Consider the following 56,676-nt stretch of genomic DNA (forward strand, 5'->3'; position numbering starts at 1 on the left):
AAGCGCCGGGTCGGATCGCCCAGCACCGTGAACCAGGCCTTCTGACCCGGCTTGAGGTTAATGACGTCGGCCTCCGAGACCTGCGCCTTCACCAGCATGGTGCCGAGATCCGCCAGCGTCAGAATGTTCGGCGCCTGCTGCGCCGCGATCACCGTCTGGCCCTGCAGCGTGGTGATCTGCACCACGTCGCCATCCATCGGCGCTTCGATGCGGGTGTAGGCCAGGTTGATCTTGGCGGTGTCCAGGCTGGCCTGATTCCGCGCGATCTGCGCATTGATGGTGCCCACCTGCGCCTTCTTCACCGCCAGCTGCGTCGCCGCCTGATCCAGATCCTGACGCGACACCGCCTGCAGCCTGGCCAGCGCCTGGTTGCGCTGCAGCGTGACCGCCGCCAGTTGCTGTTCCGCCTGCGCCTGCAGCAGCTGCGCATGCAGTTCGCGCAGCGTCGCCTCGCCTTCGCGGATGCTGTTCTGCGCCTGTTGCGGATCGATAACCCCCAGCAACTGGCCTTTTTTCACCTTGTCGCCGATCTCGACATACAGTTTTTCCAACTGTCCGCTGACCTGCGCGCCGACGTCAACCTTGCGCACCGCGTCCAGCTGGCCGGTCGCCAACACGTTCTGCTGCAGATCGCGCTGGGTGACCTTCACCGTTTTGAAATCGGTTGGCGCCGGATGGCGAAAGTGCCAAACGGCCGCCGCAGCAATCGCCGCAATCACCGCCAGAACGAGTATCCAGCGGCGTTTATGTCCTTTAAACCCTGTCAAAATGGACCTGCCTGTGCTTGTGAATATCCACCGCCCATTGCGGCGGCGGAGCTAAATTAGCATGCAACGTAGGGAATAACTAAACCTTAGCTCAACACAATGTGGAGACACGCCTGGTTACAGTTCAGCATTGAACTCCCGTTTAGTGAAACCTTGATGAAATACCGCCATTCAACACAGCCAAGGATTTCATCATGTCACAGCTCAGCTACCCACTCGCCTCCCCCCGGCCGCTTAACGGCTGGCAACTGATGACGGCGCTGATCAATGGCGAAAAGGCGCCAAGCAACGCCTGGAAAAAAACCTCGTTTCGCCTGAAGTTTCTCGGCCGTTCGCTGCTCAACTGGCGCACCACCAGCGGCCTGCTCAGTACCCTGGCCAGCAACCCGCTGCTGGAAGAGATCCTGAACGCGCAGCCGAACCTGCCGTGCAAGCTGCATCGCCCCTACCTGGCGGCCAACATGAGCAAGATCGAATGCTTGTTCGCCCTGCGCGATCATTACGATCTCATCGTGCAGCGCATGCCGCTGAAGATGCGTCTCGGCCACCTCGGCCCACAGCCTTTCGTGCTGGCCCGCGCGATGGGCAAAAACGAAGCGCCGATCTCGCTGGAACTGGCGGCGATCGACAAACTGAATAAGGAAGGGGAAGCCACGTTGCTGCTGCGCAACGCCAACGGCGTGATGCTGGCGGAAATCACCTTTGCGCTGATGCATTATCAGCAGCAGCCGACGCTGTTCATCGGCGGCCTGCAGGGCGCGAACCATGAGGTGCCGCACGCCGAGATCCAGCACACCACCAAGGAGTGTCACGGTCTGTTCCCTAAACGACTGGTGCTGGAAGGCGTTTGCACGCTGGCTCGGCATCTCGGCATCCGCCGGATCGTAGCCGTCGGCAATGCCACCCATATCTATCAAAACTGGCGTTACCAGAGTAAGAAGAAGGACCAACTGCACGCCGATTACGATCAGTTCTGGCTGTCGATGGGCGCCAAACCGCTCGACAGCGGCTATTTCCTGCTGCCCGAGCGCATCGCCCGCAAGCCGATCGAAGAGATTGCCAGCAAGAAGCGCGCCGAGTATCGCCGCCGCTATCAGTTGCTGGACGAACTGGAACAGGGATTGGTGGCGCATTTCTGCGCCCGATAACGCCCGGCGGGCCGTCAGTCCGCCCGGCCGCGCGCCAGCCAGATTACCCGTGAGAACATTTTCTTCAGCAGCGGCGGCACCGAGTCCGTGCCCCATTCGCCGGCCTGCATCGCGACCTCAATCGCCAGATCCGGCTTCGACGAGTGGTGAACCGCTTTCAGGATCACCTTGCGCACCGGCATCTGCGCGTTGAGCGGCACCGACGCCATTCGGTGATAAACCGGGCCGAACCCTTCACGGAACATGAAGTGCTCCATGTCCGGCGCCGGCAGCGCGGTCAGCCGATCGCGTTCGTTGTCTTCATGATTGTCCAGCAGGCTGCGCACGGTATTGGCGTACTTTTTGCCCGCCTCGTCGCCGTCCACCAACGCATGCCACTCGATACCCATACGGCGGGCGAAGCGCAGCAGCGGCTTCAGGCCGCACTGGGCGAATTCGATGACCCTCACCCCTTCCGCCTCGAAATGGTAGCCGCACTGGCGCGCCAGCTCGTTCAGCAGCCACACTTCGGTCTCGCCTTCCACCAGCAGCCAGCAGCGGGCGAACAGCGACGACGGCCGATTGAAACGGATGTGAAACGCGATGCGCCGCCCGTCTTCGGCGCTCAGCCCGCGCGGCCCGAGACGGTAGGTCGCAACCCGCCCCGACTCGCGCACCAGCCGGCAGACGTGCTCCACCGGCACCAGCGACACCAGTTCGCTGGAGTTGGTGGTGGTGATGCGCTGCAGCGGCAGCTGATTGAGCAGCCCCCAGGCCACCGACAGCATGATCGGATGCAGGCGAGTTTCCGGGTCCTCCACCAGCAGCAGCGGCCGGGCATGGGGATCCAGCTTGACGTCGCCCTTGGCCTGCAGCAGGGTGGAAAACATGCCCAGCAGGATCAGGCGCATGCTGCGGCTGTTCGGCTCGGCCACCATGCGGTTGATGCCGTCCAGCGCGCGCCAGGCGTCCTGCTCCGGTTCACCGCCGCGGCGGCGCGGCCGCGTCACCTGTGAACTCTGCTCGGCGAAATAGTGCTCCAGCAGCTGCTGCATCGCCGCCAGCCCCTGACGCAGCTCACCGTTGGTCAACTTCTGCGGATTGCGCACCAGCTCGCGCGTCAGCTGATCCAACTGCTGCGCCAGCGCCTGGGTATCGGGTTTGCGTTCATCGCCGAGGCTGCTGGGGCGCAGGCGGCGAATAAAGCGCGCGTCGCGCAGGCGCAATACCGGATGGATGCGGATAATGGCGTGGGCCAGCTGTTCGATATGGTGCAGTTGAAAGGCGTTGCCGTCAGCGTCGAGAAAACCGCGCCAGGTGCACACCGTGCCGTCGTCGGCCAGCTCGCCCTCGCAGCGGAAATGAATGCGGCTCAGGCCATCTTCGCCCTTGACCCACAGCGGCGTCAGGTGGCGATAGCGCGGCAGGTGCGCATGGCCGATGTCTTTTTCGCAGAAGGTGAACACCACCTGCAGGTGGCGCTCTTTGGCCGCCTCCTCACCGGGAGGGAAATGGAAGTCGTGCGCTTCAAACCGATACAGTTTCTGCTCCGGCGCCAGCAGCAGCGTCAGCGCATCCAGCAGGCTGGATTTACCCCAGGCATTTTCGCCGAGCAACAGCGTGTTGTCGTCCAGCATCAGCGACAGCCGGTTAATGCCGCGAAAACCTACAATTTCGATACGCTCCAAGAACATCCGCCGCCTCCCGTGCGCGCCGTCGCCTCTTCAATGAGGTGACCTTCACAGAGCATGGTCAAAAAACCCCTTGCAGGTCAAGCGGCCAACGTCAAATCTGCCGCTTTACTCCGGCCGGGCTTTTGGTTAGCGTGTGCTCCTCGTCGGCGTTCGGCGCGCTTCAAAACTCAAGGACACAAGCTGCACCATGTACTCAGGACTGTTGATTATTCTGTTACCGCTGATTGTCGGTTACCTCATTCCCTTACGCCATCGCCCGCTGCTGGTGCTGATCAACCGGCTGCTCAGCTGGATGGTGTACGTGATCCTGTTTTTCATGGGTATCAGCCTGGCATTCATGGAAGATCTCAGCAGCAACCTGGTGCTGATCTTCCAGTACAGCGCGGTGTTCTTCTTCTGCATTCTCTGCGCCAACCTGCTGTTGCTGGCGCTGCTGGAGCGGCGCATGCCGTGGCGCAGCAGCCATAAACAGGAAAAGCTGCCTTCGCGCGTGCACATGGCGCTGGAGTCGCTCAAGCTGTGCGGCGTGGTGCTCGGCGGCTTCCTGCTCGGCCTGACGCAGTGGCAATGGCTGCAGTTCGCCCATAAAGGCAGCGAATATGCGCTGATCTTCCTGCTGTTGCTGGTCGGCATTCAGCTGCGCAACAGCGGCATGACGCTGCGCCAGATCGTGCTCAACCGCCGCGGCACGCTGGTGGCATTGGTGGTGACCGTCGCGTCGCTGGCCGGCGGCGCGCTGGCGGCTCAGCTGCTGGGGTTGCCGGTCAAGGCCGGGCTGGCGATGGCCTCCGGCTTCGGCTGGTACTCGCTGTCCGGCATTCTGATCACCGACGCCTACGGCCCGGTGATGGGCAGCGCCGCGTTCTTCAACGATCTGGCACGCGAGCTGGTGGCGATCATGCTGATCCCGACGCTGGTGCGCCGCAGCCGCTCCACCGCCCTCGGCCTGTGCGGCGCCACCTCGATGGACTTCACCCTGCCGGTGCTGCAGCGCAGCGGCGGGCTGGACATGGTGCCGCCCGCCATCGTGCACGGCTTCCTGCTGAGCCTGCTGGCGCCGGTGCTGATCGCCCTGTTCTCCTGATCCTTTCCCCCTGGGGGCCGCCTGGCCCCCAAAGCGTAATAATTCCCATCCGCACCGCAAAATTGCGCTAAATCAAACTTGCCCGCAGTAGTCGCACAAAAGCCTTTTGCAACCCCGATCGCCGATCTATGCTTTTAAACAAGCATTACAAATGCAACTTTAAAATAAAAGGAAGCGACTATGTTCTGTGTGCAATGTGAACAAACCATCCGTACCCCGGCAGGCAACGGCTGCGCGTATTCTCAGGGCATGTGCGGCAAAACGGCGGAAACCTCCGACCTGCAGGATCTGCTGGTGGCGGCGCTGCAGGGCCTCTCCGCCTGGGCGCTGCAGGCGCGTTCGCTGGGCATCGTCGACCACGAGATCGACAGCTTCGCCCCGCGCGCCTTCTTCTCCACCCTGACCAACGTCAACTTCGATTCCCAGCGCATCATCGGCTACGCGCGGGAAACTCTGCTGCTGCGCGACTCGCTGGCCGCCCGTTGCCGGTTGCTGGATGCCGGCGTGCGCGTCGATCACCCGATGGCGGCCCTGCAGCTGGCCGGTGACGCTATGCCTGCGCTGCTGCAACAGGCGGCGCAGTTTGCCCTCAACAGCGACAAGGCCGAGGTCGGCGACGACGTACACGGTTTGCGCCTGCTGTGCCTGTATGGCCTGAAAGGCGCGGCGGCCTATATGGAACACGCGCACGTGCTCGGCCAGTTCGACGAGCAACTCTATGCCGACTACCACGCCTTTATGGCCTGGCTCGGCACCCGGCCGCGCGACGTCGACACCCTGCTGAACAACGCCATGGGCATCGGCAAGATGAACTTCAACGTGATGGCGATCCTCGATCGCGGCGAAACCCAGGCCTACGGCGATCCGCAGCCCAGCGCGGTCAACGTGCGCCCGGTGGCCGGGAAAGCCATTCTGATTTCCGGCCACGATCTCAAAGATCTGCGCATGCTGCTCGAGCAAACCGAAGGGCAAAACGTCAACGTTTACACCCACGGTGAAATGCTGCCGGCGCACGGCTATCCGGAACTGAAAAAATTCAAGCACCTGGTGGGCAACTACGGCAGCGGCTGGCAAAACCAGCAGACGGAATTCGCCAAATTCCCCGGCCCGATCGTGATGACCTCCAACTGCATCATCGATCCTAACGTCGGCAACTACGGCGATCGTATCTGGACCCGCAGCATCGTCGGCTGGCCGGGCGTCAACCATCTGGAAGGCGACGACTTCGGCGCCGTGATCCGCCAGGCACAGGGCATGAACGGCTTCCCTTACACCGAGATCGAACACCTGATCACCGTCGGCTTCGGCCGCCAGACGTTGCTGAACGCCGCCGACACGGTCATCGACCTGGTATCGCAGAAAAAACTGCGCCACGTCTTCCTGGTCGGCGGCTGCGATGGCAGCCGCGACGAGCGCAGCTACTTCACCGACTTCGCCCGCAGCGTGCCGCATGACTGCCTGATCATGACGCTGGCCTGCGGCAAGTACCGTTTCAACAAGCTGGACTTCGGCACGCTGGAGGGGTTGCCGCGCCTGCTGGACGTCGGCCAGTGCAACGACGCCTACTCCGCCATCATGCTGGCGGTCAAGCTGGCGGACACGCTCGGCTGCAGCGTCAACGAGCTGCCGCTCAGTCTGGTGCTGTCGTGGTTTGAACAGAAGGCGATCGTCATTCTGCTGACGCTGCTGTCGCTGGGGGTGAAAAACATCGTCACCGGCCCGACCGCGCCGGGCTTCCTGACCGACAACCTGATGGCGATCCTCAACGAGAAATTCGGCCTGCGCCCGATCACTACCGTCGAGCAGGATATCACCGCGCTGCTCGCCTGATGCCGTTACGTTATGGGGCCGCCTGCGCCGGCCCCTTTGCTTTTTGAGGTGCCCCGATGACTCAACCCACTCCGCTTTGCCCGAATCGCATGCAGGTGCATTCCATCCAGCGTGAAACCGCCGACGTCTGGACGCTGAACCTGATCTGCGACGTTTTTTATCCTTACCAGGCCGGCCAGTTTGCGCTGGTCAGCATCCGCAACAGCGAGGAGACGCTGCGCGCCTATACGCTCTCCTCCTCGCCCGGCCAGAGCCGCTTTCTCAGCATCAGCGTGCGCTGCCTGCCGGACGGCGTGGGATCGCGTTGGCTGACGCAAGAGGTCAAGCCCGGCAACACGCTGTGGCTGTCCGACGCGCAGGGCGAATTCAGCTGCGAGCGCCACCCGGCCGATCGTTATCTGATGCTGGCCGCCGGCTGCGGCGTGACGCCGATCGTCTCGATGTGCCGCTGGCTGACCGCCAACCGTCCGGCCTGCGATATCGTCGCGATCGTTAACGTGCGCACCCCCGCCGACACGATCTTCGCCGATCAATGGCGCGCGCTGTGCGCCGCCCATCCGCAGCTGCGCCTGACGCTGATGGCCGAGCAGGATCTGCAGCCCGGCTACCTCAGCGGCCGCATCGATGAACAGACGCTGCGGCAGGCGGCGCCGGATATCGCCGAACGCACGGTGATGACCTGCGGCCCTGCGCCCTACATGGATCAGGTGGAGCAGCTGTGCCGCCGGCTCGGCGTGCCGGCCGAGCGTTTCCATAAAGAGCAGTTCCACACGCCGACGGCGCAGGCCGACGCCACCGAAGGGCTGACGCTGCGCGCCGCGCGCCCGCTGCGCGAATTCCGCGTACCGGTTGGCAGCACGCTGCTGGCGGCGATGGAGGCCCACGCCCTGCCGGTCAACGCCGCCTGCCGCGCCGGGGTGTGCGGCTCGTGCAAAACTCGCATCCTCGAGGGCGACTACACCACCACCAGCACCATGACGCTGAGCGAGGAAGAGATAGCGCAAGGCTACGTGCTCGCCTGCAGTTGCCAGCTGCAGGGCGACGTCACGCTGGCGTGATCCCCTATAGCCCCATCGCCGCGATGGGGCATTTATCGGCAAGCTCCCCGCGGCCAGCCCGGTTACACTTTTCCCCGTCCTACGCTCTTTACCCTTCCTGACCGCATCTCGTCCACAGCCGGTAAGCTATGCTTGCAGTTGTTCTGCTGCCACTCACCGGATCGAGTCCACATCGTTTTTCAAACCTTGTTTGGGGGAACCATGAAGCAAACCGTAGCCACACTGATCGCCAAAACGCTGGATCAAGCCGGCGTAAAACGCATTTGGGGCGTGACCGGCGATTCGCTCAACGGCCTTAGCGACAGCCTGCACCGCATGGGCACCATCGAATGGCTGGGCACCCGCCATGAAGAGGTGGCCGCCTTCGCCGCCGGCGCCGAAGCTCAGCTTACCGGCCAGTTGGCGGTGTGCGCCGGTTCCTGCGGCCCCGGCAACCTGCACCTGATCAACGGCCTGTTCGACTGCCACCGCAACCATGTGCCGGTGCTGGCGATCGCCGCACACATCCCTTCCAGCGAAATCGGCAGCGGCTACTTCCAGGAAACCCATCCGCAGGAGCTGTTCCGCGAATGCAGCCACTATTGCGAGCTGGTTTCCAACCCGGAACAGCTGCCGCGCGTGCTGGAGATCGCCATGCGCAAGGCGATCCTCAATCGCGGCGTCTCGGTGGTCGTCTTGCCGGGCGACGTGGCGCTGCGCATGGCGCCGGAAGACGCGCCCCTGACCTGGCATACCCCGGCGCTGCCGCTGGTGCAGCCGCCGATGAGCGAGCTGAACAAGCTGGCGGAAACGCTGAACAAAGCGAAGAACATCACCCTGATGTGCGGCAGCGGCTGCGCCGGCGCGCACGATGAAGTGGTCAAGCTGGCCGAACTGCTGCAGGCGCCGGTGGTCCACGCGCTACGCGGCAAAGAACATATCGAATGGGATAACCCGTACAGCGTCGGCATGACCGGGCTGATCGGTTTCTCCTCCGGTTATCACGCGATGATGAACGCCGACACGCTGGTGCTGCTCGGCACCCAGTTCCCCTATCGCGCGTTCTACCCCACCAACGCCAACATCATTCAGATCGACATCAACCCCGGCAGCATCGGCGCGCACTGCCCGGTCAACATGGCGCTGGTGGGCGATATCCACACCACCCTCACCGCCCTGCTGCCGCAGCTGGAGCCGAAGCGCGACCGGGCGTTCCTCGACAAGGCGCTGGAGCATTACCGCAACGCGCGCAAGGATCTCGACGGGCTGGCGACCGCCAACGACGACCAACCGATCCACCCGCAGTATCTGGCGCAGCAGCTCAGCCAGTACGCCAGCGACGACGCCATCTTCACCTGCGACGTCGGCACGCCGACGGTGTGGGCCGCCCGCTACGTGAAAATGAACGGCAAGCGCCGCCTGCTCGGTTCGTTCAACCACGGTTCGATGGCCAACGCCATGCCGCAGGCGATCGGCGCTCAGGCCACCGCGCCGGATAAACAGGTGATCGCCATGTGCGGCGACGGCGGCTTCACCATGCTGATGGGCGATTTCCTGTCGCTGGCGCAGCTCAAGCTGCCGGTGAAAATCGTGGTGTTCAACAACAGCGTGCTGGGGTTCGTGGCGATGGAGATGAAGGCCGGCGGCTACCTGACCGACGGCACCGACCTGCATAATCCGGACTTCGCGGCGATCGCCAACGCCGCCGGCATCAAGGGCATCCGCGTGGAAAAAGCCTCCGATCTGGACGGCGCGCTGCAGGAGATGTTGGCGCATCCCGGCCCGGCGCTGCTGGACGTGGTCACCGCCAAGCAAGAGCTGGCGATGCCGCCGCAGATCAAGTTCGAACAGGCGAAAGGCTTCAGCCTGTACATGCTGCGCGCCATCATCAACGGCCGCGGCGACGAAGTGGTTGAACTGGCGAAAACCAACTGGCTGCGCTAAGCAAGCTGCCCCGATAAAATAAAGGGTATATGATGCCATGTACCCTTTTCCTCTCCCTTACATTCCAGGAACCCTATGCTTATCGATCTACGCAGCGACACCGTTACCCGCCCCAGCGCCGCCATGCGCCAGGCGATGGCTCAGGCAGAGGTCGGCGACGACGTCTACGGCGATGACCCGACGGTCAACGCGCTGGAGGCCGAGGCGGTGCGCCTGTCAGGCAAAGAAGCGGCATTGTTTCTGCCCAGCGGCACCCAGGCCAACCTGGTGGCGCTGCTGAGCCACTGCCAGCGCGGCGATGAATACCTGGTCGGCCAGCAGGCGCACAACTACAAATACGAAGCCGGCGGCGCAGCGGTGCTGGGCAGCATTCAGCCGCAGCCGATCGAGGCCGACGCCGACGGCACGTTGCCGCTGGACAAGCTCGCCGCCGCCATCAAACCCGACGACATCCACTTCGCCCGCACCCGGCTGCTGAGCCTGGAAAACACCATCAGCGGCAGAGTCTTGCCGCAGGCCTACCTGCAGCAGGCGTGGCAGTTTACCCGCGAGCGGCAGCTGGCGCTGCATATCGACGGCGCGCGCATCTTCAACGCCGCCGTGGCGCTGAACCTGCCGCTGAAAGAGATCGTGCAATACTGCGACACCTTCACCATTTGCCTGTCGAAAGGGTTGGGCGCGCCGGTCGGATCGCTGCTGTGCGGCAGCGAGGCCTTCATTCAGCGTGCGCTGCGCTGGCGTAAGATGACCGGCGGCGGGCTGCGTCAGGCCGGCATCCTGGCGGCGGCCGGTCTCTACGCGCTGGAGCATAACGTTGCGCGGCTGCGCGAAGACCATGACAACGCGGCCTGGCTGGAGCAACAGCTGCGGCAGATCGGCGTGGAGATCGCCGCTCCCGGCGCGCAGACCAACGTGCTGTACCTGCGCCAACCGCCGGCGCTGGCGGCCAAATTCGGTCCGTGGATGCGCGAACGCGGCGTGCTGATCAGCAGTGGCCCGCTGACGCGCATTCTGACCCACCTCGACGTCAGCCGTCAGGATCTGCAGCGGGTGGTCGAACTGTGGCGGGAGTTTCTTCAGCAGCACGCCTGATCGCTTGGGGCGCAGGCCGCGCCCCGCAATCAGAAAATCCAGCGGCCGTAAACCCAGTACCACAGCCCCAGCACCGCCGCCAGGTTGAGCGCGACGCTGAGGATGAACCAGGTTTTAAACGGCTGTTTCTGGGTTTTGTGGCGAAACAGCTGCTGCGCCAGCAATGCACCCAACCACCCGCCCAGCGCGCCGAACAGCAACAGCGTCGTCTCCGGCACCCGTCGCCACCCTTTGCGCGCCGCCAGCTTATCGCCGCCGTAGATCAGAAACGTCAGCAGGTTCGCCAGCAGCAACCCCATCCACACCGGATGCGGCGAGAACAAACTGGCGATCAGCGCCAGGCCCAGCAGGGCGTAACAAATCACATTGAGCTTCATGACATCCGGTCTTCGTTCGATAAGGGGCGCGTAGTGTGAACCTGCGCCGCGGCGGATGCAACCGGCTTATACCCATACAAAAAGTGCATTTAAACCCTGAATTTGGCATCCTGTCGTTCTGCGACTCTTTCACCGCACAAGGCGGCCCGATGATACCCCAACGCGTACTGGTTCTTGGAGCCAGCGGCTATATAGGCCAGAACCTGATCCCGCACCTGATCGAACAGGGGCACCAGATTACCGCCGCCGCGCGGCGCATCGAGTGGCTGCAGGAGCAGAACTGGCCGCAGGTCAACTGCCTGTATGTCGATCTGTACCGCCCGGACACCCTGAGCGCGGCGCTGTGGGAAATCGATACGCTGTACTATCTGGTGCACGCGATGGGCGACGGCGACGACTTTATCGAAAAGGAGCGCCAGGCGGCGGAAAATCTGCGCGACGCGCTGCGCAATGCCGGCGTCAGGCAGGTGATCTTCCTTGGCGCGCTGCAGCCGAACGACGACAGTTCGCCGCACCTGGTGGCCCGCCGCCTGACCGGCGAGATCCTGCGCCAAAGCGGCGTACCGGTCACCGAGCTGCGCGCCGGCATCATCGTTGGCCCCGGCTCGGCGGCGTTCGAAGTGATGCGCGACATGGTCTATAACCTGCCGGTGCTGACACCGCCGCGCTGGGTGCGTTCGAAATCGTCGCCGGTGGCGCTGGAGAACCTGCTGGTTTATCTGGCCGATCTGCTGGCGCATCCGGCGCAGGAACACCGCATCTTCGATGTCGCCGGGCCGGAATACCTCAGCTATCAGGACATGTTCCAACGCTTTATCGCCATCAGCGGCAAACGACGCTGGCTGATCCCGATCCCCTTGCCGACGCGGCTGATTTCGGTGTGGTTCATCAGCCTGATCACCTCGGTGCCGACGCCGATCGCCCGCGCGTTGATCCAGGGGTTGAAGCACGATCTGCCCGCCGACGGCCGGCCGCTGCAAGCCTTGATCCCGCAGCGTCTGCACACTTTTGATCAGGCGGTCACCGCCACGCTGCAGCGCGAACTGGAAGTGGTCGACTCCGCCGACTGGGGCTACGATCCGGCGGCGCGGGCTCGCTGGCGCCCTGGCTACGGCTACTACCCCAAACAGGCCGGTTGCGCGCTGGACACCGCCGCCTCCAGCCAGGCCCTGTGGCAAACGGTGCAGCAGTTGGGAGGCGAAGAAGGCTATTTCTACGCCAATATCCTGTGGCGGATCCGCGCCCGCATGGACGACATGATCGGCAACGGCGTGGTCTATGGCCGCCCGGCGCGCGCGGCCCTGGCACTGGGTGACGAGATCGACGGCTGGAAAGTGATTACCCTGAAGCCGCTGCGGCAGCTGGCGCTGCTGTTCGGCATGAAGGCGCCCGGCCTGGGGCGGCTGAGCTTCACCATCACCGATCGCGGCGATCGCCGCACGCTGGACGTGCGCGCCTGGTGGCACCCGGCCGGCTTCAGCGGGCTGCTGTATTGGTTCGCCATGATGCCCGCGCATCTGTTTATTTTTCGCGGCATGGCGAAGCGCATCGCCGAGCTTGCCGAGAACCTGGACCGCCAACAGCGCTGAACGGCGCTCATTTGTCGATCAACCGCACAGTTTGCCGCTGTGCTTCGGGGCTTTCCGATTGCATAGCGCACGAAATCACGGAAGAATGGCATCTTATTTGCTGGGAGCGCCGCAAGCGCCCGCCGGTATTCCGATTTTGGGTGAGAATAGAGTCCGTTATGAAGGTATTGGTCACCGGTGCCACCAGTGGGTTAGGCCGTAACGCCGTTGAATATCTGCGCCGTCAGGGCATCAAAGTGCGCGCCACCGGCCGCAACCAGGCGATGGGCGGCCTGCTGGAAAAAATGGGCGCGGAGTTCATTCATGCCGATCTCACCAATCTGATCTCTTCGCAGGCCAAGGCGATGCTGGCGGATGTCGACGTGCTGTGGCACTGCTCCAGCTTTACCTCGCCCTGGGGCACCGAAGAAGCCTTCGAGCTGGCCAACGTGCGCGCCACTCGCCGCCTTGGTGAATGGGCGGCGGCCTATGGCGTGGCGCAGTTCATTCACATCTCTTCCCCGGCGATCTATTTCGATTACCACCATCACCGCAACGTAACCGAAGACTTCCGTCCGCAGCGCTACGCCAATGAGTTCGCGCGCAGCAAGGCCGCCGGCGAGCAGGTGATCCAGCAGTTGGCGCTGTCCAATCCGCAGACCCATTTCACCATTCTGCGCCCGCAGGGATTGTTCGGGCCGCACGACAAGGTGATGCTGCCGCGGCTGCTGCAGATGATCAAACGCTACGGCAACCTGCTGCTGCCGCGCGGCGGCGCGGCGATGGTGGACATGACTTACCTGGAGAATGCGGTGCACGCCATGTGGCTGGCGACGCTAAAAGAAGACACGCCGTCCGGCCGCGCCTACAACATCACCAACCAGCAGCCGCGCCCGCTGCGCACCGTGGTGCAGCAGCTGATCGACGATCTGGGCATGAAGTGCCGCATCCGCTCCGTCCCCTACCCGATGCTCGACATGATGGCGCGCGGCATGGAGCGCCTGGGCAGCAAAAGCGAAAAGGAGCCGGTGCTGACCCACTACGGCGTCGCCAAACTCAACTTCGACCTCACGCTCGATACCACCCGCGCGCAGCAAGAGCTGGGCTATCAGCCGATCGTCTCGCTGGAAGAAGGCATCGCGCGCACCGCCCGCTGGCTGAAAGATCACGGCAAACTGCACGGCCTGTAATCAACGCCACGCGCCGTACTTCACCAGCAGCGCATCGATAATCGCCTCACTCTCTGCATCCGGCTCACCGCGAACATCGTCGGGCCGGAAATGCATCTGAAACGCCGCCAGCACATTGCGCTGCTGCCGCGCATCCCATGACGAATCAACCGCGTAGCCATAACGCGCCAGCTTTTCGAGCAGCGGCGCCAGCGGCACCGGCGCCTGTCTGTCGCGCCCCGCCAGCAGTCGCTGCACGTCTGCCTCGTCCGGCCAGGCGCCGATGCCGGCCTGCGCCAGTTGCCGCCAGGGGAACAGCGGGCCGGGATCCTGTTTGCGCTGCGGCGCGATGTCGCTGTGCCCCACCACGTCCTGCGGCTGGATGCCATAGCGTTGGATGATGTCGCGGCTCAGCGGGATCAGCACGGCGATCTGCTCCGCCGTGTAGGGCTGCCAGTGGGTGAACAGCATGCTGCGGGTGAACCCCTTGTTGACGATTTCGATGCCGATCGAGGTGTCGTTGAGGTTGCTGCGGCCGCGCCAGACGCTGGCGCCGGCATGCCAGGCGCGCATCGCTTCCGGCACCAGCCGGTACACCGTCGGTTTGCCGTGTTCACGCTGCGGATGCGCCGGCAACAGATAGTGCGCGCTGACGTGTTCATCGGTCAGCGTTTTCAGCGATGAATGGAAATCTTCCGCCGTGTAGTGCATCACCAGAAAGCGAATGCGCCGATCGGCGCCCTGCGCCTGATGCAGCGTCTCGAGCTGGTAAGCGCCGCGATCGACGAGCGTGTCCTGCTGCGGATTTTGGCACCCAGCCAACAGCGCGGCGGCGATGATCCCTGGCCAAATTTTCACTTATCCTCCCTGTGGTTTGGTGATTTGATCTAACGTTAACGTTAAGCAATAGTCGCCACGGAAGCCACCCGCCGACAAAGTAAAAACGCCCCGGCGTGAGCCAGGGCGTTAAGGCATGGGATTAGCGGCTGACTTTCACCGCGGTGCCGCTGACGGTTACCATCAGCATGCTGCCGTCTTTGCCAACGGTTTCATAATCGATATCAATGCCGACCACCGCGTTGGCGCCCAGCTCTTTCGCCTGATCTTCCAGTTCTTCGAACGCGATCAGGCGCGCCTTGCGCAGCTCTTTCTCGTAAGCGCCCGAACGGCCGCCGACGATATCGCGCACGCCAGCGAAGAAATCACGAAAAATGTTGGCGCCGAGAATCGCTTCGCCGGTGACGACGCCGCAGTATTCGGTGATGGTAAACCCTTCCAGGGTCGGGGTAGTTGAAAGCTGCATCAGAACTCCTTGTTTGATTAATTCAACGTATCTATGACCAGAAGATTGACATTATGTTCGCTTAATCAATGGCACGCAGTACGAATGCAAGGCCAAAAAACGCATTTATACTGTAAGCTATCGGTCTTCATGGTAGAGACTTTCACATAAGGTAATAAGATGAAAACAAAAACGATTGCGGCTGTTTTACCCTTAGCGCTGTTGCTGAGTGCCTGTACCACGGTGGAACCGGCATACAAGGATATCGGCACCCGCAGCGGCAGCTGTGTGGAAGGCGGCCCGGATACGGTCGCGCAAAAGTTCTATGACCTGCGCATCCAGCAGGGCGCCGGCCTGCCGGACAGCAACCGCCTGGCGCAGCTGCAGCCTTATCTGAGCAAAGTGCTGTATCAGGATCTGGTCAGCACTGCTCAAAACCCGGGCAAGCATCAGATTACCGGCGATCTGTTCTCCGGCAATGCGCAGGGGCCAAGCAGCGCATCCGTCGCCAGCGCCTCGACCATTCCCAACACCGATGCGAAGAACATCCCGCTGCGTGTTGACCTGAGCTACCAGAAAGACGCCAACAGCACCGTGAACTGGCAGGACGAAGTGCTGATGGTGCGCGAAGGCACCTGCTGGGTGGTTGATGATATTCGCTACCTGAATGTTCCAGCGCACGCCACCAACGGCAGCGTACGCCAGGTGCTGGAAAACCAGTAACCCGCTTCCCCCGGCCGACGCGGGCTGGCCGCGTCGGTCATCCCGCCGCCCGTCTACCGCTCGAATTTCGTCCAATAGAAAAAATTTCGCTACCGATCTCACAGCCTGCGCCACAAATCCCCTCCCTCGGCTTGAGTCGCGGTATCTTGTGCTAATCTTTTACTGTCCCGCCGCACACTCATAAATTTTAACGCACAAAGATTGCATAAGTATTCTGCGGAAGTTAACATTTGCGGCATCAATGTCTATTCAATTCTGGCGCATGAGTATTCAACTTAACGGTATCAATTGCTATTACGGCGCTCACCAGGCGCTGTTTGACATCACGCTGGAATGTCCAGCCGGGGAAACCCTGGTGCTGCTTGGCCCAAGCGGCGCCGGGAAAAGTTCATTGCTGCGGGTGCTGAACCTGCTGGAAATGCCGCGTTCGGGCCAACTGCAGATCGCCGGCAACCAATTCGACTTCAGGCAAGCGCCGGGCGAGAAAGCCATTCGCGAACTGCGGCAAAATGTCGGCATGGTGTTCCAGCAATACAACCTGTGGCCTCACCTCACCGTGGTTCAGAACCTGATCGAGGCACCTTGCCGCGTGCTGGGTCTGACCAAGGCTCAGGCGATGGAGCGCGCCGACAAGCTGCTCAAGCGTCTGCGCCTGACCGACTTCGCCGATCGCTTCCCGCTGCACCTTTCCGGTGGCCAGCAGCAGCGCGTGGCGATCGCCCGCGCCCTGATGATGGAGCCGCAGGTGTTGCTGTTCGATGAACCGACCGCAGCGCTGGATCCGGAAATCACCGCCCAGATCGTCAGCATCATTCGCGAACTGGCCGGCACCGGCATCACGCAGGTGATCGTCACCCACGAAGTGGAAGTGGCGCGCAAAACCGCCAGCCGCGTGGTGTACATGGAAAACGGCCACGTAGTGGAGCAAGGCGACAGCAGCCACTTCACGCAGCCGCGGACCACCGAGTTTGCCAACTACTTATCACACTAACAATTAACTTGCTGTAATTTGGGGAGTTTGCGATGAAAAAACTAATAATCGCCGCCGTTCTGGCCGGCATCAGCGTTTCCGCCTCCGCAGCCGAAACCATCCGTTTCGCTACCGAAGCCTCCTATCCTCCGTTTGAATTTATTGACGCCGGCAACAAGATTCAGGGTTTTGATGTCGATCTGGCCAACGCGCTGTGCAAAGAAATGCAGGCCGAATGTACCTTCACCAACCAGGCGTTCGACAGCCTGATCCCGAGCCTGAAGTTCAAGCGTTTCGATGCGGTGATGGCGGGTATGGACATTACGCCGGAGCGTGAGAAGCAGGTGCTGTTCACCAAGCCTTACTACGATAACTCGGCGCTGTTCATCGCGCAGAAAGGCAAAATCGCCGACGTGGCGGCGCTGAAAGGCAAGAAAGTCGGCGTGCAAAACGGCACCACCCACCAGAAATACCTGACCGACAAGCACCCGGAAATCACCACCGTGCCTTACGACAGCTACCAGAACGCCATTTTGGATCTGAAGAACGGCCGCGTTGATGCGGTGTTCGGCGATACCGCGGTGGTCAACGAGTGGCTGAAGCAGAATGACGCGCTGGCGGCAGTGGGCGCCAAAGTGACCGACAAAGACTACTTCGGTACCGGCCTTGGCATCGCGGTGCGCCAGAAGAACACCGATCTGCAGGGCAAGTTCAACGCCGCTCTGGACAAGATCAAGCAGGATGGGACCTATGAAACCATCTACAAAAAATGGTTCCAGCAGTAATACGCCCAAATGAATGAATTACAACCTTTAGCAAGCGCCGCCGGCATGACCGTCGGCCTTGCCGTTTGCGCCCTGATCCTCGGGCTGATTCTGGCGATGCTGTTCGCCGTATGGGAATCGTCCCGCTGGAAAGCGGTCAGCTGGCTCGGCACCGCCTGGGTGACCGTGTTGCGCGGCCTGCCGGAAATCCTGGTGGTGCTGTTTATCTATTTCGGCTCGTCGCAGCTGCTGCTGATGCTCTCCGACGGCTTTACCCTCAACCTCGGTCTGTTCCAGCTGCCGATTCAGTTGGCGATCGACAATTTCGAAGTCAGCCCGTTCCTGTGCGGGGTGATCGCTCTGGCCCTGCTCTATTCCGCCTACGCCTCGCAGACGCTGCGCGGCGCGCTCAAAGCGGTGCCGCAGGGGCAGTGGGAATCCGGTCAAGCGCTTGGACTGAGTAAGGCGGCGATCTTCTTTCGCCTGATCATGCCGCAGATGTGGCGCCACGCCCTGCCCGGCCTCGGCAATCAGTGGCTGGTGCTGTTGAAAGACACCGCGCTGGTGTCGCTGATCAGCGTGAACGATCTGATGCTGCAAACCAAGAGCATCGCCACCCGCACCCAGGAGCCTTTTACCTGGTATGTGATCGCCGCGGCCATCTACCTGCTGGTGACGCTGTTCAGCCAATACGTCATCAAACGCATTGAGCTGCGCGCCACGCGCTTTGAGCGGGGGCCGGCCTGATGATTGAATATTTGCCGGAGATCCTCAAAGGGTTGCACACCAGCCTGACGCTGACCGTCGCCGCGCTGATCGTCGCGCTGGTGCTGTCGCTGCTGCTGACGGTGATCCTGACGTTGAAAACGCCGATCCTGACGCCGTTGGTCAAGGTTTATGTGACGCTGTTCACCGGCACGCCGCTGCTGGTGCAGATCTTCCTGATCTACTACGGCCCCGGCCAGTTCCCGGCGATCCGCGACTACCCTTGGCTGTGGAACCTGCTGTCGCAGCCCTGGCTGTGTGCGATGATAGCGCTGGCGCTGAACAGCGCGGCCTACACCACGCAGTTGTTCTACGGCGCGGTGCGCGCCATTCCCGCCGGGCAGTGGCAATCGTGCGAAGCGCTTGGCATGTCGCGCCGGCAGACGCTGCGCATTCTGCTGCCGTTCGCCTTCAAGCGCGCGCTGTCGTCTTACTCCAACGAAGTGGTGCTGGTGTTCAAAAGCACCTCGCTGGCCTATACCATCACGCTGATGGAAGTGATGGGCTACAGCCAGCTGATGTACGGCCGCACCTACGACGTGATGGTGTTCGGCGCCGCCGGCCTGGTGTACCTGTGCGTCAACGGCCTGCTGACGCTGCTGATGCGTCTGGTGGAGCGCCGCGCGCTGGCGTTTGAACGCCGCAACTGAGGCCGCCGCCCCCATGAGCCCCGCCATTGTGCGGGGCTTTTTTTACCCCTCAAGGCAATACTTAATCATTTATATTGCATTTTAATTCACTCAATGGCAGGGTTAACAACAGGCATTCGCGCAAAAACCTCTGGCGATTACCAGTAAAAACAAACGATAGCGAATAATCACTTTCAGGATCCAGACAGGAGCTCTACGCATGAAAAAACTGCTGCTTGCCGCGACGATGTTGGCCGGGATGACCTTTAACGCCACCGCGGCCGATACCATCCGCTTCGCCGCCTCCGCCACCTACCCACCGTTCGAATCGCTCGACGCCAACAACCAGATCGTCGGCTTCGATATCGATCTGGCCAACGCGCTGTGCAAGCAGATGCAGGCGCAGTGCACCTTCACCAACCAGGCGTTCGACAGCCTGATCGCCGCGCTGAAATTCAAGAAATACGATGCGGTGATTTCCGGCATGGATATCACGCCGGAGCGCAGCAAACAGGTCGCTTTCACCCAGCCTTACTACGCCAACTCGGCGATCGTGATCGCGCAAAAAGGCAAGTTCAACTCGCTGGCGGATCTGAAAGGCAAAAAGCTCGGCATGGAAAACGGCACCACCCACCAGAAATACATGCAGGACAAGCACCCGGAGATTAACACCGTTTCTTACGACAGCTACCAGAACGCCATTCTGGAGCTGAAAAACGGCCGTATCGACGGCGTGTTCGGCGACACCGCCGTGGTGAACGAATGGCTGAAAACCAACCCGCAGCTGGCACCGGTTGGCGAGCACATCACCGATGCGCAATACTTCGGCACCGGCCTCGGCATCGCGGTGCGCCCCGACAACCAGGCGCTGCTGGCCAAGCTGAACGCCGCGCTGGACGCCATCAAGGCCGACGGCACCTACAAGGCCATCAACGACAAGTGGTTCCCGCAGTAAGTCCGCGTGTGGAGTCGCCCTCCTTCGGCGGCTCCATCTAATTGCCACCCCATCCGGTTAGTGCTAAATTTGATACTGAATTTAGCATCAAGGATAACATCATGACGGTTCAACCCATTCTTGCCGACTCGGCAGTCAGCATCAGCGATTTTAAGAAATCGCCCAACGCCGCCCTTAAAGAGGCACAAGGGCAACCGGTCGCCGTCCTGACCAACGGTAAGATTTCGGGATATTACGTCTCTCCGGAAACCTGGGAGGCGATCGCGGAGTACCTGGAAGATATCGAACTCGCTGAAATCGTTCGTTCACGGATGAACGGCAAACGCATTAAGGTCAATTTGGATGACTTATAAGCTTGAATTCGAAGAACATGCGCTGAAGGAATTTAAAAAACTGTCCCCGGTGATCCGGGAACAGTTCAAAAAAAAGCTGGCATCGGTGCTGGTTAATCCCCACGTCCCCGCCAACAAACTCGCCGGTTTGCCTGATTGCTACAAAATCAAACTCAGAGCCTCAGGCTTTCGTTTGGTATATCGCGTCATGGAAACGGAGATCGTGGTTCTGGTCCTGTCTGTGGGCAAACGCGAACGTTCAGCGGCTTACACGGCTGCCAAAAAGCGCCTTTAACGCCGCACCAGCAGCGTCAGCACTTCGTAGTGCGAGGTATGCGGGAACATGTCGAACAGCTGCACCCGTTCGATGCGATACCCCGGCAACATCTCGATATCTTTCGCCATGCTCTCGGCGTTGCAGCTCGAATACAGAATATAGTCCGGCGCCATCCGGCTCAAATAGTCGCACAGCGCCTGGCCGATGCCGCGCCGCGGCGGATTGACCAGCACCAGCTGCGGCACCAGGCCTTCGGCGGTGGCGAAGCGGGTGGAATCGAGCGCCTGAAAATCTACCTGCAACAACCCTAACCGCTGCGCCGACTGGCGCGCGCAGGCGATCGCCTCCGCGCTGATTTCGATGCCGGTCAACCGCGTCTGCGGCTGCGCGCAGTGCAGGCCGAAACCGCCGACGCCGCAGAACAGATCCCACATGCTGTCGATACCCAGCGCGCGCACCCAGTCGCGGGCGGTGGCATACAGATCGGCGGCCACCTGCGGGTTGGTCTGAAAGAAGCTTTGCGGGCGGATGAACAGCGGCACCTGATTGAACTGTTCCTCCAGCGCCTGCTGTTCGGTCAGCGCGATCTCGCGCTCCCCTTCCATGATCGCCATATGCACCGGTTGAATATTGGCGGAGATCACCCTGAGCTGCGGCAGCTGCTGCTGCAGCCACGGCAGCGCGGCGCGCAGCTGCGCCAGTTTGGTTTCCGAGCGCAGCACGAAACGCAGCATCACGCCGCCGTCGAGCGTGCTTTCGGTCAGCAGCAGGTATTTCAGCTCGCCGCGCTTGCGCACTACGTTATACGGCGTCAGGCCGGCGCGGGCGATAAAGCTTTTCAGCACCGCAAACATCGGCGCAAAACCGGCGGGGTACAGCGGGCAGTCGCTCAGATCGACCGGCGTGCCGTCGCGGTGCAGCATGCCGAGCAGCGGTCGCTCCACGCTGCCGCTGACCACCATCTTGGCTTTATTGCGAAATGCGCTCAGTTCCCCCGCCACCGGCTGCAGCCACTGCGCGACGTCGCGCCCGGCCAGCAGCGATTGCAGGTGATGCTGTTTGTCGGCCAGTTGCTGCGGATAGGGCTTTTCCAGCCACTGACAGGAACGGCAGGTGCCCGCCGTATACAAAGCGCAATGCATGAAGATTACCGTGAAGTTCAGGATGACGAATTAAGGGTGCAGAGTTTACCACTCCGCGCGCCTAAAATCTCACTTGCGCGGTGAAGAAGCGGCGGCTGGCGGCAGGAACGAACAGCAACGCCAGGATCACCACGTCGGGGATCTTTTGCAGGATCAGAACGTGCAAGATTTGGCCGCTGGTTTCCCCCTCCACGGTGAACACCTCTGGGAAGACGCTGCCGATGGTGGCCAACAGCAGGTAAAGCACCACGATGCACTGGCAGGCCACATAGCCCCAGCGCCCCCAATTGCGGCCGCGCATCACCGCAAAGCCGCAGCTGATTTGCAGGCACAGCAGCATCAGGCCGGCCAGAAAGATAAAGGTGGAATCCCACGCCTGCGCGCTGGTGTTGACGAACTCCTGCGCGCCGTCGACGCCCAGCTCACCCAGCAGCAGCACCACGCTGATACACTTGATCGCCACCATGGCGGTGCCCGCCACCATCACCGGCACCGGCGCATCCGAAGTCGATCCCATTCCCTGCCCGCTTTTCAGCATGTCTGACATATCCGTGTTCCGCTACGACGCGCCACCTATACAGGTGGCACATGTAAAGTCAGGTAGTTAGTTGCAATACTTATTGATTGCAAAAATAGCAGGTTTGTTACGATTCAGCTACGGGCCGCCCGCTGCAATTCACGCGATCGTTGTTTTTCCGAGCGCGCCATAAACCACCAGGCGATCAGGCCGAGGATGCCCACCACCAGCAGGATCAGGCTGGCCAACGCGTTAATTTCCGGGTTCACCCCCATGCGCACGCTGGAGAACACCAGCATCGGCAGCGTGGTGGCGCCCGGGCCGGAGACGAAGCTGGCGATCACCAGGTCATCCAGCGACAGGGTGAACGCCAGCATCCAGCCGGAGATCAACGCCGGCGCAATCATCGGCAAGGTGATGACGAAGAACACCTTCAGCGGCGGCGCCCCCAGATCCATTGCCGCCTCTTCAATCGAGCGATCCACCTCGCGCAGACGCGAACTGATGACCACCGCCACATAAGCGGTACAGAAGGTGACATGCGCCAGCCAGATAGTGAACATGCCACGTTCCGACGGCCAGCCGAAGGCATGCCCCATCGCCACGAACAGCAGCAGCAGCGACAGGCCGGTGATCACGTCCGGCATCACCAGCGGCGCGGTCAGCATAAACGCGAAGCCGGTCGAACCGCGAAAGCGGCCGAATCGCACCATCACCACGGCGGCGATGGCCCCCAGTACCACCGCGGCGGTGGCGGAGGCGGCGGCGATGGTCAGGCTGAGCCCCACCGCGCTGATCATCGCCGAATCGTGGAACAGTTCGCTATACCAGCGCGTGGACCAGCCGGCCCACACCGTCACCAGCTTGGAGCTGTTGAAGGAGTAGATCACCAGCATCAGCATCGGCGCATACAGGAAGGTAAAGCCGACAGTCAGGATGGCGATGCGCCACGGTGAACGCACTACCGGCAAGTTGTTCATTCCTGCCCCCCTATTTCCTTGTTCTGGTGTTTGTGGAACCACAAAATTGGCACGATCAGCAACAGCAGCATGATGGTGGCGACCGCCGAGGCCACCGGCCAGTCGCGGTTATTGAAGAACTCCTGCCATAGCACGCGGCCGATCATGATGCTGTCCGGCCCGCCGAGCAGTTCCGGGATCACGAACTCCCCCACTGCCGGAATGAACACCAGCATCGAACCGGCGATGATGCCGCCGCGCGTCAGCGGCACGATCACGCTGAAGAAGGTTTTCAGCGGCCGGGCGCCCAGATCCAGCGACGCCTCCACCAGCGAGTAATCCAGCCGGATCAGCGCCGTGTAAATCGGCAGCACCATAAACGGCAGATAGGAATAAACGATGCCGATATACACCGCCAGGTTGGTGTGCAGGATCACCAGAGGTTGATCGATCACCCCTAGCCACATCAGAAAGTTATTCAGCGTGCCGTTGTTTTTCAGGATCCCCATCCAGGCGTAGACGCGGATCAGGAACGAAGTCCAGGAAGGCAGGATCACCAGCAACAGCAGAATGTTGCGGGTCGACGCCTTGCTGTGCGCCACCGCCCAAGCCAACGGATAGCCGATGATCAGGCAACACAGCGTCGAAACCGCCGCCACGCGCAGCGACTGCAGGTAGGCATCGATATACAACGGATCGTCGGTCAGCTGCAGATAGTTGGCGAAGTTGAGCGCAATGTTCAGCTTGCCGTCCACCCAGCTCATCAGCTCGGTGTAGGGCGGCACCGCCAACGCCAGCTCCGCCAGGCTGATCTTGAACACGATCAGGAACGGCAGCATAAACAGCAGCGTCAGCCATAAATACGGCAATGCGATCACCAGCTTGCGGCCGTGAGCCATCAGCAGGCGGTGGAACAGGGCCTTGAGGGTGGCGGGCGTTTTGGCCGGCGGTTCCGGCGTGCGTTCAGAAAGCAGGGTCATACGGGTTACTCCTCACCAGCGCCACTACACCGTCAACACGACACAGCTGTCGGTTTCCCAGCACAGACGCACTTCATCGCCCCAGGTGGGCATCCCCTTGCGGAAACGATGGCCGTTTTGCAGCTGGGCGCTGATAATCTGCCCGCTGTGCAGCTTCACGTGGTAGATAGACAGATCGCCCAGGTAGGAAATGTGCGCCACTTCCCCCACCGCAAAGTTGCAGCCGTCTTCCGGCACTTGTTCGCACAGCAGGATCTTTTCCGGCCGCAGCGCGACCTGGATCGGCACGCCGTCCACCACCGAGGCGTCCGGATCCACTTTGATCGCATGGCGCAACCCCGGGCTTTGCAGGATCAGCGCATCGTCGTGGCGCTCTTGCAGCACGCAGTCGAAGACGTTGACCGAACCGATAAACTCGGCGCTGAAGCGGCTGTTCGGATGCTCGTAGATCTCTTCCGGCTCGCCGATCTGCACGAACTTGCCGCGGTTCATGATGGCGATACGCCCCGCCATGGTCATCGCCTCCTCCTGATCGTGCGTCACCATCACGCAGGTCACGCCGACGCGCTCGAGAATGTCGGTCACTTCCAGCTGCATGCGATCGCGCAGCTTCTTGTCCAGCGCGCCCATCGGTTCATCCAGCAGCAGCAACTTCGGCCGCTTGGCCAGGCTGCGTGCCAATGCCACCCGCTGCCGCTGGCCGCCGGAAAGCTGGTGCGGTTTGCGTTTGGCGTACTCCTGCATGTGCACCAGCGCCAGCATTTCCGCCACCCGTTCGGCGATCTCCGCCCGCGGCATTTTGTCCTGCTTCAGGCCGAACGCGATGTTTTGCTCCACGGTCATGTGCGGGAACAGCGCGTACGACTGAAACATCATGTTGATCGGCCGCTGGTACGGCGGCACATGCGACATATCCTGCCCGTCGAGCACGATCTGCCCTTCCGTCGGCTGTTCAAAGCCGGCCAGCATGCGCAGCAAGGTGGACTTGCCGCAGCCGGACGGGCCAAGCAGCGCAAAGATCTCGCCCTTGTAGATGGTGAGGCTGACGTCTTCGACCGCATTCTGCCCGTCGAAGGTTTTGGTGAGGTTACGGATTTCCAGCAGAGGGGTGAAGACCTTCTGCGACTTGGCTTGAGGACGAGGGATGGCGTCGTTCAATCGGGGTGCTCTCCGGCGTAAAGCGGCACAAAACCACGGCGAGCGCCGTGGCCCAAAACGGCAATGCAGGCGGGGAGCGCCCGCCTGCCGGTTTACCGACGATGGGGGGATCCCCCCCATCATCACTTCCCGCTTTTAACTTTAGTCCATGCGCGGGTAATGACACGGTCCAGCTTCGGCGACTGCACGTTGAGCGTGAACAGCTTGGCGCGCAGATCGGCCGGCGGATAGACGTTCGGGTTCTCGCGCACTTCGGCGTTCACCAGCGGCGTGGAGTCTTTCACCGCATTGGCGTAATAGACATAGTTGCTGATGCCCGCCATCACGTCAGGTTTCATCAGGAAGTTCAGGAACTGGTACGCGGCGTCTTTGTTCTTGGCGTCCGCCGGCATGGCGAACATGTCAAAGTAGGTCAGCGCTCCCTCTTTCGGGATCGCGTAGGCTACGTTCACGCCGTTCTTCGCCTCTTTGGCGCGGTTGGCCGCCTGCATCACGTCGCCGGACCAGCCGATCGCCACGCAGATATCACCGTTAGCCAGGTCGTTGATGTACTGAGAAGAGTGGAAGTAACGAATGTTCGGCCGCAGTTTCAGCAGCAGATCGTTGGCCGCGCCGGTGTAGTCCGCCGCATTGGTGCTGTTGGGATCCTTGCCCAGGTAGTGCAGCACGGTGGCGTAAACCTCGCTCGGCGCATCGAGGAAGGAGACGCCGCAGCTTTTCAGCTTCTCGAGGTTTTCCGGCTTGAGGATCAGATCCCAACTGTCGACAGGCGCGTCTTTGCCCAATGCCGCCTTCACCTTGTCGACGTTATAGCCGATGCCGGTGGTCACCATCAGGTATGGGATGCCGTATTTGTTGTCTTTATCGTTGTGTGCAACCAGCTTCAGCATCTCGGGATCGAGATTCTTGTAGTTGGGCATTTTGCTCTTGTCGAGCGGTTCGAAGATGCCGGCCTGCGACTGGCGTTCGAGGAAGTTGGATGAAGGAACCACCAGATCATAACCGGTGCTGCCCGCCATCAGTTTGCCTTCCAACACTTCGTTGGAGTCGAAGACGTCGTACACTACTTTGATGCCGGTTTCTTTCTGGAAATTAGCCAAAGTGTCCGGCGCGATATAATCGGACCAGTTATACACGTGCAGCGTTTTCTCTTCGGCTGACGCATTGACGGACGCGGCCATCAACAGGCCGGCAACCACACCCGATAACCACTTTTTACGTTGGGTGACCATCCGTAACTTCCTCCAAAACAGGGTGAATCATAGAATTGAACTTGTATCTGCAGCGATACAAAACCTTTCCTGATTGAGCGCAATCGTTGCAACCGCGAATTGAATGGCTATGCATATGATTGCATGCGCCTTTTTCACTGCCCTGCTCGCGTGGTCACAAGGGAAATCGCAAGCCCTTTGCAGAATCAGCAGCATAGCCGCTGCCATCGCAACCCGCCAGCCCCCAGGGTAAAAAACGCCTTTTATCGATTTTTTATGCAGTTTTCTCTATGTGATACGCCATTAACGGCACAAAAGGCGAGAAAGATCGGGCGGCAAAGGCCAAAGTGCAGAATATTTTATTGCGGAGGGGAGTCACGGCAGCATGCCGCCGGAGCGACGGCATGCTTAAGGTATGGCGAGGGTCAGTGCAGCATCGGCTGACGCACGGCGCCAGCGGGGATCTCTTCTTCGTCCCCCATAAACAGCAGATCGTTCGCCCGCGCCTCGAGGATCACCATCGAGACCTGCTCTTCGCCCTGCTGCATGAAGTGGGTGAACTGCTCGTAGGTGATGCCGACCGCCACGCTCAGCGACTGGCAGACGATCAGCTTCGGCAGGTTGTCGTCCTGAATGTCGACAAACGCCTTGATGGTCAGCGAGCTGGCGTTGATCTGGCTCAGGTCCGCCACCAGCGGGATCAGCGCGGTCGGCTTCACCTCGGCCAACGCGGAGAACAGAATGACGTTGTCCACCAGATCTATCTTGGCGTCGAACACGCCGTCGAAGTTCTGCATGTGCGGCAGGTGCAGCGCCTGGCAGGAATCGCACTCAAAGAAAGAAATGCCCGACTGATCCAGCCAGCGCCGCAACAGCGCCAAATCGGGGACAATGAGTGAATCCATAATAACCAGCCTCACAATATTCAATACGCGAAAAGGCGCATAGCTTACGGAATATTCACCCGATACGCTACGATCAATGCGGCTTAATTCACTAATTCAGATATTGCACGGCGGGAAAAGCGCACCGCCCGCCCCGTCAACCGCCGGATTTCAGGCGGAAGCCCGGCCGGCCGCGCTGCTCGATGTATTCGATCATCATGCCGGCGATGTCCAGCCCGGTGGTGGTTTCCACCCCTTCCAGCCCCGGCGACGCGTTGACCTCCATCACCAGCGGGCCGCGTTGGGCGCGCAGGATATCCACCCCGGCGACGTCCAGCCCCAGCGTGTTCGCCGCTTTCACCGCGATCGCCCGCTCCCTGGCGGTGATGGTCACCTTGCGGGCGGTGCCGCCGCGGTGCAGGTTGGAGCGAAACTCGCCGGGCTTCGCCTGCCGTTCGATGGCGGCCACCACCCGGCCACCCACCACCAGACAGCGCACGTCGCACCCCTGCGCCTCGCGCACGTACTCCTGCACGAGGATGTGGGCATTCAGGCCGCGAAAGGCGTCGATCACGCTTTCCGCCGCCTGACGGGTTTCCGCCAGCACCACGCCGATGCCCTGCGTGCCTTCCACCAGTTTGACCACCAGCGGCGCGCCGCCGACCAGCTCGATCAGATCGCCGGTGTCGTCCGGCGAATGGGCAAAACCGGTGATCGGCAGATCGATGCCCTGCCGCGCCAGCAGCTGCAGCGAACGCAGCTTGTCGCGGGCGCGGGTAATGGCCACGGACTCGTTTAGCGGGTAGCTGCCGAGCAACTCGAACTGGCGCAGCACCGCCGTGCCGTAAAAGGTGATGGCAGAACCGATGCGCGGGATCACCGCATCGTAACGTTCCAACTGACGACCGCGATAGTGAATGGTCGGCGCCGCCGGATTGATGTTCATATAGCAGGAGAGCGGATCGATGATATCGATACTGTGCCCGCGATCTTCCGCCGCTTCACGCAGCCGCTTACATGAATAGAGCGATCCGTCGCGAGAAAGAATGGCAATTTTCACTCGTCACCCCAAAAGCCAACGCCTGCCCGGCAGGCGAGTTAGCGGCCGCGGCGCTCAGGCGCGCGGATCGCGATCCTGATTATCTTTCGATGCGTCTGCATCTTGCGGTTTGCGGCGATCGTTTTCCGGCGGCAAGCCGCCGCGCATCAGCGGCCCGAAGCCCTGCACCACGCGCCATACCAGAAACGCCGCCGCCGGCACCATCAGCGCCACGCCGAGGAAAATCATGCCGACCGCCGCCTGCTGCGACGCCAGCCAACCCGGCAGTTGCAGGTGGCCGTGAATGCTGAGGTAGGCCAGCACCAGCATCACGATGCCCAGCCCTTCCAACACCAGCACCGGGCGCGGTAAGTCACCGAATGAACGCATATTTTTCCTCTCCAGAAGGTCTGCCCCCAGTGTAGTGAATTCCCGCCGACGGTGACAGCCCCGGCAGACTAATTGGTTACATGAATCAGATTAACAGGTAATTCCTGCTTTTTTTTCACCGCCTCAACGGGCATAGTAGGCGCCATCTGACGCAGGTAATGACTTTTTCGGTGACGGGATGTCGTTGCAATCGCGAATAATTTATCGAAAATCCAATTAAGGAGCGTTGCATGTTTGCAGTAATCTTCGGGCGTCCTGGCTGTCCTTATTGTGTCCGCGCTAAAGAACTGGCGGAAAAACTGACTGAAGAACGCGACGATTTCAACTTCCGTTACGTTGACATCCACGCGGAAGGCATCACCAAGGCCGATCTGGAAAAAACCGTCGGCAAACCGGTTGAAACCGTGCCGCAGATCTTCCTGGATGAGAAGCACATCGGTGGCTGCACCGATTTCGAAGCTTACGCTAAAGAACACCTGAACCTGTTCCAGTAAGTTTTTGAACGGCAAAAAGGCGCTTAATGCGCCTTTTTTTATTGCCGCTGCCGCCGGTGCAACTGCTGGAGCGTGTGCAACAAACCGAGGGCGAACAGCATCAGCATCGCGCCGAACACGCACCAGAACACCGCGCTGGTGGCGTAAGCCAGTTCCTGCCAAAACGACGAGGACGGCGTCAGCCAGAAGTGGCGGATCAGCAGGCACAGCGGCAATGCATACAGCGCGCCAAGCAACGGGCAAAGCAGCCGCTTGCGGCTCGACAGATAGCTGGCGATCGCGCCGGGGATCACAAACAGCAGCAGGCCGGTTTCACCGTGGTGCTCATGATCCGTGCTGCCGAACAGGCCGGTTTGCTGGCCGAGAAACACCAGGCTGAACAACAGAAAACAGCTGAGAATGCCCAGCCAATATCTATAACTCGTCATGCGAATTCTCCCCCGCCCAATTACCGCATCAATAGAAATCGGCCCGGTCACCCGTGCGGTAACGCTGAACCGAATTTTTTCCTTGGTCAAAAGAGAGTTAAATGCGCACGGCGGCGCAGGAAATCAGCTTTCTGTGCTGGCTGTCATCGGTCATAGCGTCTAGAATGAACGCCGCCGAACGATGGTTCGCTTCGCCTTACGCTGGTGGTGATTTATGATGTCGTTTTAAGGCTGAATTTATCTCTTATAGTTATCTATATCAAGCACTTACTGGTAAACAATAAGTTATCCTCCGTGAACATAAACGTCGCTAGTTTGTTAAACGGTAACTACATTCTGTTACTGTTCGTGGTACTCGCACTGGGGCTGTGCCTCGGTAAACTCCGTCTGGGCTCCGTCCAACTCGGTAATTCCATTGGCGTTTTAGTGGTTTCTCTGCTGCTCGGCCAGCAACACTTCGCCATTAACACCGAGGCGCTGAATCTCGGCTTCATGCTGTTTATTTTCTGCGTCGGCGTGGAAGCCGGGCCTAACTTTTTCTCGATTTTCTTCCGCGACGGCAAAAATTACCTGATGCTGGCGCTGGTGATGGTCGGTTCGGCGATGGTGATCGCCATCGGCCTCGGCAAGCTGTTCCACTGGGACATCGGCCTGACCGCCGGCATGCTGGCCGGCTCGATGACCTCCACGCCGGTGCTGGTGGGGGCCGGCGATACGCTGCGCAACACCATCGTCAACGGCCCGGCGCTGCTGGCGGCGCAGGATCATCTGAGCCTTGGCTATGCCCTTACCTACCTGATCGGTCTGGTCAGCCTGATTTTCGGCGCGCGCTACCTGCCAAAACTGCAGCACCAGGATCTGTCCACCTCCGCCCAGCAAATCGCTCGCGAACGCGGCCTGGACACCGACAGCCAGCGCAAGGTCTACCTGCCGGTGATCCGCGCCTACCGCGTCGGCCCCGAGCTGGTGGCCTGGGCCGACGGCAAGAACCTGCGCGAGCTGGGCATCTACCGCCAGACCGGCTGCTACATCGAACGCATCCGCCGCAACGGCATTCTGGCCAACCCGGACGGTGACGCGGTACTGCAGGTGGGCGACGAGATCTCGCTGGTCGGTTATCCGGACGCCCACGCGCGGCTGGATCCGAGCTTCCGCAACGGTAAGGAAGTGTTCGACCGCGATCTGCTCGACATGCGCATCGTGACCGAAGAGATCGTAGTGAAGAACAGCAACGCGGTGAACAAACGCCTGAGCCAGCTGAAGCTGACCGACCACGGCTGCTTCCTCAACCGCGTGATCCGCAGCCAGATCGAAATGCCGATCGACGACAGCATCGTGCTCAACAAAGGCGACGTGCTGCAGGTGAGCGGCGACGCGCGCCGGGTGAAGAGCGTGGCGGAGAAGATTGGCTTTATCTCGATTCACAGCCAGGTGACCGATCTGCTGGCGTTCTGCGCCTTCTTCATCATCGGCCTGCTGATCGGCCAGATCACCATTCAGTTCAGCAACTTCTCGTTCGGCATCGGCAACGCCGCCGGCCTGCTGATGTCCGGCATCATGCTCGGCTTCCTGCGCGCCAACCACCCGACCTTCGGCTACATTCCGCAGGGCGCGCTGAACATGGTGAAAGAGTTCGGTCTGATGGTGTTTATGGCGGGCGTGGGCCTGAGCGCCGGCGCCGGCATCGGCCACAGCCTGGGCGCGGTCGGCGGCCAGATGCTGATCGCCGGGCTGATCGTCAGCCTGGTGCCGGTGATTATCTGCTTCCTGTTCGGCGCCTACGTGCTGCGCATGAACCGCGCCCTGCTGTTCGGCGCCATCATGGGCGCCCGCACCTGCGCGCCGGCGATGGAGATCATCAGCGATACCGCGCGCAGCAACATCCCGGCGTTGGGCTACGCCGGTACCTACGCCATCGCTAACGTGCTGTTAACGCTGGCGGGTTCGCTCATCGTAGTGCTATGGCCGGGCATACTCGGCTGATCGATTAGCGGGAGAGATGGATCGGCGATAAAAATATTTTGATTTTTTTGTCGCCGGCCAGAACTTTCGTTGGGGGCCGCAGTCTGAATTAGTGCCACTGCTTTTCTTTGATGTCCCCATTTTGTGGAGCCCGATAATCCCGCCTTTTAGGTTCAAGATTATCGGGTTTTTTGTTGCCTGCACTCCACCGCCCACGGGACCACCATCAGATGGCAGCAACACCTCAACTGACGGCGTACAGCGCCGCGTCCGCTCCTTCCTGAAACATCGTTTCTCTTAACGTTTAGTGTCGGGCGGTCGGCTATCAGACAATGATTTCCCAAGGTTTGATTTCAGAAGGAATGAGAGCGGAGTAACTGTATTAATTAGCAAGTGGGGCTGAACTCAACAACGGCCTTATCAATATCTTAATATCAAAAAAAGCAAGACACCTACGGTGCCTTGCTTTTCTTTTTACATTAGCAAGCGCCAAAAAGAACGACAGAGAACAGAACGGAACCGTTCAGATAAATAGTGGCCTTCAATCCCGTAGGAATAAAGGAACCACAGGTCTCTGCGCACACTTTAAGCTGCCCACCAATGGGAATTGGAATCGGCGAAGAAACGCAAAAGTCACCGTAGATAGGAATGGTAAAACAAATTTGGTTGTTTGCAGGGTTATAACTGGCCCCAACGCAAACCGAAAGTTTAAGCGCCAACACGCCCTGCTGCTTAAGGTCTACAGGTACCGGCGCCGGTGTTTTTTGCGAAAATCCAACCGCAGTAAAATCAGCAACATGTTCATTTTGACCGTGCGGATCTTGTTCATTGCATTTACAATCAGCCATTGGAATATCCTCGTAAGTTTTTTTAGATATTAATTAGCGAACAATGTAATTGCCGTGGAGCTAATTACATTGATGAATCTAGCAGCACAGTAATTAATTTCCATTCCTTCGCCATTAAATAAAATCAATAAAACAACAATAAAATGATTAATAAGAATATTTTTATTTATGTAACCAACACGGTTTGTTATTGCCGAAATAATTGCAATTCACAATAATATAATCAAAGATGAAGGGAGATAAAAATGAGGATATTACGAGTGAGAATTAAAAAAATGCCCTTAAACCAAGGATGTTAACCTTGTTAGCTTGAGTCAATTTCCATTTTCCCTCTGTCGGTTGAAAAAATTTGGCTAAGCGCCCGGCTTTCCTGCCTGAAAATAAAAAACCGCCTGCAGAGCCGCATATCATCGCAAAATGCTCTTCAAACGGTTTTGTACAAGATCATGTATTCACAGCGCTAATCGCGGATTACTTTGATTCAGCCTGGCTTACGGTGTCTTCGGCTTTCCAGATGCGGTATTTCACTTCCGCGTCTTTCGGCGCATACACCACGATCGGCAGGCGGCTGTTGTAACGCTGCATCGCGGCGTCGCCCAGGTTGGCGGCGATGAATTGCTTGCTCTTGGTGTTATCCGGGCAGGCCATCATGGTCGAGGCCGGCTCGGACAGCTTCTCCAGCACCAGGTAGTCGTAGCCCCAGCCGGACAGGGTTTTGGTCTCCAGCGTGCCGCCAATCATATGGCGGTTGCAGTCCACTTCCAGCGTCTTGCCGATCAGCAGCTCTACCTTATAGTTCTCTTCGTGCTCTTGCTTCGGCAGGTAGATCACCTGGCGGTTCATGCCCTTCTCGGCTTTCGGATAAGGCGCGACCTTTTCCAGCGGCTGTTTGCTGATATCCGCATCGTCGCCAGAGGTGGCCGCCATGGCGCTGGCGGAAACGGCCATCAGCAGGCCGGAAAATACAACGGATGCCTTGTTCATGTTTTATCCCTACACTTTTTGTCAAATAATCCGCCTATAAACTAATACACTACCGCCAAGCTCGCCACAGGTTTAATCTTCTTTACAATAGGTTATAAATAGTGACAATCGACTGGTATTCCCCGTTAACCGGAGCAATACACCAGAAAAAACCGCCGATTAAGACGAGATAAACAAGTGATGACCTGCGCACAACCGGGTGTATCAGATAGGGTTTTCTTGCCGGCGGACTAAGGTTTTCTTAAGACAGAATTATTACAGTGGCGCTATTCAATACTGTCACCGAGCCTGCGCGTGAATCCAGAATCGTCATTAAATCAATCCTCAACGGCACAGCAAATTAAGACAACCGCCCTTTACTCCCTGCCGACATCCTTTTACCGTTGGCAAGTTTTTGGCCTGCTGATCAGCGGTTTGGTGTTCCTGTGGCTCTCCCGCAACGAACAGCTGGACTGGGCGATCAGCAACTATTGGTACGATGCCGCCAGCGGGCATTTCCCGTGGCAAAACAATTACTGGCTGGATCTGATCAATCACCGTCTGTTGAAGCAGATAGTGATCGTGGGAGCGGTGCTTACGCTGTTTTGGGGCATCTATCGCCGCAGCGCGCGCCTGATTGTCAGCATGCTGCTTCTCGGCATCGGCCCGCTGGTGGTGGGCATTCTCAAGGCCACCAGCGCGCACTCCTGTCCGTGGGATCTGATCGAGTACGGCGGCAAGGCGATGTCCTTCCCGTTGTTCGGCGCGGTACCGGCGCTGCCGGGCCCCGGTCGCTGTTTCCCCGGCGGGCACGCCTCGAGCGGTTTCGCGGTCATGGCGTTGTTTTTCCTGTTTTATCCGCAGCGCCCGCGCCTGGCCTGGTGCTGCTGGTGTGGCGGTATTGCGCTCGGCATGTTGATGGGCTTTGGTCAGATCATGCGCGGCGCACATTTTCTTACCCATAACCTGTGGGCAGGTTGGTGGGTTTGGTTAAGCCAGTTGGCAATTTATTGGATAGTTAGCGGCTATTGGCGCCGCAAGATGAGGTAACGGTTATGGAGCAGTTAAACCATGTTCTTTTCGCCTGGATCAATGCGACCCCGGCATCTCCCGAATGGATGATCGATTTCGCCATCTTTCTGGCGCGCGATCTTATCATTATCGTGCCGCTGCTGATCGTCGGCCTGTGGCTGTGGGGGCCGCGCAGCCAGCTGGTTTCGCAGCGCGAAGTGGTGGCGAAAACCACGATCGCGCTGCTGTTCGCCATGCTTGCCGCCTCCGCTATCGGCGCGCTGCTGCCGCATGAGCGCCCGTTCGTCGCCGGCGTGGGTTATACCTTCCTGGCGCACGTGCCGGACAGTTCGTTCCCCAGCGATCACGGCACCGCCATCTTTACCTTTGCGCTGGCGTTCCTGTTCTGGCACCGGGTCTGGTCCGGCGCGCTGCTGATGATTGTCGCCGTCGGCATCGCCTGGTCACGCGTTTACCTCGGCGTGCACTGGCCGTTGGATATGGTCGGCGGTTTCCTGCTCGGCCTGGTCGGCTGCCTGTTCGCTCAGCTGGTATGGAATCTGTTCGGCGATGTCCTCGCCGACAGGCTGTCGCGCCTGTATCGCTTTCTGTTTGCCTTTGCCATTCGCCGCGGCTGGGTAAAAGAATAACCGCATAACATGACAGGGGCGTTACCGCCCCTGCTTTCACACCACGCCGGTGGTCACGCAAAATGCCCGCGTTTTTCCCGCTCCCAGCATCACTCCCGCCTCCCCTTCCGGTGCGTTCGGCCGACAGTTTGCCGGCTGGATAAAAGCAAGCAGCCGCCTGTTGCCCTGGACAGCGATGCGCCGCAGGCCATAGTTGAATTGCCCGGTGGCAAAACGCGTCACATAGCGGCGGCCTTGCGGCGCCAGCATAAAGAACTCGGCCTGATCCACGTAGCGCGTCAGATCGTCGGAGCACAGCAGTTCCTGCCCGAGCATCTCTCCCAACAGCGCCGGCGTCGGCAGGTTCTGGCGGAACACCGCGTCGGGAATGCAATCGTAGTTGAGGCGGCACACATAGCGCAGCGGCTGCGGCCGATCGGCCAGGTTGGTAACCTTCATCTCTATGGCGAACTGCGCGCTCTGGGCCGCCAGACGCAGCGCCGGGCCGATGCGCCAACGCCCGCCCAACCGCTCGCCTTCACCGTGCAACGTCAGCTCATCGCCCGCCAGCTGCAGCCACACGCGTTGCATCTGGAGCGGCGCGCCGTCGTGACTCGGCCAGGCGGGACAGAACGCGGCGTCGTCAGCGCGCTTTCTTCCGGCGCCCCGCACGCTGCGGCGGCCCGATTTCAGCGAATGTCCGTCAAACTCGGCGTCCCAGATCGCGAGGCCCTGATACGGCAAAACCGTCAGCGCGCCACGGCAGTTCGCCAGCGTCAGCATCGGCCCGCGTTCTGCGCAGCGATGCGCGCTCACCGCGAAATCCGCGTTGCGGAACAGTTCCTGCCGATACGTCCCGAAAGCTTCAGGAGCCAGGTCGATGTTGATCTTCATCTTTTTTCCCTCGACGTTTCGCCCGCGCAGGCCGCGAGCGGCCACTGAAAATGTTATTTAAATAACAAACAACCCTCCTCTAAGTTATACATATAACAGTGAAGTAACTATGATCTCGTCGACATTTTTCAAATCCCGCTAGGTTTATCGACATTGCAATGTTATTATTTTCACATTATCTATCCATGCTCTTTTCTCAACTTCACTAAGGAACCGCGATGACCACCGAAAACATCGATTACGCCAGCTATGTTGACCACACCCTGCTGGCCATGGACGCCACCGAAATGCAGATCGCCAAACTGTGCGAAGAAGCGCAGCAGCACAACTTCTATGCGGTATGCGTCAACTCCGGCTACGTGCCGCTGGCGGCCCAGCTGCTGCAGGAAAGCACGGTGAAAGTCTGCTCGGTGATCGGTTTCCCGCTGGGCGCCGGCCTGACCGTCGCCAAAGCCTTTGAAGCCAAAGCGGCGATCGCCGCCGGCGCGCAAGAGATCGACATGGTGATCAACGTCGGCTGGCTGAAGAGCGGCCTGCTGGACGAAGTGAAAGCCGACATCGCCGCCGTGCGCGAGGTTTGCGCGGCGATCCCGTTGAAGGTAATATTGGAAACCTGCCTGCTCAGCGATGCGCAGATCGTCCAGGTTTGTGAAATGTGTCGCGAACTCGATGTCGCCTTCGTGAAAACCTCCACCGGCTTCAGCACCGGCGGCGCTCGGGAAGAGCACGTCAAACTGATGCGCGAGACCGTGGGCAGCGAAATGGGCGTGAAAGCTTCCGGCGCCGTGCGCGATCGCGCCACCGCCGAGAAGATGATCAACGCCGGCGCCACGCGTATCGGCACCAGCTCCGGCGTCGCCATCGTCTCCGGCGCTCAGGCGGCAGCGGGCAGCTACTGATCGTCGGCATGCCCTGAGGGGCATAGCCAATACACTCCGATGCGGGACAATACGGGCGGTTGATGCGGCCCGATATTGCCCCGCATCGTTCTGTTTAGCGCCGGAAATGCCGGCTCGCCTTTTATCTCTACTACCTGTGGGAAGACGGATCTATGGAAACGCGGCGCGAAGAACGTATCAACCGGCTAGTTCAGGCGTTAAAACGCGCTGACAAGATCCACCTGAAAGAAGCCGCCGTGCTGCTGGGGGTCTCGGAGATGACCATTCGCCGCGATCTGAGCGCCGAACCGGCGGCCGTGGTGTTGCTCGGCGGCTACGTGGTGACCGATCCGCGCAGCAACGGCGTGACCAACTACTTCGTTTCCGATCAAAAAGCCAAACAGGTAACGGAGAAACGGCGCATCGGCCTGCTGGCGGCGCCGCTGATCAATGAAAACGACACGGTGTTTTTCGACTGCGGCACCACCACGCCGGCGATCATCGACGCCATCGCCGACGAGTTGGCTTTCACCGCCGTGTGTCATTCGCTGAACACCTTCCTGGCGCTGCAGGACAAACCGAACTGCAAGGTGGTGCTGTGCGGCGGCGAGTTCAAGCCGAACAACTACATCTTTTCCAGCGTCGGCGGCCGCAACGAGCTCGATCACATCTGCCCGAACATCGCCTTTATCTCCGCCGCCGGCCTCAGCCTGCAGCACGGCGCCACCTGCTTCAACTTCGACGAGCTGGAGATGAAGCATCGCGCCATGGCGATGGCGCAGCAAAAGATCCTGGTGGCAGATCACAGCAAGTTCGGCAAAACCAAGCCGGCCTGCATCGGCCCGCTGACGCAGTTCGATCGGGTGATCACCGATCGCCAGCCGGACGCCGACTTCATGGCGTTCTTCAACGATAACGCCATCGCTACCCGCTATTAATCCGCCTTCAGCGCCGTCGAAACCGGCGGCGCGCCGCTTCGATATCCCTCTTTCCCCGCCGAAAAATGAACAAATAATGCGCAATCAATTCGCGTTTTTCGCTTATCCGCACGCAACATCAGGTTAATAAAATGCAACAGCTCACCCGCGTGATTATTTTTTCGCAGGCTAACCACGCGGTCGGTTGGGTGAATTAACGGCTATTTATGGCTTTTATATGATAAATCGAGCCAAAGGCCAGGAAGTTTAAATAAACGGCGGTTTACGCGATTGCAGCAAATCTCGCCAATACCTGTTAGGTATCTGTTATTTATATGATGAATGGTTACGCATTTTTATCCGCTAACCACGTAAGTAATTTCCCTTCGTTACTAGCGGTGCTTTTCAAGAAAAACAAAATAAAAACAAAAAGATAAACGTTATTTACCTTAAAAACATAATGTGATCTACATCACTAAAACTGCTTAATCCGGGTTTTTCGCTAGATCCAAAACCACGCATAAAATATATTGCTCGGCTTGCTGCTGAGCACAGCGCTTTATCCGGCTAATTATTGTACAAGCCGCATAATCACAGAAACTTTCATGAGAGCGTTCTTAGCACAAAATCTTACACAAATGTGCAACAAATGCGCGAAAAATCGATAAAAAAGCTGATAACTGCACATATTGCGCATTTGAGAGCAGGATCACGGTTGTTTCTACTGTAAATCGTTATCTTGCCGCCAACAAAAATCGACAGGCAAAGACCTGTCGGCAGCGGTAACGACTTTTATCGCCCGCGACGGTGAAAAGTCTTTAGTGAATTACCCGGCGCTGTGCCTTGGTAATGAACGCAATAAACAACCAGGGGGACGCCAAAACATCCCCGCAAGCAACACCTGATTCTTACCGCAAGCGTTGCCTGAATAGGACGTTTGACGGTTTAACCTTAAGTTTTGCCTTTTAATTTTAAATTCGTGTTCACTTCGGAGATATTTATGGACACTACACAGACCGGCACAATTGCCTCTGCGGCTTCGGGCTCCAGCAGTACCTGGCGTAAAACGGATACCATGTGGATGTTGGGCCTGTACGGCACCGCCATCGGCGCAGGCGTCCTGTTCTTGCCCATCAACGCCGGCATCGGCGGTTTGATTCCTTTGATCATCATGGCCATCATCGCTTTCCCGATGACCTTCTTTGCCCACCGCGGCCTGTGCCGTTTCGTTCTGTCCGGCAAAAATCCCGGTGAAGACATCACCGCCGTGGTAGAAGAGCACTTCGGCATCACCGCCGGTAAGCTGATTACCCTGCTGTACTTCTTCGCCATCTACCCGATTCTGTTGGTTTACAGCGTGGCGATCACCAACACCGTCGACAGCTTCATCACCCACCAGTTGGGCATGACGTCGCCGCCGCGCGCCATCCTGTCGCTGATCCTGATCGTCGGCCTGATGACCATCGTGCGCTTCGGTGAGCAGGCCATCGTGAAAACCATGAGCATCCTGGTGTTCCCGTTTGTGGCGGTGCTGATGCTGCTGGCGGTGTATCTGATCCCTAACTGGACCGGCGCCATCTTCGAAAACGTGTCGCTGTCCGGCAGCGGTACCGGCATGGGTCACGGCCTGATCATGACCCTGTGGCTGGCGATCCCGGTGATGGTGTTCTCCTTCAACCACTCGCCGATCATCTCCGCCTTCGCCGTCGCCAAACGCGAAGAGTACGGCGCAGACGCCGAGAAGAAATGCTCCCGCATTCTGGCTTACGCACACATCATGATGGTGCTGACCGTGATGTTCTTCGTGTTCAGCTGCGTGCTGAGCCTGACGCCGGAAAACCTGGCGGAAGCCAAGGCGCAGAATATCTCGATTCTGTCTTACCTGGCTAACCACTTTAACAACCCGATGATCGAGTACATCGCGCCGGTTATCGCCTTCGTCGCCATCACCAAATCGTTCCTGGGCCACTACCTGGGCGCCCGTGAAGGCTTCAACGGCCTGGTCGCCAAGTCGATGAAGAGCCGCGGCAAAACCGTCAGCACCGCCAAGCTGAACCGCATGACCGCTATCTTCATGCTGGTGACCACCTGGATCGTCGCCACCCTGAACCCGAGCATCCTGGGCATGATCGAAACCCTGGGTGGCCCAATCATCGCCATGCTGCTGTTCCTGATGCCGATGTACGCCATCCGTAAAGTGCCTGCCATGCGCAAGTACAGCGGCCACATCAGCAACGTGTTTGTGGTTGTGATGGGTCTGATCGCCATCTCTGCTATCGTGTTCAGCCTGCTCGGCTAATCACGTCCGGCCGGCGCCGCTGCGCGCCGGCCCTCCCGCACTCCCCCATTTCCCGTATTCACCGCCTGAAACCTGAAGAAGGAGGCGAGACCATGGTCAGCGTTTTCGATATTTTCAAAATTGGCATCGGCCCATCCAGCTCCCACACCGTTGGCCCGATGAAAGCCGGCAAACAGTTCGTCGACGATCTGATCGCCCACCAGCAGCTGCAGGACACCACCCGCGTGGTGGTCGACGTGTACGGTTCGCTGTCGTTGACCGGTAAAGGCCACCACACCGATATCGCCATTATCATGGGCCTGGCCGGCAACCTGCCGCACGACGTGGACATCGACAGCATTCCGGGCTTTATCCGCGACGTCGAACAACGCGGCCGCCTGCCGCTGGCCAACGGCCATCACGAGGTGGATTTCCCGCTGCACGGCGGCATGAATTTCCACAGCGATAACCTGCCGCTGCACGAAAACGGCATGCGCATCCGCGCCTTCGCCGATGAACGCTTGCTGCACAGCAAAACCTATTACTCGATCGGCGGCGGTTTCATCGTCGACGAAGAGCACTTCGGCCAGTCCGCCGAGGGCGCAACGCCGGTGCCTTACCCATTCAAATCGGCGCACGATCTGCAGCAGCATTGCAAAGAGACCGGGCTGTCGTTGTCCGGCCTGGTGATGCAGAACGAACTGGCGCTGCGCAGCAAAGCGGATATCGACGCGCACTTCGCCGACGTCTGGCAGGTGATGAGCGCCGGTATCGAACGCGGCATCAACACCGAAGGCTTGCTGCCCGGCCCGATGAAAGTGCCGCGCCGCGCCGCCGCGCTGCGCCGCATTCTGGTGACCGGAGACAAGAACAATATCGACCCGATGAACGTGGTCGATTGGATCAACATGTTCGCGCTGGCGGTCAACGAAGAAAACGCCGCCGGTGGCCGCGTGGTTACCGCCCCGACCAACGGCGCCTGCGGCATCATCCCTGCGGTGCTGGCCTACTACGACAAGTTCATCCGCCCGGTGAACGCCAACTCCTACACCCGCTACTTCCTGGCGTCCGGCGTGATTGGTGCGCTGTACAAGATGAATGCCTCGATCTCCGGCGCCGAAGTGGGCTGTCAGGGGAAGTGGGCGTCGCCTGTTCGATGGCGGCGGCCGGGTTGACCGAGCTGCTGGGCGGCAGCCCGGCGCAGGTATGCATCGCGGCGGAGATCGCCATGGAGCACCATTTGGGGCTGACCTGCGATCCGCTCGCCGGCCAGGTACAGGTGCCCTGCATCGAACGCAACGCCATTTCCGCCGTCAAGGCAGTCAATGCCGCGCGCATGGCGATGCGCCGCACCAGCGAGCCGCGGGTTTGTCTGGATAAGGTGATCGAAACCATGTACGAAACCGGCAAAGACATGAACGCCAAATACCGCGAAACCTCACAGGGCGGGCTGGCGATCAAGGTCGTGGCCTGCAATTAACCGCCACGGCGAATCACTAAAGGCGCCGGCCGTTCCGATCTGGCCGGTGCCGTTTCAATGCCGCTCTTTCCCTGCCGCACCGCCCGGCTGAATGCCGGCTCGAACCCCGACGGCGCCGGGACGGGCGCTGTGCCGCAGCCAACCGTAAAGTTCGGCATTACGCCGGAATCCCATTTTGCGCATCACGCTCATCTTGTGGTTGCTGACGGTTTTCACGCTGATGTCCAGCATTCGGGCGATTTGCGTCACCCCCATCTCGCGCGTCATACAGCGCATGATCTCCTGCTCGCGCAGCGTCAGGCCGCGGTGCTGGCATATGCAGTTCCTGCCACAACCCGGCCGGTTCGGCCATTTGCTGCGCCGCTCCAGCTCGGCGCTCACCTGATACAGCGCCGAGACCAACGGCATATCGTGGTAGATGACGCCGGCCTCCAGCGCGCAGCGGTTTCCGACGGTGCGTTTATGCCGCCCCTCCGGCATTCGCAACGAGAAATACAGCGTTTTGCGTCCCGCAGTCTGCGTCTCAAAGAAGTGACAAAAGCAGCTTTGCACGCCGGGAGGAAAATAGCAGAACACCAGATCGGCTTCGTGAACCTGCTGCGCATCCAGTAACAGCGTGCGCTTGCCATAAGTGCTGAAATGCAGCGCCAGAGCCTCCTGCCAACCGGCGCTGAAGTAACGGTTTTCATCAAATAGCGCGATTTTTATCATCGTGTTCATCCCTGCCTCCCCGCCGTTCCGGCTTCTCGTTTAACCGCCTGGGCGCCCTTTGCCGGCGCCTGACTGTTGTCGATGCGTAATTCATAAATCATGGTGGCGTTAGGTGGCACTTTCGGCGGATAGCCGGTTTCGCCGTAGGCCAGCGCTGGCGGCACGACCATCGTCAGCGATCCGTGGTTGTGCAGATGGCTTATCGCCTCCCGAAACAGCGGCGGATACTCGGACAACGGTTGCGACAGCACCTTGCCGCTCAGTTCCATATCCTGGATCACCGTGCCGTCGGTCAACGTCTCCTTCACGACCACATCAACCACCGTCGTTGGCGCCAGCGCGCCATCCCCGGCGTAATCAACCCGATACCAGAAGCCCATCGCCGATTGCTTTACGTCCTTTTGTTGACTGAACTGCGTCAGGTAATCTTCATCACGCCGCCGCTGTTCATTAACGCGTTTCTCACGCGCGGCCACGGCGTTGGCATCCGCTTGCGCCGTCAGCGCATTCAGTTCATCCGGCGGCAGCCGCAAACGCCCAGAGACGCTATCGATGACGCCCGCCAACAGGCTGTCGCGATCCACCGGCACGCCCCAACTTTGACGCTCCGCCACTACCCCCTGAATGTCCCTCCCCAGCGCACTGCCCGCCGCATAGGACAGACGCTTGCGATCATCCTTCAACTGCTCCGGCGTCATCTCCCATTGCAGCCGCTTACGCAACGCCAGCAGGTCTTCGCGCGCCTGCTGAGTCGCCTTCTGCTCACCGGCCCGCTTCTGCTCGCTTTCTTCCAACGCGGCGCGCAGAGCGTGCAACGCCTCCTGGTGCTCGCGTTGGCGTTGTGCAAGCGTCTGTGCCGATGCCTGCGCGGCAGACTCAAGTTCGGTGACGCGCCGTTCGGCCTGCGCCGCCATCGCTCTGCTTTGGGCGGTTTCCTGCGTCGCCTGACGCAGCAACGCCTCGGCGCGCTGCGCGTCGGGCGAGCCGCGCCAGGCGGTGCCCAACCCGGCGATCCACTTTTGCAGCGTTGACGAATCGGGCAACGTCGCGACGGATGGCGTCGCTTTCTCCGCCCGCAACGCGGCGAGTTCCTGGCGCAACATCGTCAGTTCCATTCGCTGGCGCGCCAGCTGTTGGTCACGCGCCAATAATTCCTGGGTCAGCGTAAAAGCTTTGGCCGGTGAGGCTGGCTTATTGTTGTCCGACGGGCGCTTCGCGGGTTCACGCTTTTTTTGCCCCGACTCGCGTTCGACTGGCGCCGCTTTTTCGTTCGTCGGCACGATGTTTTGCCGTTGATACTGCTCGGCAAACTGCAGCAGCGCCGGCACGCCGTCGTCCGCCAGCGCGACGCCGGAGAACAGCAGAGCGACGCAGCCCAGCAGGCGCAGCCTCATTTAATCTGCTCCCCACGATCCGCCAAGCCGGTCAACACCGCCTGATTCACCCCGGCGCACAGATAGTTGACCTTGTAGCGATACAGCGCATCCACCGTCTCCTGCGTGTCACCGTTTACCCTGGCGCGCAGGCTGGCGTACTGCGAGGCGCCGCTCATAAGGCTGTCGAAGGCCTGCTGATAGCGCTGATACTGTTTCTCGTCGATCGCACGCAATGCGCCCAGTTGCTGCTGGCACTGCTGCAGCTGTTCGGCCTCACGCTGCTTGCGCAAAGCCTCTTCTGACGGAGGTTGCACAACCTGATTTTTAGTGTTCACGGCGGGCTTGCCCGACTTTTGGCTTTGGCAAGCGGCGGCGCTCAACGCCAACAGGCACAGCAGCCCCATGCGCAGGGCGTGATTGACGTGCTTTCTCATCATTGCGTTTCTTGTCCTTGTAGACGCTTATTCGTATTCCAACGTAAAAGTGGCCACCGCGCTGAAGGTGCCGCGGCCGATGGACTTCGTCTGGATAGCCTCCGGTTCCCCTTGCACATAGGCCTGCAGCGTAAGCGTGGTGTTGCCGGCACTCAGGCGGAATTTATCGCTGGCGCGATTGAGCGGCAGCGCCTTGCCGCTGCTGTCTTCCAGCCCGATGCCGATCCCCGACGCCAGGCTGCCGGCATCCAATGCCAACAGGCCGGGCAGTTTGGCGTTTTCGGTGCCGGTAAACGTGATAGCCACCGTATTGCCCAGGCTGAGATCGCACTCGGTCAGGTGCAATGCGAAGGTTTGACTGTGGGAGCGGGTGTTCAGATACAGGTATTTGTCGACGATGGTGCCGAAATCCAGCGGAATGTACTCATCCCCTGGCTGAATGACGCACGGCTCGGCCACCAGCGTGCCGTGAAAGCGCATGTTTTCCGCCGCAGTCGCCGACTGCGCCATTATGCCGGCCGCCATGACCATGCCAGCCCCCAACAGCGCGCTCCGGCGCCGGTTCGTCTCTGTCGCGCGCATGACGCCACTCCCTTTGGTTGTGCTTGCGCCGACCGGGCGCAAGCGGCGTATTAGTCGTAGTAAAGCCGGAAATCGATCGCCGCACGGTAAGCGCCGGCGCTCAGCGTCGCCGGGGTGCGCACCGGCGTCACCGTATACGTCAGGGTGTTTTGTCCCGGCGTCAGCAATACCGGTTTGTTACGCGCGCCGAGGCGCACAGGCAGGCCGCTGGCATCCGCCAGCTGCAACCCCAACCCGGTGACGCCGGCAACCCTGACCAACCCCGGCGCGTCGTCATCCGTCGGCGCGGCAAACGCCACGGACACCGCAGGCTGGCTGCCGCTCCAGGCCAGCACACCGGTCCAGGCGTCGCGGTTGCTCGCCGGCGCCCGCAGGCAGTCTTTCAGCGTCAGCTCGAAGGCGACCGGCGTGCCGCGATCGCCCGGGCGCTGGAAGTGCGCCGTTCCCGTCTCGCCCAGCCATACCTCCTGGCGGGCGGTGGTCATTTCCAGGCTGCAGGCGCTTTCCGTTAACGCGCCGTAGACGTGGAGCGTGCCGTTCGCCCCCTCCACGTCCCAGTTGTCCACCGCGCGGGCCGGCGGCATCAGCATCAGCATCGTGCCCGCCGTCAGCGGCACCATCAGCGCGGCCAACACCGTCAGGCCGATAGTGTGTCGCTGATGACGTTCATAGGCCTTTCCCAACAGCATGGGGATCTTTCGTTGCATGATTCGTTCACTCCGCTGTGTTCATGACTCGGTCTTCCCTGCTTGCGCGCGGCTCGTCATTTGGCGACCGGCACGACCTGGCAGGCACTGCCGGCGCAGCGGAAGTTCAACTGCGGCCGCCCGCCGTAATCGTTGATGTACGCCAGCGACGGTGCGTTGCCGAGGCTCGCGGCGGAAACGTTCAGCGGGGCGCTGGCCTTCGGCGCCACCATCAACGGTTCAAAGCCGGCCGCCCCTTTGCCGCCCTTGCTGGCACTCGCCTCAACGATCGTCACGTAATAAGGGGTCGGGTTGTTCACCACATATTTGTCACCCTGCCGGGTCAGCGTCAGCTGCTCCTGCCACGGCGCCGCGTTCTTCTTCGGGGCGAGCGCCGCCGGGCGATAAAACATTTTGATGCGGGTCTGCAACGCTATCTGCAGCGTGTTCGGCTTATTGCTGCGCGGCGGTATTTCCCGCAGGTTGAAGTAATACAGCGTCTCCCGGTCCTGCGGCAGCTGACGCGCCGCCGGCAGCGACTGGATCTTCACCTGGCTCGGTTTGCCCGGCTCCACCCGCTGCACCGGCGGCAGCACGGTGAAGGGGCTTTGGATCTTGTTGCCGCGATCGTCTTCGATCCATCCCTGCGCCAAATACGGCAACTGTTTGTTCTGGTTACTGATGTTGAGACTGACCGTTTTCAGGTCGCCGTCGAAAATCACGCGCGTGCGATCCAGCGCGATAGCCGCATGAGCGGGCAGGCCGACCGCGCCGAGCGTCAATGCGGCGGCGAGCGGGCCCACAAGGGAAACGGTCTTTCTGGTCATAGTCAGATTCATCATGTCTTCACGGTTCCAGTCGGCCGAAGGCGGGCAATCCCGCCCCGGCGGTTTAGCGGCGGAGCGCACTCCGCCGGGTGTAAGTCAGTTGGCGTCAGCCGCCGGCTTGTTGCCGGCCAGAGGACGGCAAGGCAGCAGCAGCGTGTTCATCAGCATTTCGGCCGGCAGCGGCGCCGGCAACTGGATTTCACACTGCGCCGCGCCGTTCCAATGCACGCGCATGCGCTCGCCGGGGTTGAGGCCGGACAGGTAAACGCTGCCGCCGTCATTGATGATGCCGGTCTCCTGTTTGCGGGCATTCAGCACCGTGGCGCCGAACGGCGGCTCGCTGCCGTCCGCCAGTTTGACGATCGCCATCGCCTTCTCGCCGGCTATCACCTCAAACTTGCGGTAGCCGATGGCCCCCTCGGTCAACGTGGCCTGCACCACGGAACGCGTCGCCTCGACGTTGTCGCTCAGGCTATTGAGATCGATGCTGGCCTTATTGCGGTAGTAGCTGTTTACATCCGCCACCACCGCTTTGCCGTAACGGTTGGTCAGCACCGTACTGCCGTAGCCGCGCACCGGCACGCCGGCGACGCCTTCGGTATCCAGCAGCAAGCGCGTGCCGCCCGGCGTATTGACCCGGTGCAGCACCGCCCCTTCCGCCGCCATCGTCAGGCCGCCCTGCGCGCCGATGCCGACGGCGCTGTAACGGCCGGCCTGGTAGCTGGCATTGGCGTTGATCTGCGCCATATCGCCCTGATGGCTGTAATAGCCGCTGGCCGTCGCCCCGCTGCGTGCGGCGCCGGCGCTGATCTGATAGTTGTTGTGTTCATCGACCCGGTTGTAGTAACCGACCCGATGGGCGTTCTCTTCGCGATCGAGCGTCATGTTGTAACTGAGCGTCCCGGCGCTGCCCCAGGGCAGCGACAGCGACAGGTACATCCCGTCGTCATTGCGCTCGTTGTAACGGTTGCGATAGGCCGACAGCGATACGCTGACGTTCTTGAAATCGCCGATATCGAAGTAGCGCGATACCATCAGGTTGTAACGATCGTTCGGCGCCCGATCCCAGTAGGTTTGGTGGCTGTAGTTGAGATAGGTGCTGAGCCCCAGATCGCGGAACTGTTTGTTGAAGGTGATGGTGTACATCTCCTTGCTCTTGCCGCTGCGTCCCCCTTCGTAACGCGCATCGAGGTAGTCCCCCATGCTCATGAAGTCCTCCTGGGAGAAGCGGTAGCCGGCGAAAGTGATCTGGCTGTCGTACTGGTCGAAGTTCTTCGAATAGCTCAACCGGTACGAACCGCCGGTCAGAGCGCCCTCCTGCGGCAAGCGCGCACGCGACTGCGTGGCATCGAACGACAGCGCCCCCAGCGCCATCAGATCGCGCCCGATCCCCAGCGACAGCGCGTTGTAATCGCCGCCGGCGATCCCCCCGCCGTACAGCGACCAGCCGTTGCTGATGCCCCAGGAGAACTCGCCGGTGCCGAACATCGGCCCGCGCAGGTGGTGCCCCCACTCCGACGGCTTGCCCGTCGCCAGCTTGTAACGCACCGTGCCCGGGCGCGTCAGGTAAGGAATGTTGGCGGTGTTCATCTTGAACGCCTGCACGCTGCCGTCCTGCTCTTCGACGCGCACGTCCAGCTCGCCGGAAACGGCGTCGTTGATGTCCTGAATGCGGAATGGCCCCGCCGCCACCTGCGTCTCATACAGCACGCGCCCCTGTTGGCTGACCACCACCTTGGCGTTGGTTTTCGCCACGCCCGTCACTTCCGGCGCATAGCCGCGCAGGTTGGGCGGCAACATGCTGTCGTCGGATCGCAGACTGACGCCGGTAAAGCGCAGGCTGTCGAAAATGTCGGAGTTCAGATAATCCTCCCCCATCGTCAGCCGCGAGCGCAGCGCCGGAATAGCCCGGTAGGCGTAATAGCGGCTCCAGTCGAACTGTTTGTCGGTCGACTGAGAAGAACCGGTCTGATGGCTGAGATTAGCCTGCCAGTCGGCGCGCAGGCGCCAGGCGCCCAGATTGGCGCCGCCGGTGCCGTTGCCGCTCAGGCTGTAACTGCTGCCGCCTTTCTGATGTTTTTGTGTTTGAGCATTGACGTTATAGTCAAACAGCAGCCCGGGAATACCGTCATCCCAGCGCGAAGGCGGGTCCCAGTTTTCCGAGCTGTATTCCAGATAGGCCTGAGGAATGTTGAGGTACAGCGAGGAGCTGGCAAGATCGCCGCGGGCTTCCATCCCTGCCAGGCTGGAGGCGTCAAGGCAACGGCCGCCGTGCGTCCAGTTCAGCGTACTTAACAGTTTTTCTTTCAGCCCCAGTTGGTTGACCAACTCCGGCGAAAGACAGGCTTCGCTGCCTTTAGGATCGTTCTCGGGCGCCATAAACGTCACCGGCTGTTCCGCCAGATCGTTCTTATTGACGTGCACCACCATGGTATAAACGCCCGGCATGATGTAGCCGCTGCGCGTAAATTGGCTCAGATCGATATTTTTACGATCGTTGATGTCCAAGACGTCAGTATTGAATTGAATAACGTCGGCGGCATAGACCAACGCAATCGGATTTCCCAGAGAAAGGGCAACACAGAGCCCCAAAGCTTGAAGACGAAATAACTTCCCTGCCGGTGAAAGCATAATAAAAGTCCTTTCAATAACGAATTAACCGTCAGTACGAGAAAAAATCAAAAATAATCCAGCTTAAAACGCACTGTGGAATAATACGCTCCCGCCTTCAACGGCTGATGATTCGGCATCAACGTCATGGAATAATTCAGCACTCTATTTCCCGGTATTATTCCTTCCATCGGTAAGGGTTTCCCTGGAATAACCGGCGTGCCGTTGCTGTCTTTTATCTTCAATGCGACGCCGCGCGCCTCGCCCTGTACGCCAAACAGAGCGCCTTCCGCATAACCATCAAACGTAACCTGAAAGAATTTCCAATCAGGTTTGTTTTCCGGCCGTTCCAAAATGCAGTTGACCAATTCAATACTGAAAGGTTTGGTCATCCCCTGGCCGTCACGAATGATCTGCCCGAGAGGAAGCGTGTCCATATCGATCGTCTGATCGCGGCTGCCGGCGGCAATGGCGCAGGCGGTGTCGATAATGGCGCCGTGCATGCTGACTTTGCCCCCCCCCTGCGCGGCGGAAGTTGCATAGCCGGGCGCAAACGCCAACGACGCCAAAAGAACGGCACCCGCCCGATTCCTTGAAAAAAACATCGCGACATTCCTTTGACACAGAGAGTCACCAGGCATGCGGCGTGCCCCATGCCTGGTTGATTAAGCCTTCGGACTCACTTACTGATAAGCCAGGGTGAAATCGGCTACGGCGGTGAAGTCACCCGGAACGATGGCGGCAGAAGCGCCTTCGCCCTGCAGGTAGGCGGCGAAATGCAGGGTATTGTTGCCGGTGTTCAGAGTCTGCGCGGTAGTCGCTTCACCCAGTTTGATCGGCTGGCCGTTGTAAGAGATAGCGACGCCGGCGCCGCTGGCGGTGCCCGCGATGCCCAATAGATCCTTATCGGTAGACGATGCTACGCCGCTGAAGGTGGTTTTAACGGTTTTCAGCGTGGTGATGTCGCACTGCTCCAGCTTGATTTCAAACGGACGCGGGTTGGATTTGCCGCCGTTTTTCAACGCCACGTTGGACACCTGGCCCAGATCTACGGTCTGATCGATCGACTCAGGCGCAATAGAGCATGGCGCATCAATAATAGAGCCCGTGAAGGTGACCTTACCGTGTCCCTGATCGGCTGCCTGTGCAAAAGAACTTGCGCCAAATGCAATCACTGCAGCCATCATGATTTTGTTAAGTTTCATAGAACCTATATTCCTTATAAGAAAAAATGCATATTCCAATCAAGAAAAAGAGCAACAGGAAGCCTGCTCGCGCTTATATATGCGCAGCCCTGATTCTTTAGCATCTTGCTAGTTGGTTAACTGCCAAAACCCAAAGGCACCGACAATAAAAAGTCGATAACGGCAAGTCTGCAGCGGCCCATCCATTAATGAATTCGCCCTATAAAAATAAACGAAATCACAACGATCAGGGGCCAATACTTTCTAATCCGCCCTTCTTGTCCGGCGATGAATATTCTGGCAAATGCCTCTCAGCAAAAAAAGGCTTTTTTTGATCAAGGCGAACATTCGCAATTTATTTCCTAATTAAAGTTAATTTACTGTTATTTTTAGGCTCATAGATCGTAAAAAATACTTTTATAGAGCAATATCCTGTTTTTGCGAGATTCACAAGTAATCAGATCGCAAAGTGGCGCTTTGTGAATATAATAAACCAAAATTTTAGGTTTCTGCGTGACGCCACCCCTGCCTGAACATAGGTAAAAACGGGGCGGGCAACGCCTTTTTTTTCAATCCTGATAAATAGATAGGAATTTTCTTTGTTCGCGTTTTACCTCGTTGTTGGTAGACGGCGAATGTTTGTTTTTTCTTAGGAATACGGCAATCGGAATACAGAGGAAGTGCTATGGAAGCGTTATCTCCGAAACAAAAGGAAATACGGCAATTGCAGCACGATCTGCTGCAAACATTATTCGCGCAATCGCCCCGTCAATGTCCCGTCGCCGGGCCGCCGCCACAGCAGCAGTGGCTCTCGACACGGCAACTGGCCAATGCCGTCAACGTCGGCGTTTACCGGGCTCGACGGCTGTTATTGGATCTTGTCGCCCGACAAGAAGTGATTGTGACGGACGGCTCCATCAACAACTCGTTGAGGTGGTATCCCACCGCGTTGCTGGACGGTGGCGATAACAACGGCATACCCAACAAAGATGCATCTCACTCTCCTTTAACGGAATAAATATGGCCAGCCGGCCTGATTGGCAATATTTCATTGCGGAGTAACGCCGCACACCATTTATATATATCGGGATATTATCGTGAGAAAAACAGCCCTGCTATTTTTACGTTGCTGCCTGGCACTCTCTTTCTTCCTGCTGTTTGGCAACGCCAACGCATTTACTTGCCGCACGTCCGATGGCGGACTTATTCCCCCGGGAGGATCGGCCACGCCGGTTGACGTCCGGGTTCGCATCGGACCACAGCTTTCTTATGGCAAAAACGAAATCGTCAACGTCAGCCAGGTCACCTGTAAAAACGACGTCGCGAGCTGGTACGACTATCTCAAAACCGATAGCCCGGCGCTGTCGATGAACGGCGCGATTTTTGGCTCGATCGGCAGCGGCACGACCATCAACGGCAGCGACTACAACTCCCCTGTGCCTGCCGGCATCAGCGTACTCAGCCTCACCGGCTTGCAGACCCAGTCTGTCGCCATCCGGGTCTATATCGTGTTGAACCGTTTCCCAACGCCGGACATCAAGGTGAATAAGGGTGACGTCATCGGTCAAATCAACTTTATTCAGACCAACGATCAACCGGGCTGCCCACAGTGCGGCGTTTATCGCTGGCGCCTGATCGCCGACAACGACGCCTACTTCGTCACCACCAGTTGCACCATCAACAACGGCCAGCAAATTAATGTCGATTTTGGTCAGATCCGTCAGGACTTCCTGACCCAGAGCGCCAACGACGCCCAGATCAAACAGGACAAAGCGCTCAGCTACCAGTGCGACGATCAGAGTGCGACGCAGGATATTCTGATCCGGATGGTCAGCGACGCCAGCGGCTTCTCCAGCGATTTTATCAAGACCACCAACCCCAACGTCGGCGTGGCCATGGTACACAACGGCGCGGTGGTAAAGCCCAACAATGCCTTCAGAACGCGCATCGTCAACGGTCTGGGCAACGACACCGTCACCTTTGTGCCGGTGAAGAACAATGTCCCTTACACCAGCATCGCCACCGGTCCGCTGTCGGGCTCGGCCACGCTGATCTTCAGCGCACCTTGAGACGGGAGCCAGAATGAACATGACGATAAAAACGGGCTGCGCCCTGCTGTTGGCGCTGGAATTGATTAGCTCGGCCGCTCAGGCCGCCGATCAGGGCACCAAGGTCAATATCACCGCCACCGTGGTGGCGCCTCCGCCTTGCGTGATCAACGACGGGCGCACCATCGACATCGACTTCGGCAAGGTCGGCATCAAACGCATCGACGGCAGCCGCTATATGCAACGCATCGATTACAGCATCAAATGCGAGTTTCTGGATAACAGCCGCCAGTTGAAAATGAAGATCATGGGCAGCGCGGCGGCCTTTGACAACAGCGTGTTGACCAGCAGCGTCACTGGATTAGGCATCAAGCTGTTGGCCAACGGTAAGGCCTTCGCCATCAATACGCCGCTGAACATCGACTACGCCAATCCGCCGACGCTTGATGCAGTGCCGGTGAAAAACAGCGCCGTCACCCTGGCGGAAGGCGACTTCTCCAGCGGCGCCACCATGCTGGTGGACTATTTTTAAAGCGCCGCTTCGGCCGGATACTGAAAATAAAAAAAGCCGCAACGTCTCCGTTGCGGCTTGGTCGAGGAGGGTGCGCCGGGGCGCTCCTCACATCAGGCTATTCAGCCGAAGATCCCGCCGAACCACTGGCTCAGCTTCATCATCACCATATCCCAGATGCGGCTGAAGAAGTTGCCCTCTTTCACCTCTTGCATCACCACCAGCGGGTGCTGTTCGATGGTTTTGCCGTCCAGCTGGAAATCGATGGTGCCGACCACCTGGTTTTTCGCCAGCGGCGCTTCCAGCGTCGGTTGGGTCAGCTTGTAGCTGGCCTTCAGGTTTTTCATCTGCCCTTTCGGAATGGTGACCGAGGCGTCTTTCGCCACGCCGAGCGGCACTTCGCTGACGTCGCCGAACCACACTTTCTGGGTGACAAACGGCTTATCGGCCTTGATCGGCGTCGCGGTTTCATAGAAACGGAAGCCCCAGGTCAGCAGCTTTTCGCTTTCGCTAAAGCGCACGCGATCGCTCGGCGCGCCTAAAACCACCGAGATCAGACGCATCGGGCCGTCGGTGGCGGACGCCACCAGGTTGTGGCCGGCGCCGCTGGTGTAACCGGTCTTGATGCCGTCGACGTTCAGGTTGCTGCTCCACAGCAGACGGTTGCGGTTAATCTGGCGGATCTTGTTAAAGGTGAACTCTTTCTCTTTATGTAGCGCGTATTCGTCCGGCACGTCGCGGATCAGCGCCTGGCTCAGCAGCGCCATGTCGCGCGCGGTGCTGTACTGCCCTTCCGCATCCAGACCGTGCACCGTCAGGAAGTGGGTATTCTGCAGGCCGAGGGATTTGGCGTAGTTGTTCATCAGGCCGACGAACGAATCCTGGCTGCCCGCCACGTAGTCCGCCAGCGCGATGCTGGCGTCGTTGCCGGACTGGATCACAATACCCTTATTCAGTTCCAGCACCGGCACCTGATCGCCCGGCTTGATGAACATCAGCGAAGAGCCGCGCAGCGCCGGGTTACCGGGCGCCCAGGCGTCTTTGCCGACGGTGACCATGTCTTCCGGCTTGATCTTGCCGGCCTTGATCGCCTGGCCGATCACGTAGCTGGACATGATCTTGGTCAGGCTGGCGGGATCGAGACGGGTGTCGGCATTGCCTTCGGTCAGCACTTTGCCGCTGTTGTAATCCATCAGAATGAAGGCCTTGGCGTCTACCTGCGGCGGCGCCGGCGGCTCGGCCGCGTGTACGGCCGGGGCGGCCAGCAACAGGATGCCTACGCTGAAGGTCAGTTTTTTCAGGGAAGTGGATAAGTTTTTTTTCATCATGACGTCGCCAGAGTGTCCATTCAAAACCATTGAAATAGCGTTAACTTTCAAACATGTTCACGTTTTAAGCCAACCAGCGAGAGTGGCCCGGTGCGCGCGTGTCGGCCGCAACCCCTTGCGGCGCCCGTAGCGGGTAACGCAACGCACCGAAAATGCCCTTGCTGTGAGTTTATGTGATTTATCTTATTTTTGCAGGGTTTAGCGTGAATTTTCAGCATTTTTACATAACTGTACGCAGGCACGCACTTATCGTTCAAAAAAGCATCGCGACGCGCATTTTCGCACCTATCCACGGCTACACGGCCAAGCATCTGCACCGCTAAACATCTGCGCATCCATACGTCCAAAAAAGATTAATATATTCCATAATGGCATATAGAACCGCTATTTGTTCTTTTTAAAGCGCTTATCCTCAGCGCTATCATCCGCACAACGACTTTTATACCGAATAATCCTGGAGATGAGTCATGGCGATCCCCCATTCCGTCATCGAGATGATTGGCAATACCCCGATGCTGGAACTGACCCAGTTCGATACCGGCCCGTGCCGGCTGTTCGTCAAGCTGGAGAACCAAAATCCCGGCGGTTCGATCAAAGACCGCGTGGCGCTGTCGATGATCGAGCAGGCCGAGCGCGACGGCAAACTGCAGCCGGGCGGCACCATCATCGAAGCCACCGCCGGCAATACCGGCCTGGGATTGGCGCTGGTGGCGGCGCTGAAAGGCTATAAGCTGCTGCTGGTAGTGCCGGACAAGATGAGCCGCGAGAAGATCTTCCACCTGCGCGCGCTGGGGGTGGAAGTGCTGCTGACCCGTTCGGACGTCGGCAAAGGGCATCCGGCTTACTACCAGGATTACGCCAAACGCCTGGCGGAAGAGATCCCCGGCGCCTTTTATATCGATCAGTTCAACAACCCGGCCAACCCGGCGGCCCATACCACCACTACCGCGCCCGAACTGTGGCGGCAGATGGAGCATGACGTGGACGCCATCGTGGTCGGCGTCGGTTCCGGCGGCACGCTGGGCGGGCTGAGCCGCTATTTCGCCGAGGTTTCGCCGCAGACGGAATTCGTGCTGGCCGACCCTGCGGGTTCAATACTGGCGGACTATCTCGACAACGGCCATATCGGCGAAGCCGGCAGTTGGCTGGTGGAAGGCATCGGCGAAGACTTCGTCCCGCCGCTCAGCGACTTTGACCAGGTGCGCAACGCTTACCGCATCGGCGACACCGAAGCCTTCACCACCGCGCGCGAGTTGCTGCGCAAGGAAGGCGTGCTGGCGGGATCGTCCACCGGCACCCTGCTGGCCGCCGCATTGCGTTATTGCCGTGCACAGACCGAACCCAAGCGGGTAGTGACCTTCGTCTGCGACAGCGGCAACAAATACCTGTCTAAAATGTATAACGACCACTGGATGCTGGAACAGGGCCTGCTGAGCAAGCCACAGCACGGCGATCTGCGCGATCTGATCGCCTACCGCCACGACGCGGGCGCCGCCGTTTCCGCCGCGCCGGACGACACGTTGGCGATCGTGCACGCCCGCATGCGGCTGTACGACATCTCGCAGCTACCGGTGCTGGAAGGCGATCGGGTGGTCGGTCTGATCGATGAGTGGGATCTGCTGAACGCCGTCCAGGCCGACGCCGCCCACTTCAGCCTGACGGCCGGCAGCGCGATGACCAAACAGGTTCATACGCTGCAAAAGGAAGCCGGCTACGAGGAATTACAGGCCACCTTCAACCATGGCCACGTCGCGGTGGTGCTCGACGGCGAGCGCTTCCTCGGCCTGATTACCCGCACAGACGTGCTTAACGCCTGGCGCCAAAAATTACGTTAATAAGGACCCATTATGGCCAAGTTTGATACGTTGACCGTTCACGCCGGTTACACCCCGGACGCGACCGGCGCAGTGATGCCGGCGATTTACGCCACCTCCACCTACGCCCAACCGGCGCCGGGTGAACATACCGGCTATGAATACTCCCGCAGCGCCAACCCGACGCGCACCGCGCTGGAAAGCGCCATCGCCGAACTGGAAGGCGGCAGCCGCGGTTACGCCTTCGCCTCCGGCCTGGCGGCCTGCTCCACGGTGCTGGAGCTGCTCGATAAAGACAGCCACCTGATCGCGGTGGACGACCTGTACGGCGGCACCTATCGCCTGCTGGAAAAAGTGCGCAGCCGCACCGCCGGCCTGCGCGTCACCTACGTGGCGCCGGCGGATCTCGCCGGGCTGGAACAGGCGATCGAGCCGGACACCAAAATGATCTGGGTGGAAACGCCGACCAACCCGCTGCTTAAGCTGGCGGATCTGAGCGCCATCGCCGCGATCGCCAAAAAGCACCGGCTCATCAGCGTGGCGGACAACACCTTCGCCTCGCCGTATCTGCAACGCCCGCTGGATCTGGGTTTTGACGTGGTGGTGCACTCCGCCACCAAATACCTCAACGGCCACTCCGACGTGGTGGCGGGCGTCGCGGCGGTGGGCGATAACCCGGCGCTGGCGGAACAGCTCGGTTTCCTGCAAAACGCGGTCGGCGGCATTCTCGATCCGTTCAGCAGCTTCCTGACGCTGCGCGGCATCCGCACCCTGGCGCTGCGCATGCAGCGCCACAGCGACAGCGCGCTGCGCATCGCCCAGTGGCTGGAGAGCCAGCCGCAGGTGGAAAACGTCTACTATCCCGGCCTGCCGAGCCACCCGCAGCACGAACTGGCGGCGCGCCAGATGGCGCGCTTCGGCGGCATGATCTCGGTACGGCTGAAAGGCGACGACGCCTATGCGCGCCGGGTCATCCAGCGTTCGCGCCTGTTTACCCTGGCGGAAAGCCTGGGCGGCGTGGAAAGCCTGATCAGCCAGCCGTTCAGCATGACGCACGCCTCCATTCCGCTGGAACAGCGCCTGGCAACCGGCATCACGCCGCAGCTGGTGCGCCTGT

At 59.8% G+C, this 56,676-nt stretch carries 56 protein-coding genes and 1 pseudogene (2 of these 57 only partly in view); 29 read left to right on the forward strand and 28 right to left on the reverse strand.

What is annotated here, in order from left to right:
• Positions 1-767, reverse strand: the 5' portion of a protein-coding gene (macA, locus tag JL05_RS20100; RefSeq protein WP_033633460.1) for a macrolide transporter subunit MacA. 349 nt of this gene lie to the left of the window's left edge; the window shows 767 of its 1,116 coding nt (coding positions 1-767); it begins with the start codon at positions 765-767; its stop codon lies beyond the left edge, outside the window.
• Positions 768-961: 194 nt separating this feature from the next.
• On the opposite strand from macA, the gene JL05_RS20105 reads away from it, so the two are divergent.
• Positions 962-1,915 (forward strand): VirK/YbjX family protein, encoded by a 954-nt coding sequence (locus JL05_RS20105; protein ID WP_033633461.1) that lies wholly within the window; start codon positions 962-964, stop codon positions 1,913-1,915.
• 14 nt (positions 1,916-1,929) lie between these two features.
• Here the strand turns inward: JL05_RS20105 and JL05_RS20110 are convergent, their stop codons facing one another.
• The gene (locus JL05_RS20110; RefSeq protein ID WP_033633462.1) at positions 1,930-3,588 is read right to left on the reverse strand and encodes an ATP-dependent endonuclease; all 1,659 of its coding nucleotides are present in this window, start codon (positions 3,586-3,588) and stop codon (positions 1,930-1,932) included.
• 187 nt (positions 3,589-3,775) lie between these two features.
• Between JL05_RS20110 and JL05_RS20115 the strand changes: the two genes are divergently transcribed.
• The 5 genes from JL05_RS20115 (at position 3,776) to ltaE (ending at position 10,575) form a co-directional block, all read left to right on the forward strand.
• On the forward strand, positions 3,776-4,672 hold the full coding sequence (locus tag JL05_RS20115) for a LysO family transporter (RefSeq protein ID WP_004928363.1): 897 nt from the start codon (positions 3,776-3,778) through the stop codon (positions 4,670-4,672).
• A 180-nt stretch (positions 4,673-4,852) separates the two neighbouring features.
• The gene (gene hcp, locus JL05_RS20120) at positions 4,853-6,502 is read left to right on the forward strand and encodes a hydroxylamine reductase (RefSeq protein WP_033633463.1); all 1,650 of its coding nucleotides are present in this window, start codon (positions 4,853-4,855) and stop codon (positions 6,500-6,502) included.
• 56 nt (positions 6,503-6,558) lie between these two features.
• Positions 6,559-7,560, forward strand: a complete 1,002-nt coding sequence (gene hcr / locus JL05_RS20125) for an NADH oxidoreductase (protein WP_033633464.1) — start codon at positions 6,559-6,561, stop codon at positions 7,558-7,560.
• A 201-nt stretch (positions 7,561-7,761) separates the two neighbouring features.
• Positions 7,762-9,483: a ubiquinone-dependent pyruvate dehydrogenase gene (poxB, locus tag JL05_RS20130; protein ID WP_033633465.1), complete on the forward strand. Its 1,722-nt coding sequence runs from the start codon at positions 7,762-7,764 to the stop codon at positions 9,481-9,483.
• 75 nt (positions 9,484-9,558) lie between these two features.
• Entirely contained in the window at positions 9,559-10,575 is a 1,017-nt protein-coding gene (gene ltaE, locus JL05_RS20135) for a low-specificity L-threonine aldolase (RefSeq protein ID WP_021504350.1), read from the forward strand.
• A gap of 29 nt (positions 10,576-10,604) precedes the next feature.
• Here the strand turns inward: ltaE and JL05_RS20140 are convergent, their stop codons facing one another.
• Positions 10,605-10,952 (reverse strand): DUF1294 domain-containing protein, encoded by a 348-nt coding sequence (locus tag JL05_RS20140; RefSeq protein WP_004928387.1) that lies wholly within the window; start codon positions 10,950-10,952, stop codon positions 10,605-10,607.
• 149 nt (positions 10,953-11,101) lie between these two features.
• Between JL05_RS20140 and JL05_RS20145 the strand changes: the two genes are divergently transcribed.
• Positions 11,102-12,541 carry a DUF2867 domain-containing protein gene (locus JL05_RS20145; protein WP_033633466.1) on the forward strand — a complete coding sequence of 480 codons (1,440 nt, stop codon included), beginning with the start codon at positions 11,102-11,104 and terminating at the stop codon, positions 12,539-12,541.
• A 158-nt stretch (positions 12,542-12,699) separates the two neighbouring features.
• Positions 12,700-13,710, forward strand: a complete 1,011-nt coding sequence (locus tag JL05_RS20150; protein ID WP_004928393.1) for a 3-beta-hydroxysteroid dehydrogenase — start codon at positions 12,700-12,702, stop codon at positions 13,708-13,710.
• On the opposite strand, the gene JL05_RS20155 is transcribed toward JL05_RS20150, so the two are convergent.
• On the reverse strand, positions 13,711-14,547 hold the full coding sequence (locus tag JL05_RS20155) for an N-acetylmuramoyl-L-alanine amidase (RefSeq protein ID WP_033633467.1): 837 nt from the start codon (positions 14,545-14,547) through the stop codon (positions 13,711-13,713).
• Positions 14,548-14,668: 121 nt separating this feature from the next.
• The gene (locus tag JL05_RS20160; protein ID WP_004928400.1) at positions 14,669-14,992 is read right to left on the reverse strand and encodes a heavy metal-binding domain-containing protein; all 324 of its coding nucleotides are present in this window, start codon (positions 14,990-14,992) and stop codon (positions 14,669-14,671) included.
• Between the two features lie 159 nt (positions 14,993-15,151).
• On the opposite strand from JL05_RS20160, the gene JL05_RS20165 reads away from it, so the two are divergent.
• From JL05_RS20165 to JL05_RS20200, 8 genes are all read left to right on the forward strand, one after another.
• Complete coding sequence (locus tag JL05_RS20165) at positions 15,152-15,694, forward strand: lipoprotein (RefSeq protein WP_015377301.1); 543 nt, start codon at positions 15,152-15,154, stop codon at positions 15,692-15,694.
• 262 nt (positions 15,695-15,956) lie between these two features.
• Positions 15,957-16,685 carry an arginine ABC transporter ATP-binding protein ArtP gene (artP, locus tag JL05_RS20170; RefSeq protein ID WP_004928406.1) on the forward strand — a complete coding sequence of 243 codons (729 nt, stop codon included), beginning with the start codon at positions 15,957-15,959 and terminating at the stop codon, positions 16,683-16,685.
• A gap of 32 nt (positions 16,686-16,717) precedes the next feature.
• Complete coding sequence (gene artJ / locus JL05_RS20175; RefSeq protein WP_004928409.1) at positions 16,718-17,449, forward strand: arginine ABC transporter substrate-binding protein; 732 nt, start codon at positions 16,718-16,720, stop codon at positions 17,447-17,449.
• Between the two features lie 9 nt (positions 17,450-17,458).
• Positions 17,459-18,175, forward strand: coding sequence for an arginine ABC transporter permease ArtQ (gene artQ, locus JL05_RS20180; protein WP_004928413.1), 717 nt, complete (start codon positions 17,459-17,461; stop codon positions 18,173-18,175).
• The gene (gene artM / locus JL05_RS20185) at positions 18,175-18,843 is read left to right on the forward strand and encodes an arginine ABC transporter permease ArtM (protein ID WP_004928418.1); all 669 of its coding nucleotides are present in this window, start codon (positions 18,175-18,177) and stop codon (positions 18,841-18,843) included. The genes artQ and artM overlap by 1 nt, the downstream gene beginning before the upstream one ends.
• Before the next feature lie 199 nt (positions 18,844-19,042).
• Positions 19,043-19,777, forward strand: coding sequence for an arginine ABC transporter substrate-binding protein (gene artJ / locus JL05_RS20190; RefSeq protein WP_033633468.1), 735 nt, complete (start codon positions 19,043-19,045; stop codon positions 19,775-19,777).
• A 101-nt stretch (positions 19,778-19,878) separates the two neighbouring features.
• Entirely contained in the window at positions 19,879-20,130 is a 252-nt protein-coding gene (locus tag JL05_RS20195; protein ID WP_004928423.1) for a type II toxin-antitoxin system Phd/YefM family antitoxin, read from the forward strand.
• A complete protein-coding gene (locus JL05_RS20200; protein WP_033633469.1) occupies positions 20,120-20,404 on the forward strand; it encodes a type II toxin-antitoxin system RelE family toxin in 285 nt (94 codons plus the stop codon). Before JL05_RS20195 ends, JL05_RS20200 begins: the two co-directional genes overlap by 11 nt.
• Here JL05_RS20200 and rlmC read toward each other — a convergent pair.
• The 9 genes from rlmC to JL05_RS20245 all read right to left on the reverse strand — a co-directional run bounded on the left by rlmC (position 20,401) and on the right by JL05_RS20245 (position 28,666).
• On the reverse strand, positions 20,401-21,528 hold the full coding sequence (gene rlmC, locus JL05_RS20205; protein WP_033633470.1) for a 23S rRNA (uracil(747)-C(5))-methyltransferase RlmC: 1,128 nt from the start codon (positions 21,526-21,528) through the stop codon (positions 20,401-20,403). The two genes, JL05_RS20200 and rlmC, sit on opposite strands and share 4 nt — an antisense overlap.
• A 61-nt stretch (positions 21,529-21,589) precedes the next feature.
• Entirely contained in the window at positions 21,590-22,075 is a 486-nt protein-coding gene (locus JL05_RS20210) for a YbjO family protein (protein WP_050501266.1), read from the reverse strand.
• A 104-nt stretch (positions 22,076-22,179) separates the two neighbouring features.
• The gene (gene potI, locus JL05_RS20215) at positions 22,180-23,025 is read right to left on the reverse strand and encodes a putrescine ABC transporter permease PotI (RefSeq protein WP_004938644.1); all 846 of its coding nucleotides are present in this window, start codon (positions 23,023-23,025) and stop codon (positions 22,180-22,182) included.
• Entirely contained in the window at positions 23,022-23,984 is a 963-nt protein-coding gene (potH, locus tag JL05_RS20220; protein ID WP_033633472.1) for a putrescine ABC transporter permease PotH, read from the reverse strand. The genes potI and potH overlap by 4 nt, the downstream gene beginning before the upstream one ends.
• A gap of 24 nt (positions 23,985-24,008) precedes the next feature.
• Positions 24,009-25,142 (reverse strand): putrescine ABC transporter ATP-binding subunit PotG, encoded by a 1,134-nt coding sequence (gene potG / locus JL05_RS20225; protein ID WP_004938650.1) that lies wholly within the window; start codon positions 25,140-25,142, stop codon positions 24,009-24,011.
• Between the two features lie 122 nt (positions 25,143-25,264).
• Positions 25,265-26,374 (reverse strand): spermidine/putrescine ABC transporter substrate-binding protein PotF, encoded by a 1,110-nt coding sequence (potF, locus tag JL05_RS20230; protein ID WP_015377292.1) that lies wholly within the window; start codon positions 26,372-26,374, stop codon positions 25,265-25,267.
• Positions 26,375-26,778: 404 nt separating this feature from the next.
• On the reverse strand, positions 26,779-27,258 hold the full coding sequence (locus tag JL05_RS20235) for a type III secretion system chaperone family protein (protein ID WP_004938666.1): 480 nt from the start codon (positions 27,256-27,258) through the stop codon (positions 26,779-26,781).
• Positions 27,259-27,394: 136 nt separating this feature from the next.
• The gene (rimK, locus tag JL05_RS20240; protein ID WP_033633473.1) at positions 27,395-28,297 is read right to left on the reverse strand and encodes a 30S ribosomal protein S6--L-glutamate ligase; all 903 of its coding nucleotides are present in this window, start codon (positions 28,295-28,297) and stop codon (positions 27,395-27,397) included.
• 54 nt (positions 28,298-28,351) lie between these two features.
• Positions 28,352-28,666 carry a YbjC family protein gene (locus JL05_RS20245; protein WP_015377290.1) on the reverse strand — a complete coding sequence of 105 codons (315 nt, stop codon included), beginning with the start codon at positions 28,664-28,666 and terminating at the stop codon, positions 28,352-28,354.
• Positions 28,667-28,896: 230 nt separating this feature from the next.
• On the opposite strand from JL05_RS20245, the gene JL05_RS20250 reads away from it, so the two are divergent.
• Positions 28,897-29,160, forward strand: a complete 264-nt coding sequence (locus JL05_RS20250) for a GrxA family glutaredoxin (protein WP_004938676.1) — start codon at positions 28,897-28,899, stop codon at positions 29,158-29,160.
• Between the two features lie 38 nt (positions 29,161-29,198).
• Here the strand turns inward: JL05_RS20250 and JL05_RS20255 are convergent, their stop codons facing one another.
• Positions 29,199-29,588 carry an inner membrane protein YbjM gene (locus tag JL05_RS20255; protein ID WP_015377289.1) on the reverse strand — a complete coding sequence of 130 codons (390 nt, stop codon included), beginning with the start codon at positions 29,586-29,588 and terminating at the stop codon, positions 29,199-29,201.
• A 294-nt stretch (positions 29,589-29,882) separates the two neighbouring features.
• Here JL05_RS20255 and JL05_RS20260 point away from each other — a divergent pair, with 294 nt between their 5' ends.
• Entirely contained in the window at positions 29,883-31,571 is a 1,689-nt protein-coding gene (locus tag JL05_RS20260) for an aspartate:alanine antiporter (protein WP_004938680.1), read from the forward strand.
• Between the two features lie 458 nt (positions 31,572-32,029).
• On the opposite strand, the gene JL05_RS25030 is transcribed toward JL05_RS20260, so the two are convergent.
• Together JL05_RS25030 and eco are read right to left on the reverse strand one after the other, a co-directional pair.
• Positions 32,030-32,398 carry a hypothetical protein gene (locus tag JL05_RS25030; protein WP_072010115.1) on the reverse strand — a complete coding sequence of 123 codons (369 nt, stop codon included), beginning with the start codon at positions 32,396-32,398 and terminating at the stop codon, positions 32,030-32,032.
• A 471-nt stretch (positions 32,399-32,869) separates the two neighbouring features.
• Positions 32,870-33,382, reverse strand: coding sequence for a serine protease inhibitor ecotin (eco, locus tag JL05_RS20265; protein ID WP_033633474.1), 513 nt, complete (start codon positions 33,380-33,382; stop codon positions 32,870-32,872).
• 294 nt (positions 33,383-33,676) lie between these two features.
• Here eco and JL05_RS20270 point away from each other — a divergent pair, with 294 nt between their 5' ends.
• Positions 33,677-34,411: a phosphatase PAP2 family protein gene (locus JL05_RS20270; RefSeq protein ID WP_033633475.1), complete on the forward strand. Its 735-nt coding sequence runs from the start codon at positions 33,677-33,679 to the stop codon at positions 34,409-34,411.
• Positions 34,412-34,416: 5 nt separating this feature from the next.
• Positions 34,417-35,022, forward strand: coding sequence for an undecaprenyl-diphosphate phosphatase (gene ybjG / locus JL05_RS20275; RefSeq protein ID WP_033633476.1), 606 nt, complete (start codon positions 34,417-34,419; stop codon positions 35,020-35,022).
• A gap of 36 nt (positions 35,023-35,058) precedes the next feature.
• Here ybjG and JL05_RS20280 read toward each other — a convergent pair whose 3' ends face one another.
• Positions 35,059-35,895, reverse strand: coding sequence for an aldose epimerase family protein (locus JL05_RS20280; protein ID WP_033633477.1), 837 nt, complete (start codon positions 35,893-35,895; stop codon positions 35,059-35,061).
• Positions 35,896-36,113: 218 nt separating this feature from the next.
• Here JL05_RS20280 and deoC point away from each other — a divergent pair, with 218 nt between their 5' ends.
• From deoC to JL05_RS20300, 4 genes and pseudogenes are all read left to right on the forward strand, one after another.
• On the forward strand, positions 36,114-36,794 hold the full coding sequence (gene deoC / locus JL05_RS20285; RefSeq protein WP_004938693.1) for a deoxyribose-phosphate aldolase: 681 nt from the start codon (positions 36,114-36,116) through the stop codon (positions 36,792-36,794).
• 152 nt (positions 36,795-36,946) lie between these two features.
• Positions 36,947-37,711: a DNA-binding transcriptional repressor DeoR gene (gene deoR, locus JL05_RS20290; RefSeq protein ID WP_033633478.1), complete on the forward strand. Its 765-nt coding sequence runs from the start codon at positions 36,947-36,949 to the stop codon at positions 37,709-37,711.
• A 979-nt stretch (positions 37,712-38,690) separates the two neighbouring features.
• Positions 38,691-39,989, forward strand: coding sequence for an HAAAP family serine/threonine permease (locus JL05_RS20295; RefSeq protein WP_004938697.1), 1,299 nt, complete (start codon positions 38,691-38,693; stop codon positions 39,987-39,989).
• Positions 39,990-40,081: 92 nt separating this feature from the next.
• Positions 40,082-41,448, forward strand: a pseudogene (locus JL05_RS20300) (L-serine ammonia-lyase).
• Positions 41,449-41,502: 54 nt separating this feature from the next.
• Here the strand turns inward: JL05_RS20300 and JL05_RS20305 are convergent.
• The 9 genes from JL05_RS20305 to JL05_RS20345 all read right to left on the reverse strand — a co-directional run bounded on the left by JL05_RS20305 (position 41,503) and on the right by JL05_RS20345 (position 49,879).
• Positions 41,503-42,168 carry a helix-turn-helix domain-containing protein gene (locus JL05_RS20305; protein WP_033633479.1) on the reverse strand — a complete coding sequence of 222 codons (666 nt, stop codon included), beginning with the start codon at positions 42,166-42,168 and terminating at the stop codon, positions 41,503-41,505.
• Positions 42,165-43,553, reverse strand: coding sequence for an FKBP-type peptidyl-prolyl cis-trans isomerase N-terminal domain-containing protein (locus tag JL05_RS20310; RefSeq protein ID WP_033633480.1), 1,389 nt, complete (start codon positions 43,551-43,553; stop codon positions 42,165-42,167). Before JL05_RS20310 ends, JL05_RS20305 begins: the two co-directional genes overlap by 4 nt.
• Positions 43,550-43,972, reverse strand: coding sequence for a YuaE family lipoprotein (locus JL05_RS20315; protein ID WP_033633481.1), 423 nt, complete (start codon positions 43,970-43,972; stop codon positions 43,550-43,552). The genes JL05_RS20310 and JL05_RS20315 overlap by 4 nt, the downstream gene beginning before the upstream one ends.
• 24 nt (positions 43,973-43,996) lie before the next feature.
• Positions 43,997-44,551: a fimbrial protein gene (locus JL05_RS20320; RefSeq protein ID WP_033633482.1), complete on the reverse strand. Its 555-nt coding sequence runs from the start codon at positions 44,549-44,551 to the stop codon at positions 43,997-43,999.
• Between the two features lie 50 nt (positions 44,552-44,601).
• Entirely contained in the window at positions 44,602-45,240 is a 639-nt protein-coding gene (locus JL05_RS20325) for a fimbrial protein (protein ID WP_033633483.1), read from the reverse strand.
• A gap of 74 nt (positions 45,241-45,314) precedes the next feature.
• Positions 45,315-46,079 (reverse strand): fimbria/pilus periplasmic chaperone, encoded by a 765-nt coding sequence (locus JL05_RS20330; RefSeq protein ID WP_050501267.1) that lies wholly within the window; start codon positions 46,077-46,079, stop codon positions 45,315-45,317.
• An 81-nt stretch (positions 46,080-46,160) separates the two neighbouring features.
• Complete coding sequence (locus JL05_RS20335) at positions 46,161-48,695, reverse strand: outer membrane usher protein (protein ID WP_074469398.1); 2,535 nt, start codon at positions 48,693-48,695, stop codon at positions 46,161-46,163.
• A gap of 47 nt (positions 48,696-48,742) precedes the next feature.
• Positions 48,743-49,279 carry a fimbrial protein gene (locus JL05_RS20340; RefSeq protein ID WP_033633485.1) on the reverse strand — a complete coding sequence of 179 codons (537 nt, stop codon included), beginning with the start codon at positions 49,277-49,279 and terminating at the stop codon, positions 48,743-48,745.
• A gap of 78 nt (positions 49,280-49,357) precedes the next feature.
• Positions 49,358-49,879: a fimbrial protein gene (locus JL05_RS20345; RefSeq protein ID WP_025302212.1), complete on the reverse strand. Its 522-nt coding sequence runs from the start codon at positions 49,877-49,879 to the stop codon at positions 49,358-49,360.
• Between the two features lie 664 nt (positions 49,880-50,543).
• On the opposite strand from JL05_RS20345, the gene JL05_RS20350 reads away from it, so the two are divergent.
• The 3 genes from JL05_RS20350 to JL05_RS20360 all read left to right on the forward strand — a co-directional run bounded on the left by JL05_RS20350 (position 50,544) and on the right by JL05_RS20360 (position 52,438).
• Positions 50,544-50,876 carry a hypothetical protein gene (locus JL05_RS20350; RefSeq protein WP_025302211.1) on the forward strand — a complete coding sequence of 111 codons (333 nt, stop codon included), beginning with the start codon at positions 50,544-50,546 and terminating at the stop codon, positions 50,874-50,876.
• 79 nt (positions 50,877-50,955) lie between these two features.
• A complete protein-coding gene (locus JL05_RS20355) occupies positions 50,956-51,927 on the forward strand; it encodes a fimbrial protein (RefSeq protein WP_223524044.1) in 972 nt (323 codons plus the stop codon).
• A gap of 19 nt (positions 51,928-51,946) precedes the next feature.
• On the forward strand, positions 51,947-52,438 hold the full coding sequence (locus JL05_RS20360; protein WP_226772988.1) for a fimbrial protein: 492 nt from the start codon (positions 51,947-51,949) through the stop codon (positions 52,436-52,438).
• Between the two features lie 101 nt (positions 52,439-52,539).
• On the opposite strand, the gene JL05_RS20365 is transcribed toward JL05_RS20360, so the two are convergent.
• A complete protein-coding gene (locus tag JL05_RS20365) occupies positions 52,540-53,745 on the reverse strand; it encodes a serine hydrolase (protein WP_033633487.1) in 1,206 nt (401 codons plus the stop codon).
• 467 nt (positions 53,746-54,212) lie between these two features.
• On the opposite strand from JL05_RS20365, the gene JL05_RS20370 reads away from it, so the two are divergent.
• Together JL05_RS20370 and JL05_RS20375 are read left to right on the forward strand one after the other, a co-directional pair.
• Positions 54,213-55,580, forward strand: coding sequence for a pyridoxal-phosphate dependent enzyme (locus JL05_RS20370; RefSeq protein ID WP_033633488.1), 1,368 nt, complete (start codon positions 54,213-54,215; stop codon positions 55,578-55,580).
• 12 nt (positions 55,581-55,592) lie between these two features.
• Positions 55,593-56,676 carry the 5' portion of a trans-sulfuration enzyme family protein gene (locus JL05_RS20375; RefSeq protein ID WP_033633489.1) on the forward strand. It continues 62 nt past the right edge of the window, so the window shows 1,084 of its 1,146 coding nt (coding positions 1-1,084); the start codon lies at positions 55,593-55,595; its stop codon lies beyond the right edge, outside the window.

Source organism: Serratia nematodiphila DZ0503SBS1 (genome assembly GCF_000738675.1).
GTDB classification, from domain to species: Bacteria; Pseudomonadota; Gammaproteobacteria; order Enterobacterales; family Enterobacteriaceae; genus Serratia; species Serratia nematodiphila.

Bases quoted from the DNA above. Each gene is read 5' to 3' on its own strand.
- artJ (WP_004928409.1), top strand. From the start codon at position 16,718: ATGAAAAAACTAATAATCGCCGCCGTTCTGGCCGGCATCAGCGTTTCC.
- JL05_RS20250 (WP_004938676.1), top strand. From the start codon at position 28,897: ATGTTTGCAGTAATCTTCGGGCGTCCTGGCTGTCCTTATTGTGTCCGC.
- JL05_RS20145 (WP_033633466.1), top strand. From the start codon at position 11,102: ATGATACCCCAACGCGTACTGGTTCTTGGAGCCAGCGGCTATATAGGC.
- JL05_RS20245 (WP_015377290.1), bottom strand. From the start codon at position 28,666: ATGCGTTCATTCGGTGACTTACCGCGCCCGGTGCTGGTGTTGGAAGGG.
- JL05_RS25030 (WP_072010115.1), bottom strand. From the start codon at position 32,398: ATGGCTGATTGTAAATGCAATGAACAAGATCCGCACGGTCAAAATGAA.
- JL05_RS20235 (WP_004938666.1), bottom strand. From the start codon at position 27,258: ATGGATTCACTCATTGTCCCCGATTTGGCGCTGTTGCGGCGCTGGCTG.
- JL05_RS20360 (WP_226772988.1), top strand. From the start codon at position 51,947: ATGACGATAAAAACGGGCTGCGCCCTGCTGTTGGCGCTGGAATTGATT.
- potI (WP_004938644.1), bottom strand. From the start codon at position 23,025: ATGAACAACTTGCCGGTAGTGCGTTCACCGTGGCGCATCGCCATCCTG.
- potH (WP_033633472.1), bottom strand. From the start codon at position 23,984: ATGACCCTGCTTTCTGAACGCACGCCGGAACCGCCGGCCAAAACGCCC.
- JL05_RS20305 (WP_033633479.1), bottom strand. From the start codon at position 42,168: ATGAACACGATGATAAAAATCGCGCTATTTGATGAAAACCGTTACTTC.
- JL05_RS20340 (WP_033633485.1), bottom strand. From the start codon at position 49,279: ATGTTTTTTTCAAGGAATCGGGCGGGTGCCGTTCTTTTGGCGTCGTTG.
- JL05_RS20335 (WP_074469398.1), bottom strand. From the start codon at position 48,695: ATGCTTTCACCGGCAGGGAAGTTATTTCGTCTTCAAGCTTTGGGGCTC.
- JL05_RS20315 (WP_033633481.1), bottom strand. From the start codon at position 43,972: ATGATGAGAAAGCACGTCAATCACGCCCTGCGCATGGGGCTGCTGTGC.
- artP (WP_004928406.1), top strand. From the start codon at position 15,957: ATGAGTATTCAACTTAACGGTATCAATTGCTATTACGGCGCTCACCAG.
- rlmC (WP_033633470.1), bottom strand. From the start codon at position 21,528: ATGCATTGCGCTTTGTATACGGCGGGCACCTGCCGTTCCTGTCAGTGG.
- JL05_RS20195 (WP_004928423.1), top strand. From the start codon at position 19,879: ATGACGGTTCAACCCATTCTTGCCGACTCGGCAGTCAGCATCAGCGAT.
- hcp (WP_033633463.1), top strand. From the start codon at position 4,853: ATGTTCTGTGTGCAATGTGAACAAACCATCCGTACCCCGGCAGGCAAC.
- JL05_RS20110 (WP_033633462.1), bottom strand. From the start codon at position 3,588: ATGTTCTTGGAGCGTATCGAAATTGTAGGTTTTCGCGGCATTAACCGG.
- artM (WP_004928418.1), top strand. From the start codon at position 18,175: ATGATTGAATATTTGCCGGAGATCCTCAAAGGGTTGCACACCAGCCTG.
- deoR (WP_033633478.1), top strand. From the start codon at position 36,947: ATGGAAACGCGGCGCGAAGAACGTATCAACCGGCTAGTTCAGGCGTTA.
- JL05_RS20115 (WP_004928363.1), top strand. From the start codon at position 3,776: ATGTACTCAGGACTGTTGATTATTCTGTTACCGCTGATTGTCGGTTAC.
- JL05_RS20280 (WP_033633477.1), bottom strand. From the start codon at position 35,895: ATGAAGATCAACATCGACCTGGCTCCTGAAGCTTTCGGGACGTATCGG.
- JL05_RS20150 (WP_004928393.1), top strand. From the start codon at position 12,700: ATGAAGGTATTGGTCACCGGTGCCACCAGTGGGTTAGGCCGTAACGCC.
- JL05_RS20310 (WP_033633480.1), bottom strand. From the start codon at position 43,553: ATGAGGCTGCGCCTGCTGGGCTGCGTCGCTCTGCTGTTCTCCGGCGTC.
- JL05_RS20350 (WP_025302211.1), top strand. From the start codon at position 50,544: ATGGAAGCGTTATCTCCGAAACAAAAGGAAATACGGCAATTGCAGCAC.
- JL05_RS20325 (WP_033633483.1), bottom strand. From the start codon at position 45,240: ATGCTGTTGGGAAAGGCCTATGAACGTCATCAGCGACACACTATCGGC.
- artQ (WP_004928413.1), top strand. From the start codon at position 17,459: ATGAATGAATTACAACCTTTAGCAAGCGCCGCCGGCATGACCGTCGGC.
- eco (WP_033633474.1), bottom strand. From the start codon at position 33,382: ATGAACAAGGCATCCGTTGTATTTTCCGGCCTGCTGATGGCCGTTTCC.
- JL05_RS20295 (WP_004938697.1), top strand. From the start codon at position 38,691: ATGGACACTACACAGACCGGCACAATTGCCTCTGCGGCTTCGGGCTCC.
- poxB (WP_033633465.1), top strand. From the start codon at position 7,762: ATGAAGCAAACCGTAGCCACACTGATCGCCAAAACGCTGGATCAAGCC.
- JL05_RS20370 (WP_033633488.1), top strand. From the start codon at position 54,213: ATGGCGATCCCCCATTCCGTCATCGAGATGATTGGCAATACCCCGATG.
- JL05_RS20200 (WP_033633469.1), top strand. From the start codon at position 20,120: ATGACTTATAAGCTTGAATTCGAAGAACATGCGCTGAAGGAATTTAAA.
- ltaE (WP_021504350.1), top strand. From the start codon at position 9,559: ATGCTTATCGATCTACGCAGCGACACCGTTACCCGCCCCAGCGCCGCC.
- JL05_RS20165 (WP_015377301.1), top strand. From the start codon at position 15,152: ATGAAAACAAAAACGATTGCGGCTGTTTTACCCTTAGCGCTGTTGCTG.
- JL05_RS20105 (WP_033633461.1), top strand. From the start codon at position 962: ATGTCACAGCTCAGCTACCCACTCGCCTCCCCCCGGCCGCTTAACGGC.
- JL05_RS20330 (WP_050501267.1), bottom strand. From the start codon at position 46,079: ATGATGAATCTGACTATGACCAGAAAGACCGTTTCCCTTGTGGGCCCG.
- ybjG (WP_033633476.1), top strand. From the start codon at position 34,417: ATGGAGCAGTTAAACCATGTTCTTTTCGCCTGGATCAATGCGACCCCG.
- JL05_RS20255 (WP_015377289.1), bottom strand. From the start codon at position 29,588: ATGACGAGTTATAGATATTGGCTGGGCATTCTCAGCTGTTTTCTGTTG.
- JL05_RS20320 (WP_033633482.1), bottom strand. From the start codon at position 44,551: ATGCGCGCGACAGAGACGAACCGGCGCCGGAGCGCGCTGTTGGGGGCT.
- JL05_RS20345 (WP_025302212.1), bottom strand. From the start codon at position 49,879: ATGAAACTTAACAAAATCATGATGGCTGCAGTGATTGCATTTGGCGCA.
- JL05_RS20365 (WP_033633487.1), bottom strand. From the start codon at position 53,745: ATGATGAAAAAAAACTTATCCACTTCCCTGAAAAAACTGACCTTCAGC.
- JL05_RS20210 (WP_050501266.1), bottom strand. From the start codon at position 22,075: ATGTCAGACATGCTGAAAAGCGGGCAGGGAATGGGATCGACTTCGGAT.
- hcr (WP_033633464.1), top strand. From the start codon at position 6,559: ATGACTCAACCCACTCCGCTTTGCCCGAATCGCATGCAGGTGCATTCC.
- artJ (WP_033633468.1), top strand. From the start codon at position 19,043: ATGAAAAAACTGCTGCTTGCCGCGACGATGTTGGCCGGGATGACCTTT.
- JL05_RS20140 (WP_004928387.1), bottom strand. From the start codon at position 10,952: ATGAAGCTCAATGTGATTTGTTACGCCCTGCTGGGCCTGGCGCTGATC.
- potF (WP_015377292.1), bottom strand. From the start codon at position 26,374: ATGGTCACCCAACGTAAAAAGTGGTTATCGGGTGTGGTTGCCGGCCTG.
- JL05_RS20160 (WP_004928400.1), bottom strand. From the start codon at position 14,992: ATGCAGCTTTCAACTACCCCGACCCTGGAAGGGTTTACCATCACCGAA.
- deoC (WP_004938693.1), top strand. From the start codon at position 36,114: ATGACCACCGAAAACATCGATTACGCCAGCTATGTTGACCACACCCTG.